A 57671-nucleotide genomic window follows, 5' to 3' on the forward strand; every position below is an offset into this window, starting at 1 on the left:
ACCCGGGGCTCGGGAATCCCTGACGCTTAGATGCGGCGGTGGCCGATATTGCTAGGTAGCTCCCGACCGCAATCTATCCATGCCGGACGCGGGGCCATTGGCAGCTCATCCCGCGGAGCTTTGAGCAAGCTCACGCCGGCTCCCCTATTCCATGGAGCTGTTATGAAATTCTTGATTGCCCCCGCATTCGCTCTTGCTCTGCTTGCTGCTTCCTCGGTGGAAGCTGCCACATACCAAACCGTCGTCGAAGGATATGCTCGCTCAGCGGGTGGTCAGACCGTCGATGCGACGCCGCAGTGCCCTGCAGGATTTACGCCGATTTCCGGCGGTTGGGACACAGGCTCCCCGAACGCCGTTACCTTTGTCGGTGGCCAGCCCGAGAATAACGGCAGAACTCTATCCATGAACGCCGGTCGCTTCTCCGTTGTGGGGAGCTATCCGAATGGCAATGGTTGGCGCACCTACGGCTACGTAAACGGGCCGACGATCGTCAACATCTACACGATCTGCGCTTCTCCGTAATTTGCGCACTTAAATGCGCAGGGTGGAGCTGTAAGCACCACCCTGCGTAGCGTAGCGCCTGAGCACCGCCAGTTCGGCACACGGGCATACCGGCTGAGGCCGCCAGTCTCGGTCGGTCACTGCGCAATTCCAGTGTTTCGGGGATGCAATCCCATTCAGTGACTCGCCCGTTCATAATTTAGCCCGGCACGACTTGTGGTCTGTCTGGCCAAAATCGACGCTATACCCCTACATGTTGTGGTTCTTTGACTGAGTCTCGCCGCCCACTGAGAACCCATGAACGAGTGGCTTTAGGCCCAGGAACTTGTGGACACCCTTGGCAGTCGGACTTACGCTTCGGGCCAGATCTATACAGGGATGAGGGTGTGGCTCAAGGGAAAAAGGACGTTGCCGTTAAGGTAACGATTGCACAAGCAGTGAGGGACGTCTTAATAACGTCCATGAACAAGGGGCAGTTGCCCCTGCTAGCAGTTTGCTCGATTGTTTTCCTAGTGATCTATCGACTGACACCCGAGGCAAGTGAGCAATTGGCGAGAGAGGTAGTTGCTAGGATGGTTGATTGGTCACTTGTTGGCTGGGTGTTGACACTGGCTCTGTCGTTTGGATGGTGGTTTCACTCGAAGGCAACGCGTGAGAGGTACAAGGTAGAACTAGCAAGGATTGGACAAGAGAAGTCAGCAGCTCAAAACGTCGCTAGCGGAGGAAAATTTGCGGGAAGCCGCACGAGGAGATGAACGTGGCCACACTAATAATTTTACTGGGAGTTTTGGCTTTAGGGCATTTTTTGTATGAAGGCGTGATTGCGCCGAGCTTGAGAGATAGGCTCAATGACGAGATGTTTGAGCTCCGCGATAGATTGAGAAGAATAAAGCTTGAGCAAGGAGAGGCGTGTCCGCAACAAGCATTCGAGATTGCTCATAATGGAATAAATCAATATGTGCATCGTCTCCATTGGGTTACGATTTCCTTCGTGGTCGAATTCAACCGATCTCACAGAAAGTTTCGCAATGAGGTTAAAGATAGGCGAGATGTAATCGCGAGATGCGGCGTCTCTGAACTTAAAGATGTTGTAGATCGCGGGAATCAAATAGTAGAGCGCGCGCTTATCGTTAATAGCGGCGCAGTGCTTCTGGTCTCATTTCCATTTGTTGTGTTGGGTGTGACGGTTTTTCAGTTACCGATTAAGCTTTATGCCAAGGCGGCAGAGCTCTTTGCCACGCCGGAGAGACGAACTGAACAAGTTCTTAGTAAGTTGCACTTGGCGACTTAACATCAAGGCCCCAATAGGGGCCTTTTTTATTGATGAATTTACAGTCTCGCCTCTTGCGACGAGGCGTTGTCAATATCAATTTAATCAATCGATCGAAGTGAATTTGCGTTTTGAACCCGGAGATAGCACATGTGCTACTCAGCCGAGATCCAAGGCTGACCACCATATTCGGCCAATCTCCAGACGCTCCAGGCGATCTTCGACGACAAGTGTCATCCCTTCTCGAGCACCGGCTAGCGGCTTGACCATGCTCCCAGACGGCTTCCATTGGACACAGGCCCACCAACACCAGGAAGGACCGCCGCGCCTGCTTGCCTTGCGCAGCACGGGCGTGGCGCGAATGGGACAGCGGGTGGACAACCGAGCCTGGTACATCCTGCTCGACTACCACCTGCAGAGCATGGAAAGGCCGTCCAGGCACCGGGCCTGCACGAGTTTCGAATCTGGTCTGGCCGGCGCAGAGATGTGGGTGTGCCGGCACGAAGCCAGGCTGCGCGCCGAAGTTGCTGCGATCGAGGCTACTCGGCCTAAGCACTGCGGTGCGGGCTAGCCGATCTACGGCACCTGTCGTCGCAACTCGTCCAAGTAATCGGCCCATCGCTGCATCATCCGAACGCGCTCTGCGAGGTGGCTCGTGCGGTTGTAGGCCCGGCCGTTGGGATCCTTCACCGCGTGCGCCAGCTGGTGCTCGATGATGTCCGGCCGAAAGCCCAGGATCTCGTCGAGGATCGTGCGGGCCGTGGCGCGGAAGCCGTGGCCGGTCACCGTGCCCACCTCGTAGCCCATGCGGCGCAGAGCTGCGTTCACCGCGTTGTCTGACATCGGCCGCAGCTTCGTCCTGGTGCTGGGGAAGAGGTAGCGGCCGGCGCCGGTGAGCCGCTGCAGGTCATCCAGGACAGTTAGCGCCTGGCGCGAGAGCGGCACAACGTGCGGCTGCCGCATCTTCATCTTGTCGGCGGGGATGTTCCACCGTGCCGCCTCGATGTCGAATTCTGACCACTCGGCCTGCCGGAGCTCGCCGGGCCGCACGAACAGCAGGGGCACCAGTACGAGGGCGCAGCGCGTGACGTAACTGCCCTTGTAGCCATCCATGGCGCGCAGGAGCGGCCCCAGCTCATCCGGGTCCGTCACTGCCGGCAGATGGCGCTCGGGCGTTGGCTTCAGCGCGCCGCGCAAGTCAGCTACCGGGTTGCGGCTGGCACGCCCGGTGGCGATGGCGTAACGCATGACCTGACCGCAGTTCTGCATGATCCGATGCGCTGACTCGAAGGCGCCACGCTTCTCGATGCGCCTGGCCACCGCCAGGAACTCGGGAGCATCCAGTTCCGCCGCCGGCCGCGCGCCGATGTACGGGAACACGTCGTTCGTGAACCATCCGACGACCTTCACGCGGTACCCATCCACCCAGTTGCGCTTCTCCAGCCACTCGTTGGCGATCACTTCGAAGGTGTTGGCGCCGAGCACTGCGCGCGCAGCGGCGGCAGCTTTCTTGTGCTCACCCGGGTCGATACCCTGGGCCAGCAGCTGGCGCGCCTCATCGCGGCGCTGCCGAGCGAGAGCCAGTGGAACTTCGGGATAGACACCGACAGCCAACAGCTTCTCTTTGCCTGCGAACCGGTACTTCCAGCGCCAGTAGCGCCCACCGTTCACGGCGACCATCAGATACAGGCCGCCGCCATCTGAGAGCTTCTGCGGTCGGTCGGAGGGCTTGGCGCGGCGTATTGCGAGGTCGGTCAGGGGCATTGGGGGTATCAAGGTCGGCCGAGTGGCGAGATACCCCAATATGTACCCCCAACGTCGCAGGGCCTGATACGTTCACGTACGCACTGCATCGCACATGAAAAAGGCCGAGAACCCTTGTTTTGAGGGGATTCTCGGCCTTTCATGGTCTTTCTCAGACCTTCAGATGGTGGAGGTGGGCGGAATCGAACCGCCGTCCGGAAGCACTCCATCCCCGGCACTACATGCTTATCCCTCCGTTAGATCTCGTCCCCAGGCAGCACGGCGGGCAAAGCGCACCTGAGAACCAGCCTGCTTGATCTAACCGGCAGCTGACAGGCAACCACTACCGGCGGTTCCGTGATAATGACCCTACATCTACGAGCACGGGCACAAGTAGTTTCGGGGGTTCGCCTTAGGCGGCTGTAGAACTACAACTAAAGCCAATTAAGCGGCGATAGCGAAGTCCGAACCGTAGTTGTCGTCGTTGGCAACTAAAAGTTTGCTGCTGGATTAACGAGGAAAGCTGCCCCCTCGGCATGCGCCAAGCGACTTCGCGACCCCCGTCGAAACCAGTGCACCCCCGGGGAAAGCATCAAACGCTGACCTGGTCAGTGTAGGGATCGGCGCGCCCTGTCACAAGTGGTGCGACCTTCAGCGCTTACAGTGGCTTCAGTCCGTACCAAACGGAAAAGTCTGTTAGCGAAGGAGCGAAGCGATGGCGACAGGCAAGCCCCCACGTTCACGGCCCGCGCGTGCGACACCGGGCAAGACCAGCAAGCCCGTCTCCCGGCAGCGTGCCAATGCACCGCAAGCGGATGCGGTGGAGGCCACCACCACTCGCGTGCAAGGCAAGGCGCGCACGGTGATCTATATCCACGGCATCGGCAACAAGCCGCCGGCCGACGTGCTGCGTTGCCAGTGGGACACGGCCTTGTTCGGGCGGCCAATGGGCGAGCGCACACGGATGGCCTACTGGGTCAATCGCGAACGCTATCCGGTGCCCGAGCCAGGCAGTTGCGACAGCCGCGATGTCGGGCCGGCGCTGAACCAGAGCGTGCAACGAGCGTTGAGCACCCTGGGTCTGGTGCCAGGCGCGCAGGACCTGCATCTGTTGGCCGACGCGTTGGCCAACAACGCACAGGAACGCGCGGATCTGCACCGCCTGCTGGACGAACTGGAGGGCGCCAGCGCGCCGGGCAGCGTGCAGGCCAAGGGGCCGGTCGATGCCATCAACCGGGTGCTGCTGCGGCTGATCTCCGCCGCGCTGCTGCAGGATGTGCATGACCTGTTCTTCGTGCCCGAACGCGCGGCGCTGATGCGCGAGAGCCTGGCCCAGCGGTTGCGTGCCGGTGGCGGGCCGTTCGTGGTGGTTGCCCACAGCCAGGGGTCGATGATCGCCTACGACGTGCTGCGGCAACTGCAGGCAGCGGAGTGCGAGGTGACGCTGTTCGTGAGCGTGGGGTCGCCACTGGGGTTGCCGCAGGTGCGCAGCATGTTCAAGCGCTGGACCGGCGCCCGCAAGCTGCCGTTTCCCGACTGCGTGCAGCGCTGGGTCAATGTGGCCGACACCCGTGACCCGATCGCGTTGGACCCCGACCTTACCGACGACATCAGCAATGCCAAGGGGCGCTTCGAAAATCTGGCCGCTGCGCGCCTGAATCCGGATTGGCAGGACAACCCGCATTCGGGCTCGGGGTATCTGTCGATTCCGCAGGTGCGCGCGGCGGTGCGTCAGGCGGTCGGCGTCGGTTTCGATCAGCCGGTGTCCAACGCGGTGCTGATCAAGGATCTCAGCGAGCAGCTCGAAGCGCATGGTGCGGACTATCGGCATGAAGTCTTGATTGAGCTGGATCGGCGAGTGCTGGGCATGGACCCGGGCGGCGTGCGCGCCCAGTTGCTGAGCCAGTTGCGGCAGGTCGCCGCGCACAGCACCGGATTGAAGGGCGAGGCGCTGGACGAGGCGATCGAGCTGGAGGATGGTTTGCAGCGCTTCGTCTCCGCACGGCTGACGCGCTACGAGATCGAGTCGCTGCAGAGCCGTTACCGCGCACTGGGCTTTCGCCGGGTCTGGCGCGATGCCGGCAAGCGTGCGCTGATCCATGTCTCCGGCAATGTGCTGCACGCCGATGCGGCGCGCACCGCGTACCGCGCACGCGGGCAACAGATCGGTTGGGCGGTGCTGGACACCGGCATCGCGGCCAGCCATCCGCATTTCTACGTCAAGGGCCAACGCGACAACGTGGTGGCGCAGTGGGATTGCACGCGGCGCGGCGCGCCTGGACAGCTCACGCGTGCCGATGGACAGGCATTTGCCAGGCTCGATCGGCATGGGCACGGCACCCACATCGCCGGCATTATCGCCGGCCACTGCCACGCCTCGATTCCCGACGCGCAAGGCAATCCCGGCAGCCCGCTGGAATTGATCGGCATGGCGCCGGACACCCGTCTGTATGGCTTCAAGGTGCTCGACGATGCCGGAAACGGCCGCGATTCGTGGATGATCAAGGCAGTGCAGCAGGTGGCCGCGATCAACGAACGCGCCGGCGAACTGGTGATTCACGGGGTCAACCTGAGCCTGGGCGGCTGCTTCGACCCGGAGAGCTACGGCTGCGGCTTCACGCCGCTGTGCAACGAATTACGCCGGCTCTGGCGGCAAGGCGTGCTGGTGGTGGTGGCGGCCGGCAACGAGGGGCTGACCTGGCTGATGCAGAACGACGGCGGTGCGTATCCGGCCAATATGGATCTGTCGATCGGCGACCCGGGCAATCTCGAAGAAGCGATCGTGGTGGGGTCGGTGCACAAGAGCAGCCCGCACAATTACGGGGTGTCGTATTTCTCATCGCGCGGCCCCACCGCCGATGGTCGCAGCAAGCCCGACGTAGTGGCGCCGGGCGAAAAGATCGTCTCGGCGTACTACGACTTCGACCCGAAGGATCCCGCCAGCCTGATGGTGGAAATGAGCGGCACCAGCATGGCCGCACCGCACGTCTCCGGCGTACTGGCCGGTTTTCTGTCGGCACGCCGCGAGTTCATCGGCTTTCCGGACCGGGTCAAGCAACTGATGCTCGACACCTGCACCGATCTACAACGCGACCGCTATGTGCAGGGCAGGGGAGTGCCGAATTTGATGCGGATGCTTGGAGCGACGTGAGGGATCAGGAATGGGGAATGGGGAATGGGGAATGGGGAATCGTAGAAGCACGGCGCTTCTCGATGATCCAGCAATGTCCGCATCGTGAACTAACGTGGGGTCAACGCAGCGAGCCTACCCAGCTCTTGCTATTCCCGATTCCCGATTCCCGATTCCCGATTCACGCATCCCGGTTATGCCGCCGCATCACGCGCTGCTTGTCGCGCTGCCAGTCGCGGTCCTTGGCGGCGTCGCGCTTGTCGTGGTTCTGCTTGCCCTTGGCCAGGGCGATTTCCAGCTTGACCTTGTTGCTGCTCCAGTACAGCGCGGTGGGCACCAGGGTGTAGCCCTCGCGCTCCACGCGGGTGAGTACCTTGTCGATCTCGGCCCGGTGCAGCAGCAGCTTGCGGTCGCGACGCTCCACCGGCACGGTGTGGGTGGAGGCCTGGATCAGCGGGGTGATCTGCGCGCCGATCAGGTAGATCTCGCCGGAGCGCACATACGCGTAGCCGTCGACGATATTGGCGCGGCCGGCGCGGATCGCCTTGATCTCCCAGCCCTGCAGCGCCAGACCGGCTTCGTAGCGCTCTTCTAGGTGGTATTCGTGGCGCGCACGCTTGTTCAACGCGATGGTTTTCGTGGCCTTCGCGCCGTTTGCTTTATCCTTGGATGGTTTCTTGCTCATGACGCCATTGTCGCCGATTCGGTGTCGTCAAACGATCTTCCGTCTTTCACAAGTTAGCGAATGCCTACCATCCGTCGTAGCGCCCTGGTCGAACACAGCGCCTCCCGCATGTTCGATCTGGTCAATGATGTCGCCGCCTATCCGCGCCGCTTCGGCTGGTGCGATGCCGCCCATGTGCTCGAGCAGGATCAGGCGCATATCGTGGCGCGGCTGGATCTGGGGCTGGGCACGTTCCGCACCTGGTTCACTACCGAGAACATCCTCGAACGCCCCGAGCGCATTGCAATGCACCTGCGCGACGGGCCATTCAAGCGCCTTGAGGGACTGTGGGAATTCCAGGCGCTGGGCGAGAACGCCTGCAAGGTGAGCCTTACCCTGGAGGTGGAGACCAGTTCGCGCCTGCTGGGGCCGGCCCTGGCGCTTGGTTTCCAGGGCCTGGCCGATCGCATGGTCAACGATTTCGTGCGGGTTGCCGATCGCGGCGAGGCGTGAAGTGACGGTGCGGGTCGAGGTGGTGCTGGCCTGGCCGGATCGCTACAGCGCGGTGCAGCTTGCGTTGCCGGAGGGTGCCACGGTGGCCGAGGCGGTCGCAGCGTCGGGCCTGGCACGGCAGCATCCGCCTGCAGCACTCGCCATCCATGGCCTGGTCACCCAGCCGACCCAACTGGTGCGTGACGGCGACCGGGTGGAATTGCTCAGGCCGCTGCTGCTGGACCCGAAGGAGGCGCGCCGCCGGCGGGCCGGGCCGGGCAAGCGGGCAGGCGGTTAGCCCTCAAGGGTGGTGTTGGGCTGCGATGTTTTGCCAAATCGTGCTGGCAAGGCGGTAGTGGGCGAAGCGTTCGGCAGGGATTTCTGTCGTTGCGTTCACACTGGTAGGGCAGCACGCGCACCAGATCGCTGCGGCGACAAGAGGGCGGCCTTGAACGTCGACGGCTCGGGAGACGCGTCGCCGGCCGCGCTGCGGCGGCATTTCAGCACTCGGCCACGGGCGGCGGTTTAACGGCCACCCGACTGCCGCACCGAGTGGGCAACAGACCCGCCGCGGCTGCTAACGGGCGCAACAACGCCATTGACCACGGAAAATAGACAACCCCGGCGACTGAATCGCCAAGGTCTGCAGGTCGTGCCCGGACACCCGGATCTCGGATATCTGCAGTCAGGCGGCAAAGGGCGCCTGACCGAGCTCATCAACGGCCGCGCTGTTTCTTCTTGTCGCGTGCCAGGTTGCGGCCAAATTGCTTGGGTGCCGACTTTGCCAGCTGCTCGTCCTGCGAGGGGAAATAATCGCCTTCCCAGCGTGCCACCTGGTCGTTCTCGAAGAACACGGTGAAATTCTTGATCTCGGTCCGCGCCAGACGGTCCACGCGTTGGGTGGAGGTGTAGTCCCAGCGCTGTGCATGGAACGGGTCGGGGATCGACGGGGTGCCCAGCAATGCACTGACCTGCTGCTTGCTCTGGCCTACCTGCAGTTGCTCCACGGCGTTCTGCTTGATCAGATTGCCCTGGTAGATCGGCTGCTTGTAGATGATGCCGCAGCCAGCGGTGGACAAAGCAATGGCGGCGACCAGCAGGAGATTGCGCATCGGGGAGTAAGTGCTGAGGAAATCACGCCGATGATACACTCCCACCGGTCGCCGCGACCCGTTTGAAGGCAGCTGGCGCTAAATCGCCAATGAACGGAGAACGTATGGAAACCCACGACCTGCGCAAAGTCGGGCTAAAGGTGACCCATCCGCGGATGCGGATCCTGGAACTGCTGGAACAGAAGAGCAACCAGCATCACCTCAGCGCAGAAGACATCTATCGCCAGCTGCTCGATCACGGCGACGAGATCGGGCTGGCCACGGTGTACCGCGTGCTGACCCAGTTCGAAGCGGCCGGCCTGGTGCTCAAGCACAATTTCGAAGGCGGCCAAGCCGTGTACGAACTGGACCGAGGTGGTCATCACGACCATATGGTCGATGTGGACACCGGCCACGTCATCGAGTTTGAAAGCGAAGAGATCGAAGCACTGCAGCGCCAGATCGCCGCCAAGCACGGCTACGAGCTGGAAGAGCATTCGCTGGTGCTGTACGTGCGTAAGAAGCGTACGCGCTGAGTTTGGTGTCTGCAGATCTGGAATGACAGGGCGGCTTCGGCCGCCTTGTGCGTTCTGGGGCGTGTTGGTGGGTATGCATGCAGGCTCATGCCCCCATCCGCCCTTCGGGCACCTTCCCCCCGCAGGCGGGGGAAGGGGGCGGTGTGTGGTCGGTTGCAGCGCAATCGAGAGATCACGCGCAGCCAGGCATCGCGTCTCCCGCTGGCGGGAGAAGGTGGCGCGCAGCGCCGGATGAGGGGCAACACCGTTTGCGCTTGTCGCGCCTGTGCTGGTCGCCTCGCAGCAATGTTGCCCCCATCTGCCCTTCAGGCACCTTCTCCCGCAGGCGGGGGTAGGGGCGGTGGGTGGTCAGTTGCAGCGCAATCGAGAGATCACACGCAGCCAGGCATCGCGTCTCCCGCTGGTGGGAGAAGGTGGCGCGCAGCGCCGGATGAGGGGCAACACCGTTTGCGCTTGTCGCGCCTGTGCTGGTCGCCTCGCAGCGATGTTGCCCCCATCTGCCCTTCAGGCACCTTCTCCCGCAGGCGGGGGTAGGGGCGGTGGGTGGTCAGTTGCAGCGCAATCGAGAGATCACGTGCAGCTAGGCATCGCTTCTCCCGCTTGCGGGAGAAGGTGGCGCGCAGCGCCGGATGAGGGGCAACACCGTTTGCGCTTGTCGCGCCTGTGCTGGTCGCGTCGCAGCGATGTTGCCCCCATCCGCACTCCAGGCACCTTCTCCCGCAGGCGGGGGAAGGGCGCGGTGGGTGGTCAGTTGCAGTGCAATCGAGAGACCACGCGCAGCCAGGCATCGCGTCTCCCGAGCGGGGGAGGGAATGGGACCTCTGAATTTGCGCGCTACTCGCTGCGCTCAGGCGCTCTGCAGCAGTTTGCGCGCCGCCGCGCGGGCTTCCTTGCTGACTTCCACGCCGCCCAGCATGCGTGCCAGCTCTTCCTGGCGGGCTTGCGGGCCGAGCAGTTCGACCGCGCTCTGGGTCATGCCGTCCACCGGCGCCTTGCTGACCCGGTAGTGCGCATGGCCCTTGGCCGCGACCTGCGGCAGGTGGGTCACGCACAGCACCTGGCGTTCCTCGCCCAACGCGCGCAGCTTCTGCCCGACGATATCGGCCACCGCGCCGCCGATGCCTGAATCCACTTCGTCGAACACCATGGTCGGCACGCTGTCCAGGCCAAGCGCGGCCACTTCGATCGCCAGCGAAATGCGCGACAACTCGCCACCCGAGGCGACCTTGCGCAGCGCGCGCGGTGGTTGCCCGGCATTGGCGGCGACCAGGAATTCCACCCGCTCGGCACCGTTCGGGTCCGGACGCAGGGTGTCCTGGGGTTGCAGCTGAATCAGGAACTGGCCGCCGCCCATGCCCAGCTCGCCGATCAGCGTGGTGGTGGCGTCCGACAAGGCCTGCGCCGCGCTCTGGCGGCTGGCACTGAGCACGCCGGCCGCGGCCTGCCAGACACCGGTGGCGGTGTCGATATGCTTGTCCAGCTGCTGCAGGCGCTCGTCGGCGCCACGCAGGCTCTCGACCTCGGCGCCCAGATGGTCGCGGTGGGCGGCCAGCTCGTCCGGAGCCACGCGGTGCTTGCGGGCCAGGTCGTGCAGGCGGCCGAGACGGCGCTCCATCGCCTCGAACTGGGTGGGATCGGCATCCAGGTCGTCGCGCACGCGGTCGAGCAGAGCCAGCGCTTCTTCGATCTGGATGACGGCGCTGTCCAGCAGCGCGTCCACCTCGCTCAGGCGCGGTTCGTGCTCGGCCACGCGGGACAGGTCGTGGCGGCTGTCCTGCAACAACCCCAGTGCCGACGCACCGTCATCGCCGTTGAGCTGCTGGGCCACGCTGTCGCAGGCGCCGATCAGCGCGGTGGCATGGGCCTGGCGGCGGTGGTTGATGTCCAGCGCGGCAATCGCGGCCGGGTCCAGGTCTTCGCGTTCCAGCTCGGCCAGCTGGTGTTCCAGAAAGCCGATACGGTCGGACACATCGCCCTGCGCCGACAGCGCATCGCGCTCGTCCAGCAGCGCCTGCCAGCGCTGGCTGGCCTGGCGCACCTGCTCGCGCTGGGCGCTGTTGCGGGCATAGGCGTCGAGCAGGGCGAGCTGGCTATTGCGGGCCATCAGCGCCTGGTGCTCATGCTGGCCGTGGATTTCCACCAGCCGTGACGCCAGTTCGGCCAGTTGCGAGGAGGTGACCGGGCGGCCGTTGATCCAGGCGCGCGAGCCGCCATCGGCGCGGATGATCCGGCGCAGCTGGCATTGGGCGTCGTCATCGAGCTCGTTGTCGGCCAGCCAGGCCAGGCCGGGGTGCTCGGCCGGCAGCTGGAATTCGGCCGACAGTTCGGCGCGGTCGGCGCCATGACGCACCACGCCGCTGTCGGCGCGCAGGCCGGACAGGAAGCCCAGCGCGTCCACCATCAGCGACTTGCCGGCGCCGGTTTCGCCCGACACCACGGTCATGCCCGGCCCGAATTCCAGTTCGGTGGCGCGGACGACGGCGAAATCCTTGATCGAGAGGTGTCTGAGCATGAGGGTTGAGAGTGAATGCGTTGGGGAAGCTTAGGGCCTGACGGTGCGGGCAGGGAGTCGGACGCTTGCCATCCCCGGGGCCAGACATTATCTATGCCCAGTCTCACCGGATGATCCCATGCGCGCGTCCCAGTCCCCAATGCTCGACCCCCGCGCCCGCCAGTTGCTGCGCACGTTGATTGCGCGCTACATCCGCGACGGCGAGCCGGTGGGGTCCAAGACCCTGGCCCAGCATGCCGGGCTGGACGTGAGCCCGGCCACCATCCGCAATATCCTGGCCGATCTGGAAGACGTGGGGCTGCTCAGCTCCCCACACACCTCGGCCGGGCGGGTGCCTACCGCGCATGGCTACCGGGTATTCGTCGACAGCCTGGTGCAGATGCAGCCGCCGGGCGAAGAAGAAGTGCGCCGGCTGCGCGCGGAGTTGGCGAGCGGTAACGGGACCCAGTCGCTGCTGGGCAGCGCCTCGCAGATGCTGTCGGCGATGAGCCATTTTGTCGGGGTCGTCAGCGCCCCGAAGCGCGAGCAGTTCGCGTTCCGGCATATCGATTTCGTGTCCCTGGACGCGCGCCGGGTGCTGGCGATCCTGGTGTTTGCCGACAACGAGGTGCAGAACCGGGTGATCGAGCCGCGCCGCGCCTACGAGCCGACCGAGCTGGAGCGGGTGGCCAATTACCTCAATGCGCAGTTCGCCGGGCGCGCGCTGGCGGACATCCGCGCCAGCCTGCTGCGCGAGCTGCGCATGGCCAAGAACGAGATGGAGCAGTTGCTGGCGCACAGCGTGGACCTGGCCAGCGAGGCATTGGTGCCGGCCGAGTCCGACGACATGGTGATGGCCGGGCAGACCCGGCTGATGGGGGTGCAGGACCTGTCGGACCTGGACCGGCTGCGCGAGCTGTTCGAGGCATTCGCCAGCAAGCGCGAGATCCTGCAGCTGCTCGAACGCACCATCCAGGCGCCGGGCGTGCGCATCTTCATCGGCGAGGAGACCGGCATGGTGTCGCTGGACGATGTCTCCCTGGTCACCGCGCCGTATGCCGCCAACGGGCAGGTACTGGGCGTGCTGGGGGTGATCGGCCCCAAACGCATGGCCTACGACCGGGTGATTCCGCTGGTGCAGACCGCCGCCCAGGTGCTGGGTGCGGCCATGGAGCCGCCCGGGGCGCGATAACCGCGCTCGATCACGGCAATGGGTTTTCGCTTGAAACGCGCGCGGGCGCCCACATACGGGGTGACGTTGGGGCGGGCGTTCCGCTTGCCCGGGAACTGCATATGAACCAAGACCACCCCGAATTCGACTCCGAAGACCTGTCCCAGAACCCACCCGAGACCGATCCGCTCAAGGCCGAGATCGAGTCGCTGCGCAGCGAGATCGCCCTGGTCAAGGCCGACGCCCTGCGTGAGCGCGCCGACCTGGAGAACCAGCGCAAGCGGATCGCGCGCGACGTGGAAAACGCCCGCAAGTTCGCCAACGAGAAGCTGCTGGGCGAGTTGCTGCCGGTGTTCGACAGCCTGGATGCCGGACTGACCGCGGCCGGCAGCCAACCCAGCCCGCTGCGCGATGGCCTGGACATGACCTACAAGCAATTGCTGAAGGTCGCCGCCGACAACGGCCTGACCCTGCTCGACCCGGTTGGCCAACCGTTCAATCCGGACCAGCACCAGGCGATCAGCCAGGGCGAGGCCGAAGGCATCGCGCCCGGCCACGTGGTGCAGGTGTTCCAGAAGGGCTACCTGCTCAACGAGCGTCTGCTGCGCCCGGCCCTGGTGGTCGTGGCCAAGCACGACTGACCGGTAGCGCCGGCTGAACTGCCAAGCGCACGGATGAAACACAGATGCGCACGGGTGGCTTGAACACCTGCGCGCCACCCCCACATCTCAGCCAGACCCGGCGTCGCCGGACACAGCTAAAGACTCATCAGGAGCGTATCCATGGGCAAGATCATTGGTATTGACCTCGGCACCACGAATTCGTGCGTGGCGATCATGGACGGCGGCAAGGCCCGCGTCATCGAAAATTCCGAGGGCGACCGCACCACGCCCTCCATCGTCGCCTACACCAAGGATGGCGAAGTGCTGGTCGGTGCCTCGGCCAAGCGCCAGGCGGTGACCAACCCGAAGAACACCTTCTACGCAGTGAAGCGCCTGATCGGCCGCAAGTTCACCGACGGCGAAGTGCAGAAGGACATCTCGCACGTGCCGTACGGCATCCTGGCGCACGACAACGGCGACGCCTGGGTGCAGACCAGCGATGCCAAGCGCATGGCGCCGCAGGAAATCTCCGCGCGCGTGCTGGAAAAGATGAAGAAGACCGCTGAAGACTTCCTCGGCGAGAAGGTCACCGAAGCGGTGATCACCGTGCCGGCGTACTTCAACGACAGCCAGCGCCAGGCCACCAAGGATGCCGGCCGCATCGCCGGTCTGGACGTCAAGCGCATCATCAACGAGCCGACCGCCGCAGCCCTGGCCTATGGCCTGGACAAGAACGGTGGCGACCGCAAGATCGCCGTGTACGACCTGGGCGGCGGTACCTTCGACGTGTCGATCATCGAGATCGCCGAGGTCGATGGCGAAAAGCAGTTCGAAGTGCTGGCCACCAACGGCGACACCTTCCTGGGCGGCGAAGACTTCGACAACCGCGTCATCGAGTACCTGGTCGATGAGTTCAACAAGGACCAGGGCATCGACCTGCGCAAGGATCCGCTCGCGCTGCAGCGCCTGAAGGACGCTGCCGAACGCGCCAAGATCGAGCTGTCTTCCACCCAGCAGACCGAAGTGAACCTGCCGTACGTCACCGCTGATGCCTCGGGCCCGAAGCACCTCAACATCAAGTTGACCCGTGCCAAGCTCGAAGCGCTGGTGGAAGACCTGGTCAAGAAGTCGATCGATCCATGCCGTACCGCGTTGAACGACGCCGGCCTTCGTGCCAGCGACATCAACGAGGTGATCCTGGTCGGCGGTCAGACCCGTATGCCGAAGGTGCAGCAGGCGGTCGCCGATTTCTTCGGTAAGGAACCGCGCAAGGACGTCAACCCGGACGAAGCCGTGGCCGTGGGCGCCGCGATCCAGGGCGGCGTGCTGGCCGGCGACGTCAAGGACGTGCTGCTGCTGGACGTGACCCCGCTGTCGCTGGGTATCGAAACCATGGGTGGTGTGTTCACCAAGATCATCGAAAAGAACACCACCATCCCGACCAAGGCCTCGCAGACCTTCTCCACCGCCGAGGACAACCAGTCGGCTGTGACCGTGCATGTGTTGCAGGGTGAGCGCGAGCAGGCCCGCTTCAACAAGTCGCTGGCCAAGTTCGACCTGTCCGGCATCGAGCCGGCGCCGCGCGGCATGCCGCAGGTGGAAGTGTCCTTCGACATCGACGCCAACGGCATCCTGCATGTGTCGGCCAAGGACAAGAAGACCAACAAGGAACAGAAGGTCGAGATCAAGGCCGGGTCGGGCCTGTCGGATGAAGAGATCCAGCGCATGGTCGCCGACGCGGAAGCCAACCGCGAGGAAGACAAGAAGTTCCAGGAACTGGTGCAGACCCGCAATCAGGCCGATGGCCTGATCCACGCCACCCGCACCGCGATCACCGAGCATGGCAGCAAGGTCGGTGGCGATGTGATCGGCAAGGTGGAAGCGGCGCTGGCCGACCTGGAGACCGCCATGAAGGGCGACGACAAGGCGCAGATCGAAGCGCGCAGCAAGACCCTGGAAGAAGCCGGCCAGTCGCTGTACGCAGCGGCCGCTGCAGCAGAGCAGGGCGGCAACGCCGATGCGGCCAGCGGCAATGCGCAGGCCTCCAAGGCTGCCGACGACGTGGTGGACGCCGAGTTCACCGAGGTCAAGGACGACAAGAAAGCGTGAGTCGGGAATAGGGAATAGAGAATCGGAGGAGCGGTGCTGCGGCATCGCTCCTTCGCTGTTCTGGACCCCACCGAACGCTGATTGATTTGAGGATGTACGCTTTGAACGATTCCCTTCTCCCGATTCCCGATTCCCTGTCATGAGCAAACGCGATTACTACGAAGTGCTGGGCGTTGCCCGTGGCGCCAGCGACGAGGAGCTGAAGAAGGCTTATCGGCGTTGTGCCATGAAGCACCACCCCGACCGCAATCCTGGCGATGCTGCGTCCGAAGCGGCATTCAAGGAGTGCAAGGAAGCCTACGAAGTGCTGTCCGACGGCAATAAGCGGCGTGCCTACGACGCGCACGGCCATGCGGCGTTTGAACACGGCATGGGCGGTGGCGGCGGGCCGGGCGGCCCGGACATGGGCGATATCTTTGGCGATATCTTCGGCAATATTTTTGGCGGTGGCGCCGCCGGTCCGCGCGCTGCGCGACGTGGTGCCGACGTCGGTTACGTCCTGGAACTGGATCTGGAAGAAGCCGTCGCCGGCATCGAGCGACGCATCGAGATCCCGACCCTGATCGAATGCGCGCCCTGCCATGGCAGCGGCTCGGAAGACGGCAAGGTCGAGACCTGCGGGACCTGTCATGGGCGCGGCCAGGTGCGCATCCAGCGCGGGATCTTCGCCATGCAGCAGAGCTGCCCGCATTGCGACGGCCGCGGCACGCTGATCCAGAATCCGTGCAAGACCTGCCATGGCGCCGGTCGCGTGGAAGAAGACAAGGTGCTGTCGATCAAGGTGCCGGCCGGTGTGGATACCGGCGACCGGATTCGTCTTGCAGGCGAGGGCGAGGCCGGCCCGGCCGGCACGCCGCCGGGCGATCTGTATGTGGAAGTGCGGGTGCGCGAGCATGCGATCTTCCAGCGCGATGGCGACGACCTGCATTGCGAAGTGCCGATCCGCATTTCGCAGGCCGCTCTCGGCGACACCGTGCGCGTTGCGACCCTCGGCGGCGAAGCGGAAATCCGCATCCCTGCCGAGACCCAGACTGGCAAGTTGTTCCGCCTGCGCGGCAAGGGCGTGAGGTCGGTGCGCAGCCGCAGCGAAGGCGATCTATATTGCCGCGTCGTGGTCGAAACCCCGGTCAACCTCACTGCCGATCAGCGCGAGTTGCTGCAGCAGTTCGAGGCCACGTTCACCGGTGAGGATGCCCGCAAGCATTCGCCCAAGTCGGCCACCTTCATCGATGGCGTCAAGGGTTTCTGGGATCGCATGACGTCCTGATGCTGCGCATGCGCCGCGGCCGATGGCTGCGGCGCTACGTTTAGGTGCGAAGCGAATATGTGCCGCGTGCGGTGCACGCGGTCGGCATGCGAAACTGGGTGGTGCGTGCGCTCGCCGCACCTTCCCCGCTTGCCAGGACCTGCCATGGATATCGGCCGTTTTGTTCCTGTTCGTCTTGTCGTGCTGTTGCTCGGCGCCTGTCTGGCGGCACCGGTGTTTGCCAGTTCTGACAGCGGCTGCGACGCCAGCCTGTCGCTGGCGCTGGGCGATTACGCGGGTTGCCAGAATACGGTGGCGCTGACGCCGGGCAGCGACACCCGGGTCAATCTGCTGCTGTTGCTGCGCGATGGTCAACCATCTGTAGTGGCGCCCACCACGGCGCTGGAACCGGTCTTCACCTGGGAGGAGATCGCGCAGGCGCTGACGCCGCCGGCTCCCGACGGCGCTGCGGCGATCAACACGCTGGGCGGCGAGGCCAATCGCTGCAATAGCCAGGAGCGCGGCCGTCTTGCCTTCGCCGACGCGTTGAACGCGAATGCGCGAGTATCTGCGGCCGACAAGGCGCGTCTGCTGGCGGCGTTGCCGGCGCAATGTCCGCAGTCCGACGGCGTGCTCGCGCCGGTCGAGGCCACGTCGGCCGCCGGCAAGGCCTTCGCGCACTATCTTCAAGCCGCCAGCGCGTTCTATGCCGCCGCCTTCGAGCCTGCCGCGCAAGGCTTCGCGGGTCTGGACAAGGCGGACGATCCCTGGCTCCGGGAGACCGCGCTCTACATGCGGGGACGCGTGGCGCTGAACGCGGCGCAGGTCGATGGCTTCGACGAGTACGGTGTGCAGCGTGATCCGCCGCAGTTCGACACTGCCCAACTGGCGCGTGCCGAACAGAGCTTCGCGCAGTACCTGCGCGACTATCCGCAAGGGCGCTATGCCGCGTCGGCGCGCGGCCTGATGCGGCGGGTGTACTGGCTGGGCGGCAACACCGGCAAGCTTGAGGCCGAGTACGCACGGTTGCTGCGCCTGCCGGCGGCGCAGCGCGGGCTCTCCGACGTGGAGCTGGCGCAGGAGATCGACAACAAGCTGCTCGCCACCACGGGGCCGGCGGCATTGGCCACGCCGCTGCTGCTTGCCGTCGCCGACCTCAGGGCGATGCGTTACGGCGCCGACAGCACGCAGGGCCTGACGCTGGACGCCTTGCAGGCGCAGCGCGCGCGTTTTGCCGACGAACCGGCGCTGTTTGCGCTGTTGCTGGCCAGCTACCAGTACTACGTTGTTCACCGCCCGGCGCAGGTCGTGCAGATGGTGGATGCCGGCAAGGCGCCTGCCGGTCGTGCCAGCGTGGCGTTCACCACCGCCATGCTCAAGGGCCTGGCACTGGAGGACACCGGCGCGCCCGATCTGGCCGCCTACTGGCGGCGCGTGCTCGACGCGGCTGAGCCGGCGGTGCAGCAGCCACTCGCGCAGCTGGCACTGGCACGGCGGCTGGAGCGGGACCGGGCGCTGGACCAGGTGTTCGCGGCGGGTTCGCCGATCACCCATGCCGGCATTCGAGGTCAACTCCTGGTCCATGCTGCCGGCGCCGAGCTGTTGCGCCGCCAGGCAAGCTCGCCTTCGGTGACGGCGAGCGAGCGTCAACTGGCGGCGTTTGTGCTGTTGTACAAGGACCTGACCCGCGGCCAGGCGGGGGCATTCCTGCAGGATCGCAATCTGCTGGCCAAGCTGCCGCCTGCTGCCGCCGCCGTCCCGGATGTCGCGCGCACCACCTACATCTGGTGGTTGCCGACACAATCGCCGCTGGCGGCGTTCTCCGGCAGCGCTGACGAAGGCGGCCAGGGCTGTCCAGCCATCGAGGCAGTGGCCAAGGTGCTTGCCACCACGCCTGCCGATGCACACGCGCAGCTGTGCGTGGCCGACTTCATTCGAGCCAGGGACTGGGACAACCTGCCGATCAATCAGCCGCCATCGGCGTCGGAACTGGGCGGCGCGCCGTCGCAGTTTCCGGGCGGGGCGTATTTCCGCCTGCCCGTCTACCGGCGCATCATCGATGCGCCGCACGTGGCCGATGACGACCGGGCACACGCGTTGAATCGCGCCATTTCCTGTTATGCCTCCAGCGGCTACAACCATTGCGGTGGCGAGAGCGTGCCGGTGGCCGAGCGCAAGCGGTGGTTCCTGCGATTGAAGCGCGAGTTTCCGTCCTCGCGCTGGGCGCAGGACCTGAAGTACTACTGGTGAGCGCCCACCTGCTGCGGCAGTGTGCGCTGCTGCTGGCGCTGTGCGCGACGACTGTCGCAAGCGCCGCGGCCGCGCCGGTGGATGCGCGGCACTACGACGCATTCTGGCTGTGGGCCGGAGTCCGCCCGCAACCGGTGCTGGCCGGCGCGCGTCGCGTGTACCTGCTGCAGGCCGAGGTGCCGGCCGCCAGCGATGCGCCGGCACGACTGGTGGCGCAGCGCGCTGCGCTGCCGCGGCTACGCCATTGCCAGGTCTGGATGGTGCTGCGGGTAGAGCGCCTGGACTGGACGCCGGCCCTGTTCGATGCGGTGCTGCTGCAGTTGCGGCGCTGGCGCGCGGCGGGCAACGCGGTGGTTGGCCTGCAGATCGACTTCGATGCGGGCACCCGCCAGCTCGAGCGCTACGTGGCTTTCCTGCGCACGCTGCGCGCGCGCCTGCCGGCCGACTACCAGCTCGGCATCACCGGGCTGCTGGACTGGAGCGTCAATGGCCGCGCGCAGACCCTGGATGCGCTGGGCAGCGTGGTCGATGAAGTGGTGCTGCAGATCTACCAGGGCCGCGCGGTGATTGCCGACTATCCGGTGTATGTCGCCCGGCTCGGTGCCTTGCGGGTGCCGTTTCGTATCGGCTTGCTGCAGGACGGAGAATGGCAGGCGCCGCCTGGCTTGCTCGCCAATCCTGCGTTTCGCGGTTACGTGGTGTTCCTGCGCAACCGCTGAGCGGCATGGCGTTCGCGGTACGTGCGTGGCGATGGCTGCGGGCTGCGCGGGATCGCAGCGCACGCCCTAGAATGTGCGCATGAACGATCCAGTTGCCAGCCATCTCGTCCACGGTCGCCGCCAGCGTCCGGAGGGTCCTTCGCCGATCGATGTGATCTCGGTGCAATCGCAGCTGGTCTATGGCCATGCCGGCAACAGCGCCGCGGTGCCGCCGCTGCGTGCACTTGGCCTGCGCGTGGCCGAAGTGCCTACCACGCTGCTGAGCAATGCGCCGTTCTATGCCACCTTGCGTGGCCGCATCCTGCCAGCCGACTGGCTGGCCGATCTGTTGCTCGGTGCCAGTGAGCGCGGGCTGCCGCAGCGCGCCCGCATGCTGGTCTCCGGCTATTTTGGCAGCCTGGCCAATGGCGAGGCGTTTGCGGACTGGCTGGAACAGACTCTGCCGCAGGCGCCGCACCTGCGCTACTGCCTGGATCCGGTGATCGGCGATACCCATACCGGCCCCTACGTCGAGCCGGGACTGGAGCGCGTGTTCGCCGAGCGGCTGCTGCCGCATGCCTGGCTGGTCACGCCGAACGCGTTCGAGCTGGGGCGATTGACCGGCCTGCCGAGCCTGGAACAGGGCGATGCCATCGTCGCCGCGCGCGGCTTGCTCGCGCGCGGGCCGCAGTGGGTGCTTGCCCATAGCGTGGCCGGCGGCGCCGGCGAGCTGGTGACGCTGGCGGTCAGCCATACGGCGGTGTATCGCTGGGCCAGCCCGCACCTGCCGGTCGATGTGGCCGGCACCGGCGATGTCCTGATGGCCTTGCTGATCGGAGGCCTGCTGCGCGGGTTGCCGTTCGAGCAGGCGGTGGGGCATGCGCTCAGCGGGGTGCATAGCGCACTGGAGGTCACGCTGGCGGCGGGCTTCGAGGAATTCGATGTACTGGCTGCCGCTCCGGCCGCCCTGGCCGCGTCGCCACGCTTCGCCTTCGAGCGCCTGGCATGATCGCCCAGCCGGTCGTCGGCATCGTCGGCATTGCCGGCGCTTATGGACGATGGCTGGCGCAGTTCCTGCGCACGCGCATGCAGCTGCAGGTGATCGGCTTCGATCCAGCCGAGGCCGGCGACATGGACGAGGCGACGCTGGCACAGCAGGCCGATGTGCTGATTTTCTCGGCGCCGATCCGCCACACCGCGGCGCTGATTCAACGCTACGTTGCATTGGCCGGCCCACGCGCGGCCTCGCAGCTGTGGATGGACGTCACCTCGATCAAGCAGGCGCCGGTGGCAGCGATGCTGGCGTCATCGGCCGAGGTGGTCGGCCTGCATCCGATGACCGCGCCGCCCAAGTCGCCGACCTTGAAGGGCAGGGTGATGGTGGTCTGCGAGGCGCGCCTGCAGCGCTGGTCGGCGTGGGTGCAGACGCTGTGCACGGCCTTGCAGGCGCAGCGCGTTGACGCGACCCCCGAGCACCACGACCGGGTGATGGCGCTGGTGCAGGCGATGGTGCATGCCACCCATCTGGCACAGGCCGGCACCTTGCGCGACTACGCGCCGCTGCTGGGCGAGCTGCAGACGCTGATGCCCTACCGGTCGGCCGCGTTCGAATTGGATACCGCGGTCATCGCGCGCATCCTTTCGCTCAATCCGGCGATCTACGAAGACATCCAGTTCGGCAATCCCTATGTCGGCGAAATGCTCGACCGGCTGTTGACGCACCTGCAGCAGCTGCGCGCGCTGGTGGCGCAGGGCGATGACGCGGCGCGTACCCAGTTCCGCCGTCGCTTTCTGGACGACAACGCGCAGGCCCTGCAACACGACGCGCTGGCTGCCGGCAACTACACCTACGAGCGGGTGGGCTACCTGCTGGCCGACCTCACCGAGCCGCTGACGCTGAGCGTATACCTGCCCGAAGACCAGCCCGGCTCGCTGCGGGCATTGCTGCATGTCTTCGAACGGCATGGGGTGAATCTGGCATCGATCCATTCGTCGCGGACGCCGGCAGGCGAGTTGCATTTCCGGATCGGGTTCGAGCAGCAGAGCGACCGTGCTGCCTTGGCGCAGGCGGCGGACGCGATCGACCAAAGCGGGATCGGACGCGTGCTGGAGCGCTCGAACCAGGTTGGATGAGTGTGGCGTTGCGGTGGGTGTGGGTTCGGTGTTCGGCGAACAGCGTCTCTGAGCCTGATGTGCGCACGACTGGGCTGTGGCGTTCGTCCACAACACGACGTGGAGGCTCAGGACCTGGTTCGCATCGACGCACGATCAAGCGAATGCCTGCCGTGACATTGCTGCGCATTTCTTGCACCTGGGCACACCGAATTGATCCACATGGGGTGTGGATGAAATCTGCACAAGCATGTGGATAACACCGCCCAGCCCTTGTACGACAAGGGCTGGCTGCAGTGTGGTCAAAAAATGACCAGGTGGATCAAGCGGCAGAGAGGCGCAACTCGCCACCGTCGGTGACGAAGCGCTGGCCCTGTCGCTGCAGGTGGCGACCATCGGGCAACTCATAGCGTGGAGCGGGGTTGGTGTTGGGGCGGGAAGCCTGCTCGTCGCGAAACTCGACGATCACATAGGATTCGCCATCTGCATCGACCGCGGGAAATTGCCGGAAAGACATAGTGACCTCCGAAGACTCCAGGGTTGCAGCGCATCGAGCATTAAACGCTTGGCTGCATGGCCGAGCATGCGCACGCTGATGTTATCGAGGCGTCATTGCGTTGTGTGGGCAGGGGAATTTCGCCCTGGTTGTCGATATGCGAAAGACGCTCTCGACAGTGCTGACACTTTCATAGCCGGAAGTCTGGCGTCGTCTGCATCGAAGGCCGCAGACCCATCGGGGAGTCAGGACCAGATCCACGATCAACCGGCCTCGATTGGAGTCGGGTCGCAAGCGCGCCTGCCATGCGCGGTGCGCGGACACGTCAGCTGTGCCCAACGGCACTCATTGCTTTCCCAACCGCACTGATTGCCTCTGGCCTACCGCGTTGGCACAGGCACGGCCGGCGAACAGGGCCGCTTGCTGCGGATGCGTTCAAGAGCCTGCATGACTGCCCATGCGTTGGCCGCCTGACTGCGCGCTCGTATCGCTCAGAACGGTCGTGCGGCGATGCGACTGCCGTTGGTGTGCTGACTGCACCGGCTGGTTGCGCAGATCCTGCCGGTACAGTGCAACTCCTCAAAGTGCGCGGCGTCGCAGGCAGGCGACCCAACCGAATGGAACCGCCGTGCCGTCACCGCATCGCCCCGGACTGATTGATTGCTTCTGCTTGCTTACGTGCGTGCATGCACGCGCAACGCCACTCAGCGACGCAACTGCAGTGCATCCCGATCGGCGGTGGCGGCCGCCAGTTCGGCGCGTGCCGAGGCGATGCGTGCCTCCGCGTCGATCAGGCGCACGCGTGCATCGTTGGCGGTTTCTTCGCGCTGGTTGACCAGGAAGAAGTCACCGGACCCCAGTTCGAAGCGGCGCCGTTCGGCAGCGGCCAGGCGGTCGGCCAGGCTGCGTTCCTCGTCGGCGATCCTGGCCAGGCGCTCGGCGGCGTTGAGTGAGATCACGATGGATTCCACCTCCACCGAGATCTGGTCACGCAGGAAGCGGCTGCGCTGATCCAGCGCTTCGATCTCGGCACGTGCTTCGGCCACGCGACCCTTGGCGGCGCGGTTTTCCAGCGGCACGCTGAAGCGGAAACCAATGATGGCATCGGTGGGCGAGCGGTTGGGGCCGCCCACGCCGGGCGGGCCCAGGTCCTTGCTGACTTCCACGCTCACATCCAGGCGCGGCTTCAGATCGTTCTGCGCCAGCATCAGCCGCGCGGTGGCCTGGTCGATGCGGGTCAGCACGGCGCGGTAATCCGGGCGCTCGACCGGCGCGGTGATCTTGCTGGCGCCGGCCAGCCCTTCCAGCGCGGAGGTATCGGGCGGCAGGCGCTCGTCGGCGACGATCATCGGCATGCCCGCGTCATCGCGCAGGTACAGCGACAAGGCATTGGCCGCGTTGGCGAAATCCTGCTCCGAGCGCACCACCAGGGCGCGACGACGCACCAGGTTCTGGTCGTTCTCGGTCAACAGGATCGTAGGACGCGCGCCCAGCGTCACCTGCCGCGAGATCGCGTTGCGGCGGCGCTCGGCCAGTTCCAGCAGATCCCTGTAGGCACGCAGTTTCAATCCGGCAGCGACCCAGCTCTGGTAGGCATCCACCGCACGCCGTTGCACCCCGATCGCCACCATCTCCGCCTCGTACTGGGCAACGTCGATGTCGGCGCTGGCCACGCTGCGGCGGGTGCGGCGTTCGTCCACCACGCGGTCGCGCAGCAAGGCATACAGCGCGCCGACCTTCACTTCGCCGCCGCGGTCGGTGTAGGACTTGTCTTCGTAGACCGGAAACGCGCCACGCGAGGAGCGGTAACCGCCGTAGTAGTAGCCGCCGTTTTCCTCGAACGGACGCTTGACGCCGGTTTCGATGGTGCTGCCGTCGTAGTAACCGGCCTCGCGCGAGCGCCCTTCGATATCGAACACGGTATCGAATGCGCCGTCGGCGGAGATGCCCTTGCCTTCGGCCTGGCGGACCTTGGCCAGCGATTCGATGATCTGCGGCGCGGAGCGGGCCGACGATTGCAGGACCTCGTCCAGACTCAGTGGCGTGGCCTGGGCGAATGCCGCACCGGGGCAGAGTGCGATCAGCAGGGCAACAAGACAGCGCATCACTTCTTGCCCGTCGCGTCGTCTTCGGACTTGTCGCCGGCTGCCGGCTTGGCCTTGCCCTCGTCCTGCGTGGTCGCTGCCGGACGCCGGCCGAATTCCAGCGGGAAGTTGTTGAGCTGGCGCCACAACTCGTAGCCCACCCGCACCGTTTCGCCTTGCACCCAGCCGCGCACCTTGCCGCCCTGGCGGGCGAATTCCTGCGCCGGCCAGGCTGGCTTGCCCGGCATCGGCTCGACCAGGATGCGGAACAGCCCGTCCGGCGCGGCATTGGGGTCGATCGCACGCACGCGGCCGTCGAACATGCCGTGCGCCACCGACGGCCAGCCGCTGAACTGGATGGCCGGCCAGCCTTCGAACTCCAGCCGCACCGGTCGGCCGGGGCGGATCAGGGGCACATCGCGGCCGTCGATATACAGCTCCACCGCGCGCTCTACGCGCTCGGGTGCGATCACGGCCAGCACGGTGCCCGGCGACACCATCGCGCTGCCGCTGGCGGCGTTGAGCTGCTGCACGCGACCATCGCGCGGGGCGCGCACCAACTGCGCGGACTGGCGGTTCAACTGGATATCGATGCGGGTCAGCTTGGCGCGCGATTCGGCCAGCTTGGCGTCGGCTTCGGCCACCTTGATCTGGGTCAGTTCGAAGTCGCGGCGGCCGGCCAGGCCTTCGGCAAGCAGTTGCCGGCTGCGCTCCACATCGATGCTGGCCACCGCGCGCGATTGCTGGATGGCGCTGATCTCCGCCGCCACCTGCGCACGTTCGCTGGCAAGCCGGGTGAGCAGGTCCGGGTCGAGGTCGCCGACCCGGGCGATCGGGTCGCCCTTGGACACGTGCTGGCCATCGTGCACATACCAGCGCTCGACCCGGCCAGGCACGAAGGCGGTGACCTGCTGCTGGCGGTCGCCCGGATCCAGCGAGACCACCTGGCCCTTGCCGCTGGCGGTCTGTACCCAGGGCGCAAACGCCAGGATGGCGCCAGCAATGGCAACGCCGATCAGCAGCATCCAGGCCAACGCCTTGGCGATGCTGGGCGGGCGCATTGCCGCCAGGGTGGGGAAGTGTGCGATCCGGTCAGAGGCGTGCTGCATGGGTCGCCTCCTGCGTGGACGCGATCAGCTCGGCGCGCGTGGCGTAGCGTTGCTGGCGCTCTGGTTCCAGGCGGAACCAGCTGTCCAGGGTGATGTCCTCCGGCCGGCCGGTGCACAGCAGCACCGTGGTGCCGGCATCCTTCAAGCGCCGCAGCACCTGAGTGAGACGCTCTGCCGGCAGCAGGTCGTACAGCTGCGACAACATCAGCACGCGGGGGCGCACCAGCAGCGCATTGGCCAGTTTCAGCGCCATCACGTCGCCGATCCACAGCGGGAAGCCTGAGGCGGCAAGCCGGGTATCCAGGCCTTGCGGCAACGCGGCGATGCGCGCGCGCAAGCCCACTGCATCGATGGCCTGCAGCATCGCTTCGGAGGTCACGTCGGCCGAGGCCATCGCCAGGTACTCGCGAATGGTGACCTCCACGATGGTCGGCCGATCGAGCACGGTGACTTCCGAGCGAAGCAGGTACATGTCGAACGTGGCCATGTCGGCGCCGCCCACCATTACCAGCCCGCGGTCGGGCACGACGTGGCGCTTCAACACCATGGCCAGCAGACGCTCGGCACCACCGTCGGCCAGCGTCACCAACTGCTCGCCGGCTTCCAGCGTGAAGTTGAAGCGCGCGCCCTCGATCACCACGCCGTCCAGGCGCACGGCACTGTTGCCCGGGGTCTCGCCGGCGGCAGCCACCGGGCGCTCCTGCGGGATGGCATACAGCAGCGACAATTCCTCGGCGCTGGCGACCAGGTCGTAGAACACATCCAGATAGCTGCCCAGCTGCGCAATGCCGTAGAACACCGCGCTCAGGATCAGCTCGGCGGCCACCAGCTGGCCGATCGACAGCTCGCCGCGCAGGATCAGGCTGCCACCCAGTGCCAGCAGCGCCGCGCTGGAGACCGCATAGGTGAGCAGGAACGCCAGCGTCTGGGTGAAGGTGTAGCGGAAATGGCGCCGATGCCGTGCCACATAGGCCGCCGTCACCGCTTCGGAGCGGTCCATCGCAAAGTTGAGGTGGCGGCTGGATTTATAGAACCCGTTGGAGCCGCCAACGCTCTCCAGCCAGTGCGCGGCGTTGTGCTTGGCATGGCTCAGTTCGACCGCCGAACGGATCGAGCCGCGCGACCAGATCATCCAGATCGAGAAGATGGTCAGCAGCAACAGCGCGTTGAACCCCAGGAAGAACGGGTGATAGAAGCTGGTGACGATCAGGCCCACCGCCGACTGCAGCACGATGGTGAAGGCACCGACCGCCAGGCTGGGTACCGCTTTTTGCACCACCACCAGATCGAAGTAGCGGTTGAAGACATCGCCGCGGTTCTGATCGGCGAAGAACGGGTTCTGCGCATGCACCGCGCGCACGGTGATTTCCGCCACCACTCGCGCAAACAGGCGGCGCTCGAACAGCGCCATCACCCACACCCGCATTGCGCTCAAGGCCGCCACCAGCAACAACAGGCCCAGCAACAGGCCGGACAGGGTCCACAACGGCGTGGGCAGCGCGGTGTTGGCGACGCTGTTGATCAGCAATTGCACCGAGATGGGGGTGGCCAGCGACAGCAGGCTGATCGCAACGCCATACACCAGGGCAAGACGCACATACGGCATGTCCGGCCCGACGATTTCCGCCAGCCAGGCCACCGCTTCCCGCCATCCGATCCGCTGCGCCGCCATTGACGATCCATTGATGAGTTCAGTGAAGCATTGACGAGTTACGGCGACAGGACAAGGCCGGTGCGCTTATTCGTTGTATAGGATTTTCCTATGCGGCTGCGGCGCGCAGCAACTCGGCGATCAAACCGAACGCTGGTGCACGTCCGGCGCCCTGGCGCCAGAGCAGGCCGATGTCGCGGTAATAGCGGCCGCCCTTGATCGGGCGCACCACCACATCGTCGCCTTCGCGGATTTCCTGGCGCACGTACAGGTCCGGCAGCAGCGCCAGGCCCATGCCCATGCCGGCCATCTGCCGGATCGCATCCAGACTCGTGCCTTCGTAATCGCGCAGCACATGCGCGCCGACATCCATCGCAATCGCGGCCACTTGTTCGGCCAGGCGATATTCCGGCATCAGCGTGAGCAGGTTGGCGCCGCGCAGATCGGCGGGGGTGATGTGGCGCTTGCTGCGCAGCGGGTGATCGGCGGCCATGGTCACGTGCAATGGCTCGCGAAACAGGCGCTCGCTGTGCAGGCTGCGGCCGGCCACCGGCAACTGCGCCAGGATCAGATCGTGTACGCCATTGGCCAGGTCGCTGGCGAGCATGGTCGGCAGGCCTTCGCGCACGTGCACGCGCAGCGCCGGATGTTCGCGGTGCAGGCGCGCCACCAGGCTGGGCATCAGATAGGCGCCCAGCGTTGGCGAGACGCCGAGCCGGATGGTGCCGATCAGGGTATCGGCCGAGGTGGCGCGCACGTCTTCCAGGTCGGCCACGTCCAGCAGGATGCTGCGCGCGCGGTCGCGCAGGTCGCGTCCCAGCGGGGTCAGGATCGCCGGCACGCCACGTTCGAACAGCGGCGCGCCGATGATGGTCTCCAGCGCGCGGATCTGTTGCGACAGCGACGGCTGTGAGACGCCCATCTGCTCGGCTGCGCGGGTGAAGCTGCCGGTGTCGGCCAGTGCAACGAAATAGCTGAGCTGGCGGATGGTGGTTCTGGGGCGGGCCATGGCGAGCTCAGTGCGTTGGGTGGAGCGGGGCACGCCGCCCGCGTCGGGCCGCCATACGAAACAGGGCAGCGGGTGTGGGCCTCATCCAGCGGTCATTGATCGATGAACTGCAGCCGTGCCAGTTCCGCATACAGGCCGCCTTCGGCGATCAGCTGTGCGTGTGTGCCCTGCGCGACGATGCGGCCGGCATCCATGACCACGATGCGGTCGGCCTTGAGCACGGTAGCCAGGCGATGCGCGATGACCAGGGTGGTGCGGCCCTGCATGAGCCGGTCCAGCGCTTGCTGCACGGCGCGCTCGCTCTGCGCATCCAGTGCGCTGGTGGCCTCGTCCAGCAGCAGGATGGGCGCGTCCTTGAGCAAGGCGCGCGCAATCGCCACACGTTGTTGTTGGCCGCCGGACAGGCGCGTGCCGCGCTCGCCCAGTTCGCTGGCGTAGCCCTGCGGCAGCGCCCGGATGAAGACATCGGCTTCGGCAGCCGCTGCGGCGGCTTCCACCTCCGCGTCGCTGGCCTGCAGCCGGCCGTAGCGGATGTTGTCGGCGGCACTTGCGGCGAACAGCGTGGGTTGCTGCGGCACCAGCGCAATGTGTTCGCGCAAGCGCACCGGGTCGGTGTCGCGCAGGTCCACCTCGTCGATGCGCACGCGGCCACTCACCGGGTCATGGAAGCGCAGCAGCATCGACAGCACCGTGCTCTTGCCGGCGCCGGAGGGGCCGACCAGAGCCACGGTCTCGCCGGGGCGGACATGCAGGTCGAAGCGATCCAGTGCCGGCGCATCGGGACGCTGCGGGTAATGGAACACCACCTGGTCGAAATGGATCGCGCCATGCAGCGGCTGCGGCAACGGCGTGGGTGTGGCCGGTGCCACGATCGCCGGCTGTTCGTCGAGCAGTTCGCCAACGCGGCCCATGCCGCCGGCTGCGCGCTGCAGCTCGTTCCAGACCTCGGCCAATGCGCCGACCGAGCCGCCGCCGATCAGGGCATACAGCACGAACTGGCCCAGCGTGCCTGGAGTCATGCGGCCGGACACCACGTCGTGCGCGCCCAGCCACAGCACGCTGACGATGGCGCCGAAGATCAGCATGATCGCCACCGCGGTGACGCCTGCCTGGGTGCGTACCCGCAGCCGTGCCGTGTCGATGGCGGACAACAGCGCCTGGCTGAAACGCTGGCTTTCGTACTGCTCGCGCGCATGCGCCTGCACCGTGCGCACCGCGCCCAGGGTTTCGGCGGCCAGTGTATTGGCATCGGCCACGCGGTCCTGGCTGGCGCGCGAGATCTTCTGCAGCCGGCGCGCGCCCAACACGATCGGCAGCACCGCCAGCGGGATGCCGATCAGGGTGAAGCCGGCCAGGCGGGGGCTGGTAACGAACAGCATCACCATGCTGCCGATGACCGTCACCGAGCTGCGCAATGCCACCGACATGGTGGTGCCGATCAAGCCACGCAGCAGTTCGCTGTCGGCCGACAGCCGCGACACCAGTTCGCCGCTGCGGCTACGGTCGTGAAAGCCGGCGTCGAGCCCGATCAGATGCGCATACAGGCGGCCACGCAGGTCGGCGACGACCTTTTCGCCCAGCAGCGAGACGAAGTAGAACCGCGCCGCCGTGGCCAGTGCCAGTACCACCGCAACCGCGAACAGCAGGGCGAATGCCTGGTTGATCTGCGCCCCGCCGGAGAAGCCATGGTCGATCATGCGCTTGACCGCGGCCGGCAGGCTCAGCGTGGCCGCCGAGGAAATCGCCAGCGCGATCAGCCATGCGGCGAACAACCCGCGCTGGCGCTGCACGAACGGCCACAGGGTGCGCAGGCTGCCAAGCTTCCGCAATGGATTGGGCCTGGCGGCGGCTGGCTGATTCATGCGGCTTCCGGTGTTGAGAGGTGGACACGGTTGCGAGTGGCGTCGCACAAACGGGTTTTCAAGCCTGCAAGCTGATCTGCAGGCACTTGCACGCGCAATGCCGCGCCATCAGCATCGAAACGCTCGTCCAACTTGTCGGCGTGGAAGGCGACCAAGGCGGCATGCACCAGCCCCAGGTCGTCGAACCGACAGTGCAGATCCAGCAGCGTCAGCGCGATCAATGGCCGCCGCGTCGCCAGCCGCAGGCACTCGGCCGCAGTGCCGCCATAGGCGCGCACCAACCCGCCGGCACCGAGCTTGATGCCGCCGTACCAACGGGTGACCACCACCACGACGCGATCAAAGCCCTGGCCATCGATCGCCGCCAGGATCGGCCTGCCCGCCGTCCCGCTGGGCTCGCCATCATCGCTGGAGCGGTACTCCTGACCGAAACGGTAGGCCCAGCAGTTGTGGGTCGCATCGGGCGCCGACACGCGCTGCACGATCTCCAGCGCCTGCGCGGAAGAGTCCAGTACACCGGCGTGGGCCAGAAAGCGACTGTGCTTGATGTCCAGGCTGTGGTGCGCGTCAGCGGCAAGGGTATCGAGCATCGCCGTCATTCTATGCGAGGCAACGATGCCGGTTGCGGCAGTCAGCGTGACTGCCGTTGCAAGCTGGCAGGCCGGGGCAATCGGGACGAGGTGTGTCTTGGGCGACGCACCGTTGCGGTGCGTCGGATAGTGGTTACCGACATCGCGCCTGGCGTGTGTTCGGGCGGATGCATCATGCGTCTGCTGGCGGCGTATGCGCGCGCTCGTAGGAAGCGGCGCACGCGAGGCCGCGCGAGGCCGGGAGATCTTGATTACACCAGCGTGGAGCGGCGCTTCTCGTCGATCCACTTCGAGGCCTGGGCCGGCGTGTAATGCTGCATCCATTCCAGCATCTGCGCGATGTCGCTGCCGTACCACAGGTCTGTGCGCTGATCCGGATGCAGGAAGCGCTCTTCCACCATGCGATCGATCATGCCGATCAGCGGCGCGTAGAAATTTTCGATATCCAGGAAGGCGCAGGGCTTGTTGCCGATGCCGAGCTGGCGCCAGGTCAGCATTTCGAAGATCTCTTCCATGGTGCCGAAGCCGCCGGGCAGGGCAACGAAGGCATCGGAGAGTTCGAACATGCGCATCTTGCGCTCGTGCATGGAGCCGACGATTTCCAGCGTGGTCAGCCCGCGGTGCGCCACTTCCCAATCGGCCAGCTGCTGTGGAATGACGCCAGTCACTTCGCCGCCGGCAGCCAGTACCGCATTGGCCACCGTGCCCATCAAGCCGACATTGCCGCCACCGTAGACCAGACGCAGGCCCTGTGCAGCAATACGCTGGCCCAGCGCAGTGGCGCGTTCGACATAGGCGGGTTTGTTGCCGGCATTGGAGCCGCAATAGACGCAGATGCTTTTCATGGGATGGGAATCGGGAGTAGGAAATTGGGAATGGGTAAAAGCAGAAACGAAAGCCGGAACGCATGACGCCGGACCTAGGTCCGGCGTCAGCATGAAGAGCGAGGCGATGGGAACGCTCTTAACCATTCCCGATTCCCCACTCCCGATTCCCGGCTTAATTCGCCTTATGAATCGCGCGCTTGCTCACGGCCATGGCGGCGTCGTGGATCGCTTCGGACAGGGTCGGATGCGCGTGGCAGATGCGTGCCAGGTCATCGGCCGAGCCGTTGAATTCCATCGTCAGCACGCCTTCGTGCACCAGCTCGGAGACGCCCACGCCCACCAAATGCATGCCCAGCACGCGGTCGGTTTCGGCATCGGCGATGACCTTGACGAAGCCGGCCGGCTCGCCCATGGCCACGGCACGGCCGATCGCCGCGAACGGGAAGCTGCCGGCCTTGTAGGCGACGCCTTCGGCCTTCAACTGCTGCTCGGTCTTGCCGACCCAGGCAATCTCCGGCTCGGTATAGATGACCCACGGAATGGTGTCGAAGTTGACGTGGCCGGGCAGGCCGGCGATCAGCTCGGCGACCGCGATGCCTTCCTCGAAGCCCTTGTGCGCCAGCATCGGCCCGCGCACGCAGTCGCCGATGGCCCACACGCCGTCGACGCCGGTATGGCAATGGCCATCGACCTCGATCTGGCCGCGGTCGGTCACCTTGACGCCGGTGCCGTCGGCCAGCAGGTTCTTGGTGGCGGCCTTGCGGCCCACGGCCACCAGCAGCTTGTCCACGGTCAGGGTCTGCTCGCCGGCGCTGTCGGTGTAGCTGAGCACCACCTGCTTGGCATCGCCGCTGCCGGTGATCTCGGTCTTGCTGACCTTGGCGCCCAGCTTGATGTCCAGGCCCTGCTTCTTGAATTCCTTCAGCGCGGTCTTGGCCACTTCGGCATCGGCCAGCGCCAGGAAGTCCGGCAACGCTTCGAGGATGGTGACCTCGGCGCCCAGGCGCTTCCACACGCTGCCCAGCTCCAGGCCGATCACGCCGGCGCCGATCACGGCCAGGCGCTTGGGCACGGCGGTGAAGTCCAGGCCGCCGACGTTGTCGACGATGGTGTCGCCGTCGAACTTGGCGAACGGCAGCTCGATCGATTCCGAGCCGGCCGCAAGGATCACGTTGGTGCCCTTGAGTTCGATTTCGCCGCCTTCGTGCTGGGCGACCTTGACGATGTTGCCCGGCAGCAGCTGGCCGAAGCCGTAGTACGGGGTGATCTTGTTCGCCTTGAACAGCATCGCGATGCCGCCGGTGAACTGCTTCACGATCTTGTCCTTGCGGCCGATCATGGTGGGCACGTCCATCTTGGCGTCGTTGAAGCTGATGCCGTGGTCGCCGAACAGGTGACCCATGTTCCAGAACTGGCGCGAGGAATCCAGCAGCGCCTTGGATGGAATGCAGCCCACGCGCAGACAGGTACCGCCCAGCGCCGGCTTGCCGTCCTTGCCGAGTGCGGCGTCGATGCAGGCGACCTTCATGCCCAGCTGGGCCGCGCGAATCGCCGCGTGATAGCCGGCCGGGCCAGCACCGATGACGACGACGTCGAATTGTTCGCTCATTTCATTTGCTCACGGGAATGGGGAATAGGGAATGGGGAATCGCAACAGCGCATGCGTGCGCCTGTCGTGTCCCATCCAGGTCCAGGCGGGAATGGAGCAATCGAGGGGGCGCTTGTCCCATTCCCGACTCTCCATTCCCGATTCCCGGCGCTTACAGGCCGAACAACATCCGGCCCGGGTTTTCCAGCTGATTCTTGATGTCGACCAGGAACTGCACCGAGTCCTTGCCGTCGATGATGCGGTGGTCGTAGGACAGTGCCAGATACATCATCGGGGCGATCACGACCTGGCCGTTCTCGGCGATCGGGCGCTCCTTGATCGCGTGCATGCCCAGGATGGCGCTCTGCGGCGGGTTGATGATCGGGGTGGACAGCAGCGAGCCGAAGGTGCCGCCGTTGGTGATGGTGAACGTGCCGCCCTGCAGGTCGTCCAGGCCCAGCTTGCCGGCGCGCGCCTTGGCGGCGTAGTCGGCAATGTCCTGTTCGACGTCGGCGAACGACTGGCGCTCGACATTACGCAGCACCGGCGTGACAAGGCCCTTGTCGGTCGACACCGCGATCGAGATGTCGCTGTAGCCGTGATAGATGATGTCGTCGCCGTCGATCGAGGCGTTGACCAGCGGGAAGCGCTGCAGCGCGTTGGCGGCGGCCTTGACGAAGAAGCTCATGAAGCCGAGCTTGATGCCGTGCGCCTTCTGGAACTCGTCCTGCAGTTCCTTGCGCGCGGCCGACACCTTGGCCAGGTTCACTTCGTTGAAGGTGGTCAGCATCGCGGTGGAGTTCTTGGACTCCATCAGGCGCTTGGCGATGGTCTTGCGCACGCGGGTCATCGCCACGCGCTCTTCCGGACGGGCGCCCGAGGCCTTGCCCACGCCACCGGCCTTGGCGAAGTTGACGATGTCTTCCTTGGTCACCGCGCCGCGGCGGCCGGTGCCTTCGACCTGCGCCGGATCCACGCCCTGGGTGATCGCGGAGAAACGCGCGCCCGGAGGCAGTGCATCGGCAGCGGACTTGGACGCAGGTGCCGGTGCAGCGGCGGGAGCCGGTGCCGGAGCGGCGGCCGGTGCAGCAGCGGCCGGCGCCGGTGCGTCGGCCTTCTTCTCTTCAGCCGGCGCGGCAGCGGCAACCGCGCCTTCTTCAATGATCGCCAGGATCTGGTTGCTGGTGACCGTGCTGCCGGCTTCGAACTTGATTTCCTTCAGCACGCCGTCGACCGGCGAAGGAACTTCCAACACGACCTTGTCGGTTTCCAGGTCGACCAGATTCTCGTCGCGCTTGACCGCTTCACCGGCCTTCTTGTGCCAGCTGGCGATGGTGGCGTCGGAAACGGATTCGGGCAGTACCGGAACTTTGACTTCGGTGGCCATTCGGGGAGCGTCCTAGGGTTTTCGTTCTTTGGGGAAGAGGAGTTATTCAGCGACTTGGTCGTTGAACGGGTTGAGTAGCGCATCGGCAACCAGCTTCTGCTGTTCGGCGATGTGGTCGGCCATGTGGCCGGCGGCAGGCGAGGGCGAACGGGCACGGCCGGCGTAATGCAGGCTCTGACCGCTTGCCAGGCAGAAGTTCAGATGGTGGCGGATCTGGTACCACGCACCCTGGTTCTGCGGTTCTTCCTGGCACCACACCACGTCAGTGGCGTTGGCATAGGCCTTGAGTTCGGCGGCCAGCTGCGCACGCGGGAACGGATACAGCTGCTCCACGCGCAGGATCGCAACGTCGTCCTGGCCACGCTTGGTCTGGTCTTCGAGCAGGTCGTAATAGACCTTGCCCGAGCACAGCACCACGCGCTTGACCTTGCCGGCGTCGGCCTTGGCGTCGGGAATCAGGTGCTGGAACTCGCCCTCGGCCAGTTCTTCCAGACTCGACACCGCCAGCTTGTGGCGCAACAGCGACTTGGGCGTCATCACCACCAGCGGCTTGCGGGTGGTCATGCGCATCTGGCGGCGGATCATGTGGAAGCACTGCGCCGGGGTGGTCGGCACGCACACCAGCATGTTCTCCAGCGCGCACAGCTGCAGGAAGCGCTCCAGGCGTGCGGAGCTGTGCTCCGGGCCTTGCCCTTCGTACCCGTGCGGCAGGAACAGCGACAGGCCCGCGATGCGGCCCCACTTGGCTTCGCCGGCGGCGATGAACTGGTCGATCACCACCTGCGCGCCGTTGGCGAAGTCGCCGAACTGCGCTTCCCAGATGCACAGCGCATTCGGGTCGGTTGTCGAGTAACCGTATTCGAAGCCCATCACCGCTTCTTCGCTCAGCAGCGAGTCGATGACGGTGGCGTCTTCGGGGTTCTGCACCAGCTGGCGCAGCGGCAGGTAATAGTTGTCGGTCTTCTGATCATGCAGGATCGCATGACGATGGAAGAACGTGCCGCGGCCGGCGTCCTGGCCGACCAGGCGCAGCTTGTGGCCTTCGGCCAGCAGCGTGGCGTAGGCCAGGTTCTCGGCGAAGCCCCAGTCGCCGAGCTGGTCGCCAGCGGCCATCTTGACGCGATCTTCGTAGATCTTCGCCACGCGGGCATGCAGCTCCACGCCCTCGGGAATGGTGGTGATCAGCTTGGCCAGACGGTCCAGCTGGTCGCGCTTGACGCGCGTGTCGACCGGGTCAGCGGCGGTGCCGACCAGATACTTGGACCAGTCGATGGCGAATTCGTCCGGCTTGCGCTTGGCCAGTTCCGTGGTGTATTCGCCTGAATCCAGCTTGTTGCGGTAGCCGTCCACCAGCGCCTTGGCCTCGTCGGCGCTCAGCACGCCGTCGCTTTCCAGCTTGGCGGCATACAGCTCGCGGGTGGTCTTGTGCTTGCGGATGGTCTGGTACATCACCGGCTGGGTCGCTGCCGGTTCGTCGGCTTCGTTATGGCCCCAACGGCGGTAGCAGACCAGGTCGATGACCACGTCCTTCTTGAACTGCTGGCGGAATTCGTAGGCCAGCTTGGACACGAACATCACCGCGTCCGGGTCGTCGCCGTTCACGTGGAAGACCGGCGCGCCGATCATCTTGGCCACGTCGGTGCAGTACAGCGTGGAGCGGGCATCGTCGCGGGTGCTGGTGGTGAAACCGATCTGGTTGTTGACCACGATGTGCACGGTGCCGCCGACCGCGAAACCGCGCGCCTGCGACATCTGGAACAGCTCCATCACCACGCCCTGGCCGGCGAAGGCGGCATCGCCGTGGATCAGGATCGGTAGCACGGTCTTGCGTTCGGCATCGCCGAAGCGTTCCTGACGCGAGCGCACGCTGCCGACCACGACCGGGTCGACGATTTCCAGGTGCGAGGGGTTGAACGCCAGCGCCAGATGCACCTGCTTGTCGGTGCCAACGGCGATGTCGGCCGAGAAACCCATGTGGTACTTGACGTCGCCGGTGTGCGCGCGGTCGTCATGGGCATGCTCGAACTTGCCTTCGAATTCGTCGAACAGCTTGCGCGGGTTCTTGCCCAGCGTATTGACCAGCACGTTGAGGCGGCCGCGGTGGGCCATGCCGATCACGATGTCCTTGACCTGATCGTTGCCGGACTGGCGAATGATCTCGTCCATCATCGGGATCAGCGAATCGCCGCCTTCCAGCGAGAAGCGCTTCTGGCCGACATACTTGGTGTGCAGGTAGCGCTCCAGGCCTTCGGCGGCGGTGAGCCGCTCCAGGGTGCGCTTGCGGCTGGCCGCATCGCCGGCGATCTTGCCGCCGGCATCTTCCAGGCGCTTGTAGATCCACTGGCGCTGGTCGAATTCCTGGATATGCATGAATTCGGCGCCGATGGTGCTGGCATAGGTCGCCTTCAGGCGCACCAGCAGGTCCTTCAGCTTCATCCGCGGCTGGCCGCCGACGCCGCCGGTGCTGAACTCGCTGTCCAGATCCGCCTGCGAGAGGCTGTGGAACGGCAGGTCCAGATCGGGCGGATTGACCGGCGGGGTCAGGCCGAGCGGGTCCAGCTGCGCGCCCAGATGGCCACGCGCGCGGTAGGCAGTGATCAAGCGGCCGACGTTGCGCTCGCGTTCGTCACTGGCGCCCGCACCGGTCCCGGCGTTGGCTGCTTGTTTGGAGGCAGTGAGGATATGGGCGATGGCCGCCGAGTGCGGGACATCACCGGCATTGCGACCTTCGAAGCCATCGAAGTAGCTCTTCCACTTCGGATCGACACTGTCCGGGGCGACGAGGTACTGCTCGTACAGATCCTCGATGTAGGCGGCGTTGCCGCCGGCGAGCTGCGATGACTGCGCGAACTGCTTTAGGAGATTATCCACGATGGTAAGTCGGGTCTGCTGTGGGGATGATTGTGCGGAAGCGGCAGGGCAAGATGCCTTGTCGGTCGGTCTCAAATCTTGAAAAATTATACCCCCTTGCGCTTGTGAGGGGGCGTCTGCGAGCTGACCGGCGGGGTAGACCACTTGCGTGCGCGCCTACGTGCGAGGGGCCCTGCGGCATCAGATGCCAAGTGCACGCGGTTCGTTCCAAAGTGCGCTGCGCTCCCATATCTGCGCGAATTCGCGCTCCAGCTGGCGGCTGCGGGCCGCGCCGGACAGCCAGGTTTCGCCGTCGTCGTAGCGATGACCTGTTGGACGAAAGTAGTAGGCGTCGTCGCCCACCACGTAGGCCGACGCATAGCTGGTATCGACCGGATCGCTGACCGCGCGGAACCGGAACACGCTGGGCAGGCGTTGCGCCAGGCGCAGCATGGCGCTGCTGCTGGCAGTGGCGCTGGCGGTGTCCTGCACCAGCACCTGCACCCGCTTGTCGTGGCGGGCGGTGGCGAAGCGGCGCAATGCGTCCAGCACCGCCGCGTTGTCGAACAGCGGTGGATCCAGGGCGCGGGTATAGATCAGCACCTGCCGACGTGCGCTGCACAGCAAGCCGGTGGTGGCGGCCAGGGCGGCGCCGAGGGTATCCACCGCCATCGGGCCGTCGAGCCGGCGATGGACCGGGGTGCCGGGTGCATCGCCGATGTCGACACTGCGGTCGGGTGGCAGGTCTGCAGGGCCGTCGGGAAGAAAGCCCTGGCGTGCGAAAACCGCCTGGGCGCCTGCCGTGACGCGGGCCTGCAGGCGGGGCCAGCCACGCTGGGCGGCGCTGCCCACGGCGGCGGCGAGCAGTTGGTCGGACAGGCCGCGGCGGCGCCAGTCCGGCACTAGGCCGAGCCGGTCGATGCGCCGGTCCGGGGTCAGCCGGACCGAGGCGACCAGTTGGCCCTCCTCGGTCCGCGCGGCCAGGTGCAGGCTGAGCGGGTCCAGCGCGTCCCACTCGGTTTCGACCGGACCGCACGGAGCCGCGCTGCCCCAGGCCCGGCGCAGCGCACGCAGGGCGGCGGCGTCGGTGGCAGGGTCCAGCGAAACGATCCGTGGCCTGCCGTGCGGGCTCATGTGCGCGGAGAGCTGCCTTCGTCTTCGTCGCTGTCGGAGACATCTTCGCCGTCCTCGTCCTGGCCCTCGCCGAGGGCCGCTTCGGCCGCATCGACGCGCTCCTCCGGGGTGTCCGCATCGTCGGCGACCTCTTCCACATCCGCGTCGTGGTCGATGGCGTCGTCGGCTTCCACGCTATCGGCATCGTCATCTGCGTCGTCGTGATCGGCCGACACGCCCAGCGCAGCTGCCTGTGCGTCGTCGATGTCCTCAATGTCCTCGTGCGTGTCGTCATGGGCGCGCTGGTAATGGCCCTGGGCCAGCAGCTCCAGCACCACCTCGCGACCGCGCGCCGACAGCTGCCCGTAGAGCGTGCCATCGATGGCTTCGGCTGCCGCCAGGCGAGCGGCGTCCTTGGCCGACAGCGCGAATTCCAGTCCGCTGCAGAACAGGGTGGCGCCGCGCTTGGCCCGCCGCCAGGCCAGCCGCGACCACGGGTGGCGATACAGCACCACGCCTTCGTCCAGTGCCTGTTCCACTGCCTCGCGCGGAATCGGCTCGGGTGCCGGCACCACGTCGCCGGAGGCGCGGTAGGTGGTCATGAAGCGGCCGAACCAGTCGCCCAGGCGATCGGGGTCGTTCATGCGCAGGGCATTGAGCGCGGCGACCACGCGGTTCATCGCAGTGACGTCGATCTCGTACGGGTCGGCCGGTACCTTCAGGTCTTCGTCGTGATAGCGCACCGCTTCGTCGGCATCTGCGATCAGGGTGTCCAGATAATCGCCGATCAGCTCGGCCGAAGAGGGCGCGCGGGTGCCGATGGAGAAGGTCAGGCAAGGATCTTCGGCCACGCCGTGGTGCGGGATCAGCGGCGGCAGGTACAGCATGTCGCCCGGGCCCAGCACCCAATCGTGGGTGGGCTTGAAGTCGCGCAACAGCTTGAGGTCGACATCGTCGCGGAATGCCTGCGGCGTGGGCTTGCGGCCCTGCGAGGCACGTGCGTCGATCTGCCAGCGGCGGTGGCCCTGGCCCTGCAGCAGGAACACGTCGTAGTGGTCGACATGCGCGCCGACCGAACCGCCGGTGGCGGCGAAGCTGATCATGATGTCGTCGATGCGCCAGCGCGGCAGGAAACGGAACTGCTCCAGCAGGCCGCGCACATCGGCGTCCCATTTATCCACGTCCTGCACCAGCAAGGTCCAGTCATGGTCGGGCAGGCCGGGGAAGTCGGTTTCCTGGAACGGGCCGGTGCGCACGTCCCAGCCATCGGTGGCGCGGTCGTGGCTGATCAGCCGCGCCAGCACGCCATCCTCGCAGGCCAGCCCGGCCAGGTCTTCCGGCTGCAGCGGCGAGACGAAGTCCGCGAACGCATTGCGGATCAGCAGTGGGTGCTTGTGCCAGTAGGTGCGCAGGAAGCGCTCCACCGGCATGCCCAGCGGCTGACCCGGACGGGCCTGGACTTCGATGACGGGAGGGTTTGCCTTGCGTGCAGCCATGGGGGTTCCTTGCAGGGGATCGATGAAGTGCCGGCGGCGCAGGCCGGGCCTGCGCGTAACGGGACTATTGTCCGATGCCTGCGCCGGATCTGCACCTGTACGCGGCGGCGCGGACAGGCAGGGCTTCAGGGATGTGGTGAAGGTGGGCCTGTGCGGCCGATCCGCGGCGCCTGCGTAGCGCGGTATGGGTGAGCCCGCCATCAAGAGCAGCCAGCAAGACTCCTATGCAGTGACCAGGCGGGCGCGGCCGCTGCTCGGAGCGATCTCTGCCACTCGGACACTGCGGTTCCTTGGCGCCGTCCACACCCATCGACGACTGCTCGCTGCGTTTTTTTGCTGACCGCTCTGAGGTGCGTCACGGCGGCAAGGCCTGGCGCTGCGCGTGGAGATGCCCTGCGTGGCCGGGTCGATGGCACCGGCACTGAGGCGGGGTGGGCGATGTGGGCCCGCTGCAATATCGTCTGGCAGGGTGCCCGATGGCACATGAGGCCGCCGCGGCCTGCGCGACACACTGCGCCACCGCAGTGGTCGTACTGCTTGTCAACAAGGATGGATGTGATGCGCCGTTGGAGACTGGGTGTGCTGGTGCTGGTTGCCATGCTGGGCATGAGCGGTGTCGTGCAGGCGGACGACGCGAAAGGCTGGTTCGGCTTGAGTTTTGCGGTGGAAAGCGAAGGGCTTTCGTTCAATCCCACACTGACCTCGGTGACCATCGACTCGGTCAAGCCGGCATCGCCTGCCGCGGCGGCCGGCCTGCAGGTGGGCGATGCGATCGTGTCGGCGCAGGGCATCCCGGTGGCGGGCAGCAAGGCCGATGTGCTCAAGGCCGCGGTCAATCGCAAGGTCGGGGAATCACTGCGCTTCATGATCGTGCGGGGGACCGCCAAGCCGCGCGAGGTGACGCTGGTGGCAGCGCGTCGTCCCTGACGGCTGGCGATACATCGGTTGCGGTGAATCGGTGAGTGCGACGCCTTGCAACATGGCGCTGACCGAGGCCGGGATATCGGCGCAAGCCATAGCCGTGGCAACAGCCCTTGGTCCCAAGGGAACCGTCAGTGCGCAGCGTCGGTAGCGGCGCTGCGCACCTGGAGCAGCCAGCAACTGCTGCATAGACGCCAGGCGGGCGTGGCCGGCGCACGGAATCGGCATGGACCCACGCGTATCTCCGATGCTGAGCGCGCCGTCCATCCGCCTGACGACTGCTCGCTAGGTTCTGGTAGCCGATTCCAGCTGGCTTACATCACCTTGTTGCCACTGCCGCTGTCGTCCAGTGTCGGCTTGCTGGAGGGGTTGACGGTGTTGTCGTTGCCGGAAAATCGGACTTGCTTTACTTCGCGTGCCAACACCAGGTTCTTGTTGCCCTGGATGTCCACGCTGTCCACATTGGTCAGATTCAGCGTGTTGTCGTGACCGGTCACGCTGAGCTGGCCGAGCTGTCTGTTGAGCACAGTGAAGTTGCTGCCTTCCACGCGGATGCTGCGTGCGTTGTCCAGATTCATCGCGCCGCGTGAGGCGGTGATGGTCACTGCGCCGCAGTTGCCATGCAGGATCCATTCGCTGTCGTCGCGGGTCAGGCGGACATCCTTGCCACCGCAGTCTGCGCCGCTGGCCGGGTCGGTGAGGGTGGAGGACATGGCCGATACCGTCTGCGCGGCGGGGCCGTCGGCACCGCAGCCGCTGAGTGCGGCGATGCTGGACAGCGCAAACAGCGACGTGAAACTCCGAACTGCACGCATGGGTGGCCCCTCGCTTGGATGAGGCCGGCACCATAGCAGTCAGGCCGGGAAGCGCCGTTGACGCCGGCTCGACGCCTGGGGAGTGCCGATCAATCCGGCCATGCTTCCCGTTCGGGATGGCGGCGGACACGCGACCATCCATCGTGCGTCCGCAGTGGCCGCGCCCGCACGGCACGGCCATTACCTGCGTTCCATCCGCCTGGAGCGACCCACAACACGTCGCATGCAGTAATCAGGTGGAATGAATGGTGCGCTCGGAACCGGAGCGCACCCGTGGTGCATGTCGATTCCGGGCGCCGCTCGCGCCCGTCCGGTGGTTGCGCCCCCGTCTTGCTGGCGGCGTTTAGATCGCGCGCGCCAACTGCTCGGCCAGGCCGGTGTAGCCGCCCGGAGTGAGTGCACGCAGGCGCTGCTTGTCGTCTTCCGGCAGCTGCAGGCTTTCCACGAAGGCCTGCATCGAGGCGGCGGTGATGCCCTGGCCGCGTGTCAGCGCCTTCAATTGCTCGTACGGGTTGGGGAGGCCGTGGCGGCGCATCACCGTCTGCACGGCTTCGGCCAGCACTTCCCAGGCCGCGTCCAGGTCCGCGTCCAGGCGCTCCGGGTTGACGGTCAGCTTGCCCAGGCCCTTGGCCAGCGAATCCAGCGCCACCTGGGTGTGGCCGAACGCCGTACCGAGCGCGCGCAGCACCGTGGAGTCGGTGAGGTCGCGCTGCCAGCGGCTGATCGGCAGCTTGGCGGAAAAGTGTTCGAACAAGGCGTTGGCGATGCCGAAATTGCCTTCGGCATTTTCGAAATCGATCGGGTTGACCTTGTGCGGCATGGTCGAGGATCCGACTTCGCCTTCCTTCAACTTCTGCTTGAAGTAGCCCAGCGAGATATAGCCCCAGATATCGCGCGCCAGATCGATCAGGATGGTGTTGGCGCGGCGGGCGGCATCGCCGATCTCGGCGACGTTGTCGTGTGGCTCGATCTGGGTGGTGTAGGGGTTGAACACTAGGCCCAGGCTTTCGACGAACCGCTGCGCGAACGCAGCCCAGTCCAGCTGCGGGTACGACACCAGGTGCGCGTTGTAGTTGCCGACCGCGCCGTTGATCTTGCCGGTCAGTTCCACCGCCGCGATCTGCTTGCGCTGGCGTTCCAGGCGCGCCACCACGTTGGCGATTTCCTTGCCCAGCGTGGTGGGCGAGGCGGTCTGGCCATGCGTGCGCGAGAGCATGGGCTGGGCCGCCTGCGCATGCGCCAGGCTGCGCAACGAAGCAACGATGCCGTCCAGCGTGGGCAGCAGCACCTCGCGGCGTGCCTGCTCCAGCATCAGGCCGTAGCTGAGATTGTTGATGTCCTCGCTGGTGCAGGCAAAGTGCACGAATTCCAGTGCCGGGCCCAATTCGGCGTCGTCGGTGAGCTGCTCCTTGATGAAGTACTCCACCGCCTTGACGTCATGGTTGGTGGTGCGCTCGATCTCCTTGACGCGGGCGGCATGGGTGACGCTGAAGCCATCGGCCAGCGCACGCAGGCGCTGCGCGGCGCTCTCCGAAAACGGCGCCAGCTCGGCGATCCCCGGTTCGGCGGCCAGGGCCAGCAGCCACTCGATCTCGACCTTCACCCGCGCCTTGATCAGGCCGTATTCGGAGAAGATCGGGCGCAATGCATCCACCTTGGAGGCGTAGCGGCCGTCGAGCGGGGACAGGGCGAGCAGGGCGGAATCCGACATGGGCAGGGCACTGGGAAGCTGGCGGGGCCAATATTCTACGCCGCCCCGGCCCCGGCTTCGCCCACCGGCCGCACGGTCACCGCCTGGATGCGGTGGCCGGCCATGCGCCGTACCGTCAGTGCATGGCCGTCCAGCTCCAGGGTTTCGCCTTCCTCGGGTAGCCGCTGCAGTTGATGCACGATCAGCCCGCCGACCGAATTGACATGGTCCGGCGCGCTCAGGTCCTGGCCGAGCAGGCGCTCCAGGCGGAAGATCGAGGTGCTGCCGGCCACCAGCAGGGAGCCGTCCTGGCTGCGGATCGGGGCATCGCGCACCACGTGACGGTGTTCGTCCTCGATTTCGCCAACCACCACTTCCAGCAGGTCTTCCAGGGTGAAGAAGCCCAGGATGCGGCCTTCGTCTTCCACGCACAGCGCCAGATGGGTGGTGCCGGTGCGGAATTGCTCCAGCGCATGGGGGATCGGGGTTTCCAGGGTCAGCAGGGTGGCCGGGCGCAGCAGCGGGCGCAGGTCGTCCAGATCCTGGCCGCGTGCCATCGCCACCAGCAGGTCCTTGGTATGCAGGATGCCCAGCACCTGCTCGCCGTCGGTGTCGAACCAGGGGTAGCGGCTGTAACGCGACTCGCTGAATTCGGCGAGCACCGTATCCAGGCTCATGCCCTCGCGCAGGCTGCGCATGTGCTCGCGCGGGCGCATCAGGTCGCCGGCCACCAGGTCCGGTAGCTCCAGTGCGTGGCTCATCAGTGTCAGCCCATGGTCGGGCGCGGGGGCATTGGGGTCCTGGCGCCCCACGATCAGCTTGAGTTCCTCGCGCGAGTAGCGGTGCGACTGATGTTCGACATCGCCCCACCCCAGCAGCCGCAACAGGCCGTTGGCACTGGTGTTGAGCAGCCAGATCGCCGGGAACATGATCCAGTAGAAGACATACAGCGGCGCCGCGGTCCACAGCGACATCCGCTCCGGGCGGCGGATCGCCATGGTCTTGGGCGCCAGTTCGCCCAGCACGATGTGCAGGAACGAGATCAGGCTGAAGGCGATCGCCAGCGCGGTGAACTGTGCCGCTTCCGGCGACAGGCCAAGCCTGTCGAACAGTGGCTGCAGCAGATGCGCGAATGCCGGTTCGCCCACCCAGCCCAGGCCGAGCGAGGCCAGGGTGATACCCAGCTGACAGGCCGACAGATACGCATCCAGGTGCGCATGCACGCCGAGCAACAACCGCCCGCGCCACCCATTGTTCTGTGCCAGGCCCACCGCCTGGGTATGCCGCAGTTTGACCAATGCAAACTCGGCGGCAACGAAGAATCCGTTCAACAGCACCAGCAGCAGCGCGACGAACAGCAGCAAGACGTTACCGAGCATGTCCACCTCCGCAACGATCGACTGCAACGCCCGAATGCATCAGCGCGGGCAGGGGCGAAACGGTGGCGGATACAGCGAAGAACGACACGCTCGGTGCGTTTCTACAGTCAGGGTCGTCGCCCATGGCGGCGTGGTACCTCGAATGGATGAACCGGCAGTCTAGCCCACGCATTGCGACGACACCGTCGCAACGTACCTGGCGAGTATCGTAGACGGCCTCGCCAGCGTGGGTGCGCCCGCGGCCAGCCATTGCGTCACCACAGATCACCGATTGCGGAGAGTGCAGATGAGCGAACGTTTCAGGACCGAACACGACAGCATGGGCGAATTGCAGGTGCCCGCCGATGCGCTATGGGGCGCGCAGACCCAGCGCGCCGTACAGAACTTTCCGGTCTCCGGTCAGCCGATGCCGCGCGGTTTCATTCGCGCGCTGGGGCTGATCAAGGCCGCTGCGGCGAGCGTCAATGCCGACCTGGGGCTATTGCCGAAGGCGATCGCCAGGAGCGTGCAGGACGCGGCCTTGCAGGTGGCCGAAGGCGCGCACGATGCGCACTTTCCGATCGATGTGTACCAGACCGGCTCGGGGACCTCGTCCAACATGAATGCCAACGAGGTCATCGCCACGCTGGCCACGCGGGCCGGCAAGTCCGCAGTGCATCCCAACGATCACGTCAATCTGGGACAGAGCTCCAATGACGTGGTGCCTACCGCGATCCGTGTCTGCGCCCTGCTTGCGGCGCAGGAACACCTGCAGCCGGCGCTGAAGCATCTGCGCAAGACCATCGACAAGCGCGCCAGGTCGCTGGACAAGATCGTCAAGACCGGCCGCACCCACCTGATGGATGCGATGCCGCTGACCTTCGGGCAGGAATTTGGCGCCTGGTCTGCGCAACTGAGCTCGGCGCAGGAGCGGATCGACGACGCGCTCAAGCGCCTGCGTCGTCTGCCGCTGGGCGGAACCGCCATCGGCACCGGCATCAATGCCGATCCGCGCTTTGGCGCGAAGGCGGTCAAGGCCTTGTCGACGCTGAGCGGAGCCAGGTTCGACAGCGCGGAAAACAAGTTCGAAGGGCTGGCCGCGCAGGACGATGCGGTGGAGTTGTCCGGCCAGCTCAATGTGCTGGCCGTGGCGCTGATCAAGATCGCAAATGATTTGCGCTGGATGAATGCCGGGCCGTTGGCCGGGCTGGGCGAGATCGAGCTGCCTGCGCTGCAGCCGGGCAGCTCGATCATGCCGGGCAAGGTCAACCCGGTCATTCCCGAGGCTACCGTGATGGCCTGCGCCCAGGTGATTGGCCACCACACCGCGATTACCGTGGCGGGGCAGACCGGTAATTTCCAGTTGAACGTGACCCTGCCGCTGATTGCCTACAACCTGCTGGATTCGATCACGTTGCTGGGCAATGTGTCGCGGCTGCTTGCCGATAGCGCCATTGCCGGCTTGAAGGTGCGCCAGGAGCGCGTGCGCGAGGCGCTGGATCGCAATCCGATCCTGGTCACCGCGTTGAATCCCATCATCGGCTACGAAAAAGCGGCCGCTATTGCCAAGCGCGCCTACAAGGAGCAGCGCCCGGTGCTGGAGGTGGCCAAGCAGGACAGCGGACTGAGCGAAGCCGAATTGCGCCGGTTGCTGGACCCGGCCGCGCTGACGCGCGGTGGCATCCACGCCGGTGGCGGTGGCGGCGGCTGATCGCCGCCAGCCATGGAAGGTGTGCATGCGGTCTTGCCGTCGACGCGGCAAGACCGGTGGCGTAACGGGGCGGGGCATCGTGCCCGCCGCCTGCGATCGAAGCGTTATCGCAACTGCGCGGCTGCGTGGCTCAGTGCCGTTCGGCCTGGACGTTCCCGAAGCTTTCGCGGTACGGCTGCAGCGGCGGGATTTCTTCCAGCAGCTCGGTACTGAGCCGCTGGATTTCCGGCGTCGCGGTCAGCTTGATCGACTTGTAATCCGGGTCCGGGCCGGCGTCGTTGACCGCCTGCTGGCGCAGCATCTGCAGATGCCCGAACAGCAGTTGCAGCTTGGCGCGGGTCGGCTCCTTCTGCGGTAGCGCGATATCGTCGATCTTGAGCGTGCCGTCCGGAGTGATCTCCGCATTGGCGGCAGGCGGGCGACGGATCATCACCGACTGCGTGGTGATGGCGACACGCGGCTTGCCACGTTCGGCACGCCGGGACGACTGATCGCCGCAGGCGGCGAGTGTGCACAGCAGCAGCGCCATGCAGAGCATCACGAACTTGTTCATGGGATCGGTGGGTCGAGGGGAGCGCACTAGTGTAATCCCGCCGCGGTCTGCGGGTGCCGGCGCGTGGGCGCGGCAGGGCTGACAAAATGTCGCAGGGGTGCGCCCACGAGCGGTTGAACCGCAGCCTTGGCGTATGCCGCTGACGCGTTGCATGTTCACCCGTGCGCAGAGTGCCGGCCGGTGGCCGCGGCGATGTCCGACCAGTTCAAATGCAGTGGCCGCGAGCACGGCGGCGGTCGCCGCGTAGCGACGCCGCTGCCTCACTCTGATCGAATCAGCAGTGTCAGAAAATGTCGGATTGCGTGGTCACCGATTGAATGACCAGGCTGCCGCAACAGTGCCATCGTGCTGCAACTGAGCCGCCCCTGGTGTCCGCAAACGGCCGTACCAGCCCGGCCGATGCCGATCTGGAAGCGCCGCTGGCGACGGACCAACAAGGGCTGACAACACGGCTGCGTCACTGCCGGGCGGGCGTGGCAGGTGCCCGGAGTGGCATCTGCCACTCGTGCCTTCCGGTTATGAGCGCGCTTTCCATGCGCACCTGACCACTGCACGCTCCGTCCTGTCAGCGCTCAGAGCCGGCGCCAGACGCCAGACGAACAATCCGCACGCCGCCCTCAATCGCGGCAGTCTGCAACATCCTTCTGGGTGAGATTGGCATAGGGGCCGAACTCGGGCACCGCACTGGCTGCCGCATCCTGCGCCCCGCGCAGCTTGTCCAGCTGATCGCAGATCAGCTTGGCCTTCTGTTTGAAGGTCTCCGCTTCGGCTTCGATCTTGTCGCCGATCTGGTCCGGGTTGCCGCTCAGCACGCCTTTGAGCGCCTCACCGGCGGCATGTGCGCCGAATGCCGCGCCCTGCGTGCCGATATCGATGCCCTTGGCCGCAACGCCCTGGATCTGCGCGTAGTAATTGCGCATCGCCTGATGCTGCACGTCGTTCAAGTTCACCGGTTTGCCGTCGATGCTGAGCGCACCGTCGGCACTGATGGTCGCCGCCGGCAAGCCGCTGCGCTTGAGCGTCACGCTCTTGCCGTTGAAGGTCACGCCGCCGCTGTCGTTCTCGCCCGACACCACCACCTTCGGCTCGGACTTGCCGCAGCCCACCAGCAACACGCTGGCCATTACCGCAGAAATAAGCAGTTTCATAAGTTATCCCCCGAATGAAGATTTACTTGTCCGCCGGCACGCGCACGGCGCCGCCCACACCGCTGGCGCTGATGTCGCCGCTGCCCTTGCGCACAAGGCTCACATCGCCACTGACCTTGCGCACATGAATCGACCCGGAGCTGATCGCCTCGACCCGGACGCTTCCCTGCACGTCCTCGATCTCCAACTCGCCCGACCCCACGGTGCCAACGGTGACGTTGCCTGCCACGTCGCGCAGTTTGACGTCGCCGGAGCCGACCGTGCCGACGTCGGTTGCGCCATGGATCTGCTTTGCCTTCAGGTCGCCCGAGCCCACCGCCAGCACACGCAGCGCACCGATATCCTCCAGCTCGATGTCGCCGGAGCCCACCTTGGCGGTGACACGTCCCTTGCTGCGGCGGACGATCATATCGCCCGAACCGACATCGGCGCTGACGGATGCGGCACCGGTGATCTCGGCATCACCGGAACCCACATCGAACTGCACCAGCAGGGTGTTCGGCACGCTGCCGCGCAGGTCCAGATACGAATAGTTTTCGCCGATGGACATGCGGATCAGGCGGTCTTCGGCCAGGGTCACCACCAGCTTGTCGCCGACCCGCTTCTGGGTCACGGTCAGCTGCTTGAGCAGCTCGGCCTTGGCCGCGCAGGCACGGCCGTGCAGGCGTCCGCCGGTACCGGGCGCGGCGTCCATACGCAGGTCGTTGGAGGCGACTTCGAACAACACCGACTTCACTCCCGCCAGTTGCAAGTCCAGGCTGCGCGGCTCGGAGAACCTGCATTGCTCTTCGGCAGCCGCGGCGCCGGGCAATGCGAACAGAAGGGCCAGGGTCAGGGGCAGGCGCATGGGATGTCCTTCAGGCTTCGGAGCGCCGGCGGCGCAGGTAGATGGAGGCGACGATCAGGGCCACACCGATGGCGGCACCGATCCAGATGTCGGCATTGCCGTAGACGCGTACGCTGTCGGTGTGCTGCAGGGCCCACTGCACCAGGTCGCTGGGATTCTGCATGGCGCTGCTGTCCAGGTTGCCGCTGACTGCACGCGGCGACCAGGTGCCTGGCAGCGCGCTGAGCAGGCCGCGGTAGCCGACGATGTACCAGATCCAGCCGATCGGCAGCGACACGCCCGGCATCGCCGACAGGATGCTCAGCATCACGCAGGCCAGCAACGGGAACAGCACCGCCCACAGGAACGGCTTGCTGTTGGCCCAGGCCGAGCAGAACATCAGCCAGCCAACGGTGGGCAACGACCACAGCAGGCTCATCGGCACGGTCTTGAGCAGCAACCAGAGCATCGCGAACGGATGCGAGTGGGTGGCCATCGCCCAGGGGCTGGGTGCACCGGCGATCAGGGCACCGCCGATGGCGATCAGCCACAGCGCCAGGCCTACCACCAGGCCGATCGCGATGGCGATCAGCGGCGCCAGCAACAGCGCCCAGGCCGCCTTCGACAGTACCGTCTGGACATCCGACACCGGCAGCGATTTCCAGAACAGTACGCTGCGGTCGCGGCGATCGTCGTACAGGCTGCCCAGTGCGTAGAAGAACACCACGAAGGCCAGCACCACCGAGGCGATGCCGATCCCGCCCAGCAGCAGGCCGTCGCCAACCTGGCCCAGGGTGCGGGTGTACTCGGCCATGTCGTCCAGGTTGACGCTGTCGCCAACCATGTTGCGGCGCGCGGTGATCGCACCGATCACGGCCCCCAGCAGCGCGAAGAACACGGCGATACCGCCGGTGATCACCTGCGCCCAGACGAAGCCGCCACGGTGTTCCCAGTATTCGCGTTTGAGTAGCCAGCCAAAGGTGCGGGCGGGCGATGCGTGCGTGGTCACTGCGTTCATGCGTAGGTCCCCTTCATGACGGCAACAAACAGGTCGGCCAGGCCGGGATTGCGGGTTTCTCCAAAGCCGGCGAGCTGTGCCTTGGGCACCCCATCGAACAGCATCACGGTCTTGCCGAACGGCAGGCTGCGCTCATCGATCGGCTTGAGCGCACGCACGGCATCCAGATGCTCGGCACCGACCAGTACCTCGGTATAGCGTTCGGCAACGTCTTCCATGTCGGCGGTCAACACGATGCGGCCATCGCGGATGAACATCACATCGGTCAGGATGTGTTCGATCTCTTCCACCTGGTGGGTGGTGACGATGATGGTCTTCTGCTCGTCGAAGTAATCCTCCAGCAGGCGCTGGTAGAACTGCTTGCGGTACAGGATGTCCAGCCCCAGGGTGGGTTCGTCCAGCACCAGGATGCGCGCGTCGATGGCCATCACCAGCGCCAGATGCAGCTGCACGATCATGCCCTTGGACAGCTCGCGCACCCGCGACTTGCGGTTGAGCTGGGTGTTGGCCAGGAAGCGCTCGCACTTGGCACGGTCAAAGCGCGGGTGCACGCCGGCGACGAAGTCGATCGCTTCGCCTACCCGCAACCAGCGTGGCAGCACCGCCACGTCGGCAATGAAGCAGACCTCGTTCATCAGCGCGTTGCGCTCGGTGCGCGGGTCCATGCCCAGCACCTTCAAGTCGCCGTCGAAATCGGTCAACCCCAGCACGGCCTTGAGCGCGGTGGTCTTGCCGGCGCCGTTGGGGCCGATCAACCCGACGATGCGACCGGCGGCGATGGTGAAGCTGGTGTTGTCCAGCGCCAGCCGGTGTTTGTAGGCCTTGCGCAGGCCGCGTGCGTCGACGACATGGTCGGTGGAGACGGCGGTCATGGTGTTTTCCCCTGTGGCAACAGATCGTCGATGGACAGGCCCAGCCGCTGGATCCGCTCCAGCACCGCCGGCCATTCTTCATTCAAGAAGCGCTCGCGTTCGCTTCCGCGCAGCTTCTGTGCCGCTTCCGGGGTCATGAACATGCCCAGGCCGCGGCGCTTTTCCACCAGGTTCTCGTCGGCCAGTTCCTGGTAGGCGCGCGAGACGGTGATGGGATTGAGCTGGTAGTCCGCCGCCACCTGGCGCACCGAGGGCAGGGCGTCTCCGGGCTTGAGGATTCCATCGAGCATCATGGCAATGACCCGTTCCTTGAGTTGGCGATAGATGGGAGCGCCGTCGCTCCATTGGATGTCGTTCATGATCAGCTCCGTGGGCGCAGAACCTGCGCGAAGGAGAAATAGGGCATCGACAGCGAAGCGCGCAGATGCCGGCCTGGCCGGGTGCGCTCTTCGGGGGGAGTTGTCGCGTTTTCCGTAACCGCCTCCGACACGCCATAATCGGCGCCGGACTCCGTCACCTGACTGGAAGCGGCTCCCAGCCAACCAAGAACACACAGGGTGCTGCCGAACAGCAACAGCGGAACTGGTCGCGTGACACGTGTGCTGTTCATGCTTTCCCCCTGCGTTGGATGACTGGTGTTGTATTCAACTATAACACCGACACGCAGGCAGTCAACTCCCTGTCATACCCAACGGATGGCACCCCGCACGCAACGGGTCGCCCACCCACTTTCGAGGACCTGCCCATGTTGTTCAAACGTCTGTTGGTCGTTGTATTTGCTGGCGTTTTGGCGAGTTCGGCGATGGCGGCCGGTGCGCCGTTGCTGGACCTGGACTACCGCCCGCTGGCCGGCAAGGCGCCGATCAATCTGAACCGTAGTTACGGCGGCAAGGTACTGATGGTGGTCAACACCGCCAGTAAATGCGGCTATACCCCGCAGTACGAGGGCCTGGAAGCGCTCAACCAGCGCTTCAGCAGCCGCGGCTTCGCAGTGCTGGGCTTCCCGTCCAACGATTTCCAGGGACAGGAACCGGGATCTGAGAAGCAGATCCAGGAATTTTGCACGCTCACCTATGGCGTCAAGTTCCCGATGTTTGAGAAGGTGCACGTGCTGGGCAAGGAGGCGACGCCGTTGTACCAGCGGCTGACCCAGGCCACGGGTGTGGCGCCGGGCTGGAACTTTCATAAGTATCTGATCGGTCGCAATGGGCACGTGGTGGCGCAGTTCCCCAGCAAGATCAAACCGGACGATCCGAGCGTGCTGGCAGCAATCGAACGCGAGCTCAATGCACCGTCGCGCTGAGCGCGGCTCTCGCAACGCCGCGTGCACATGCGACAATGCGTGTTCAGCGCCGTCGGTGGCGCGTCTTTTCACTTTCTGGAACTGCATCGAATGAAGATGGGAAAGCGCGGCGCGGCGACGTCGCTACTGATGGTGGCAATGGCGGCTTCGATGCCGGCGATGTCGCAGCAACCGGCCGCAGCGGCCACCAAGGAGAAGCCAGTTTTGAATGCATCGTCTGAGAAAAGCACGCGCGACAACGTCAGCTACGCCATCGGTATGGACGTGGCGCGCTCGTTCGAGCCGATTGCCCAGGACATCGATCTGAGCGCGATGCAACGCGCCATCGAAAATGCGTTCAAGGGTGGCAAGCCGCTGCTGTCCGACGAGCAGACCCAGGCCACCGACACCGCCTTGCGCACCGCGCTGGCGGCCCGTAACGGCCAGCAGGTGCCGGGCATGGCGCCGGGCTCCGCGCCGGCCGCGCCGTCCAAGGAAAACGTCGGCCTGATGCTGGGCGATCGCGCGGTCGGTCCGTCGCTGGCCGGCATCAAGGACGAGATCGACCTGTCGATCCTGATGGAAGCGGTGCGCACCGTGTTCGCCAAGGGCACCACGCGTCTGACCCAGCAGGAGGCGGCCGCCACCATGCAGGCCTTCGCCGCTGCCAAGCAGGGCGCTGCCGGTGCCAAGAACCGCGAAGAAGGCAATGCCTTCCTGGCCAAGAACAAGACCGAGAAGGGCGTGATCACCACCGCGTCCGGCCTGCAGTACATGGTGTTGCGCCAGGGCAGCGGCGAGCGCCCGATGCGCACCAACAAGGTCCGTGTGAACTACGAAGGCAAGCTGCTCAACGGGCAGGTGTTCGACAGTTCCTACCAGCGCGGCCAGCCGGCCGAGTTCGGGCTGGACCAGGTCATTCCCGGCTGGACCGAGGGCGTTGCCCTGATGCCGGTCGGCTCGAAGTATCGTTTCTGGATTCCATCCAACCTGGCCTATGGCCCGAACGGCACGCAAGGCGGGCCGATCGGACCAGACGCAACGCTGACGTTCGATGTCGAACTGATGGGCATCCTTCCCTGATCTTCCGCAGGAGTCATTCCATCCATGCGCGTTGCGATCTTCGGCACCGGCTACGTGGGTCTTGTCACCGGTACCTGCCTGGCGGAAGTCGGGCATCAGGTCGTCTGCGTGGACATCGACCAGGCCAAGGTTGATGGGCTCAATGGTGGGGTGATTCCGATCTACGAGCCCGGCCTGGAGCCGATGGTGAAGGCCAACCATGCCTCCGGGCGGTTGCGCTTCACCAGCGACGCGGCCGCGGCCATCGCGCATGGCGAAATCACCTTCATCGCCGTGGGGACGCCGCCGGACGAGGACGGTAGCGCCGACCTGCAATACGTGCTGGCAGTTGCACGTACGGTAGGCCGGCATATCGAAGGCCCCGCGATCGTGGTCAACAAGTCCACGGTGCCGGTCGGCACTGCGGACATCGTGCGCGCGGCGATCCAGGAAGAACTGTCCGCGCGCGGCGTCGCGTACGACTTCGACGTCGTCTCCAACCCCGAATTCCTCAAGGAGGGCGACGCGGTGGCCGATTGCATGCGGCCCGATCGCATCGTGATCGGTGCCACCAAGCCGACCGCCGTCGCGCGCATGCGTCGCCTGTACGCACCATTCAACCGCAGTCGCGATCGCATCGTGGAAATGGACGTGCGCTCGGCCGAGCTGACCAAGTACGCGGCCAACGCGATGCTGGCGACCAAGATCAGTTTCATGAACGAGATCGCCAACATCGCCGAGCGCGTCGGTGCCGATGTCGAGCACGTGCGTAACGGCATCGGCTCGGATCCGCGGATCGGCTGGCATTTCATCTACCCCGGCGCCGGTTACGGTGGTTCGTGCTTCCCGAAGGACGTGCAGGCACTGGCCAAGACCGCCGAGCAACATGGCATGCAACCGCTCCTGCTCAACGCGGTGGAGAGCGTCAACGATGCGCAGAAGGGGCATTTGTTCGAGCTGGTGCAGCGGCACTATGGCGGCGCCGGCAGCATCGCCGGCAAGACCTTCGCGGTCTGGGGGCTGGCGTTCAAGCCCAACACCGACGACATGCGCGCTGCCTCCAGCCGCCGGTTGATGGCCCAGCTTTGGGACGCAGGCGCCAGCGTACGTGCCTACGATCCGGAGGCTACCAGCGAGGCTCGGCGCATCTTCGGTGAGCGCGATGATCTGCATCTGTGCGAGGACGCCTTCGCGGCGCTGGAAGGCGCTGATGCATTGGTCGTGGTGACCGAGTGGAAACAGTTCCGCAGCCCGGATTTTGCCGGGATCAAGCAGGCCTTGAAGGACGATGTCGTGTTCGATGGGCGCAACCTGTATGACCCGCAGGAAATCGAAGCTGCCGGTCTGGCTTATTACGCCATTGGACGAGGCCGTTCGCTGTATGCATGAGCAACTCCCGCTGCACGACCGCGCGCTGGAAGCGCGGTTGATCGAATTGGAAACGCGACTGTCCTTCCAGGAACAGGCGCTCAACGAACTAAGCGAGGCGCTTGCCGATGCCCGGTTGACCGGTGCGCGCAATGCCGAACTGATCCGCCACCTGCTCGAGGATCTGGGCAAGGTGCGCTCCACGTTGTTTGCCGATGCAGCGGATGAACCGCCGCCTCCGCACTATTGATTGCAGATTGCCATCACCATGAGCGATACCTTACGTGACCAATTGCTTGGCCTGGGCTTCAAGTCCGCGCCCAAGCCCGAACGCAAACCCGACGCACGGCCTGCCGCGCGTCCGCATGGCAAGGGTGGCAAGCCCGCTCCCGGCGGCAACAAGCCGAGTGGCCAGGGGAGGGGGCCGCAGCGGCCACAGGCCGCAGCTGCCTCCGATGGCGGCAACCCACGCAAGCACGACGGACGGCCCGGTGGCGCGCGTCCGCCGCAGGCCGGCGCCGACAGGCGTGGCCCCAGGCCCGCACGCACGCGCGAAGACATTGACCTGGCAAAGGCCTATGCGATCCGTGCGCAGCGCGAAAAGGACGAGCGCATCGAGGCCGAGCGTCTCAAGCAGGAAGAAGCGCGCCTGCGCCGCGAAGCCAAGGCCAGGCTGGAAGAATTGCTCAAGGACAAGGGCCTGAATCACGCCGATGCGGAGATTGCCCGGCATTTCCCGTATGGCGGCAAGATCAAGCGGATTTATGTCACCGCCGATCAGCTCAAGGGGCTCAACGCCGGCGAGCTCGGTGTGCTGCAGCTCAATGGGCGCTACCTGCTGGTCACCGCCGAAGTCCTCGCCGAAGCCGAAGCGGTGTTCGCTCCCTCGGTCGCATTGAAGGTGGACCCCAATGCGCCTGCAGGCGACGACCCGTATGCCGACCCCAAGTACCAGGTGCCCGACGATCTGGTCTGGTAACGCCTGGATGCAGGTTGGGTTGTTCATGGGCACCTGCGGGTGCCCATGGTTTAAGCAGGCGGTGACGTGGCTGGTCTTTCCGCATCGCCGTATCGGAATGCGACTGGCAGACGCGGCGCGACAGGCCCGGCGCCGCTGCGCCGACTGACGGTCTCTGGGCGGGCGGCCACGAGTGTCGGCCATTGCCTGGATCACACCAATCAAGGATCCGGATGACGCGCTCAGTCACAGGGAATGGTTACTTCGCCCATATCGATGGCTTGCGCGCGCTGGCCGTGCTGTCGGTCATCGTCTATCACCTGGACTCGGGGTGGTTGCCCGGCGGGTTCACCGGCGTCGACATCTTCTTCGTCATCTCCGGATTCGTGGTCAGCGCATCGGTCGACCGGCTGCCGCGCGTGTCGGTCGCTGCGGAACTGGCGCGCTTCTACGCGCGCCGATTACGGCGTATTGCGCCGGCGCTGCTGGTCTGCCTGGTTGCGACCGCGGTGGTGTCGATGCTGTTCATCCCCGAATCGTGGCTGAGCGAGTCCAGTGCCAAGACCGGGCGGATGGCGTTGTTCGGATTGAGCAACTGGGTACTGGCCAGCGTGGGGCAGGATTACTTCTCGCCGCGCGCGGAATTCAATCCCTATACGCAGACCTGGTCGCTCGGTGTCGAGGAGCAATTCTATCTGCTGTTCCCCTGGATGTTTCTGGCCTGGATGCGTGGCGGTGCGGGGCGTGCATGGTCGCTGGGCGTGTTTGCGCTCGCCAGTGCTGCCTCGCTGGGCTATGCCTGGCAGCGCACGCAGCTGCCAGGACATGAGATCACTTCGTTCTACCTGACCACCGCGCGGTTCTGGCAGCTGGGGGCCGGGGTGCTGTTGTATCAGGCGATGACGCTGCTGAAACGCCGTGGCGGGCAGCCCCTGTTTGCCGCCGGCATTGCGTTGCCGGCTCCGCTCCGCACGCTGCTGGTGCTGCTGGCATTGGCCGCGATCGGTTACGGATTGTGGAATGCGCGCCCCGGCCACTCGCCGTGGAGCGATGGCCTGTGGCCGGTGATGGGAACGCTGGCCTTGCTGGCCTTGTTGCATTGCCATGCCGATGGCTGGGCAGGGCGTGTTCTCTCGGCCAGGCCGGTGGTGGCGATCGGTCGCATCTCGTACTCGCTGTATCTGTGGCATTGGCCCGTGCTGGTGGTGCTGCGGTGGACCATCGGGCTGGAATCGATGGGCGCCAGGCTGGTGGCGGTGGCGCTGACCTTCGGGTGTGCGGCTGCCTCGTATCGCTGGGTGGAAGTGCCCTGGCGCAGCCGGCGTGTCGGCAGTTGGTCGAACGCGCGCGTGGTGTGCGCCGGTATCGCTGCACTGGTGCTGGCCGCAGGCGTGCAGTCGCTGGTGATCAAGTCGGCACCTTACGCATCGCTGAGCGTGGTCAGCCGGCATCCGCTGGATTGGTATGCGTATGCGCGCGGCCTGCGCAAGGAGCTGCCGGAGTGTCGTCTGCAGGCAAGCAACGCCTCGGTCAATGGGCAGCCAGTGCGGATTTTTGCGCGCGGGCAGTGCACACGGCCAGCCACGACACAGCGGCAGGTGTTCGTGATCGGCGATTCGCATGCACTGGCCTACAACGAAATGTTGCGGCGTTTCCCGTTGCTCGAAGGTGGCAGCGTCCGCCTGTACGGCGTGGCCGGCTGTTCGGTCGCGTCGATGCAGCCGGGCGGGCAGTTGCCCGGTTGCGAGGCATTCGTCCACCCGGCGCTGGAGGATGTGATGGCCCACGCGCGTCCGGGCGATGTGCTGTTCTTGCCAGGGTTGCGTGTGCCGCGACTGGCAGAGCAGGACGTCTTGTTCGATCTGGACAGCAACCTTGCCGCCCTGCACGGCGCGCAGGCGCAGGCCGAGCGCGATGCCAT

General features: G+C 65.6%; 49 protein-coding genes and 2 other RNA genes (1 of these 51 cut by a window edge). 23 read left to right on the plus strand and 28 right to left on the minus strand.

Features of this window, described 5'->3' with window-relative positions; translation table 11 throughout:
- Window positions 1-162 precede the first annotated feature (162 nt).
- Window positions 163-522 carry a hypothetical protein gene (locus tag A7D17_RS24035; protein ID WP_153041927.1) on the plus strand — a complete coding sequence of 120 codons (360 nt, stop codon included), beginning with the start codon at window positions 163-165 and terminating at the stop codon, window positions 520-522.
- A 736-nt stretch (window positions 523-1258) separates the two neighbouring features.
- Entirely contained in the window at window positions 1259-1792 is a 534-nt protein-coding gene (locus tag A7D17_RS24040) for a hypothetical protein (protein WP_153041928.1), read from the plus strand.
- Between the two features lie 555 nt (window positions 1793-2347).
- On the opposite strand, the gene A7D17_RS09620 is transcribed toward A7D17_RS24040, so the two are convergent.
- Both A7D17_RS09620 and ssrA read right to left on the minus strand, forming a co-directional pair.
- Complete coding sequence (locus A7D17_RS09620) at window positions 2348-3595, minus strand: tyrosine-type recombinase/integrase (protein WP_064508873.1); 1248 nt, start codon at window positions 3593-3595, stop codon at window positions 2348-2350.
- Window positions 3596-3699: 104 nt separating this feature from the next.
- Window positions 3700-4096, minus strand: a transfer-messenger RNA (tmRNA) gene (gene ssrA / locus A7D17_RS09625).
- A gap of 133 nt (window positions 4097-4229) precedes the next feature.
- Between ssrA and A7D17_RS09630 the strand changes: the two genes are divergently transcribed.
- Entirely contained in the window at window positions 4230-6665 is a 2436-nt protein-coding gene (locus A7D17_RS09630) for a S8 family serine peptidase (RefSeq protein ID WP_064508874.1), read from the plus strand.
- A 160-nt stretch (window positions 6666-6825) separates the two neighbouring features.
- On the opposite strand, the gene smpB is transcribed toward A7D17_RS09630, so the two are convergent.
- Window positions 6826-7329, minus strand: coding sequence for an SsrA-binding protein SmpB (gene smpB, locus A7D17_RS09635; RefSeq protein ID WP_005988385.1), 504 nt, complete (start codon window positions 7327-7329; stop codon window positions 6826-6828).
- 60 nt (window positions 7330-7389) lie between these two features.
- Here smpB and A7D17_RS09640 point away from each other — a divergent pair, with 60 nt between their 5' ends.
- Window positions 7390-7821, plus strand: a complete 432-nt coding sequence (locus A7D17_RS09640) for a type II toxin-antitoxin system RatA family toxin (RefSeq protein ID WP_064508875.1) — start codon at window positions 7390-7392, stop codon at window positions 7819-7821.
- A gap of 7 nt (window positions 7822-7828) precedes the next feature.
- Entirely contained in the window at window positions 7829-8098 is a 270-nt protein-coding gene (locus A7D17_RS09645; RefSeq protein ID WP_064508920.1) for an RnfH family protein, read from the plus strand.
- Between the two features lie 418 nt (window positions 8099-8516).
- Here the strand turns inward: A7D17_RS09645 and A7D17_RS09650 are convergent, their stop codons facing one another.
- The gene (locus A7D17_RS09650) at window positions 8517-8912 is read right to left on the minus strand and encodes an outer membrane protein assembly factor BamE (protein ID WP_064508876.1); all 396 of its coding nucleotides are present in this window, start codon (window positions 8910-8912) and stop codon (window positions 8517-8519) included.
- Between the two features lie 104 nt (window positions 8913-9016).
- On the opposite strand from A7D17_RS09650, the gene fur reads away from it, so the two are divergent.
- Window positions 9017-9427 (plus strand): ferric iron uptake transcriptional regulator, encoded by a 411-nt coding sequence (fur, locus tag A7D17_RS09655; RefSeq protein ID WP_064508877.1) that lies wholly within the window; start codon window positions 9017-9019, stop codon window positions 9425-9427.
- An 847-nt stretch (window positions 9428-10274) separates the two neighbouring features.
- On the opposite strand, the gene recN is transcribed toward fur, so the two are convergent.
- Complete coding sequence (recN, locus tag A7D17_RS09660) at window positions 10275-11939, minus strand: DNA repair protein RecN (protein WP_064508878.1); 1665 nt, start codon at window positions 11937-11939, stop codon at window positions 10275-10277.
- Window positions 11940-12078: 139 nt separating this feature from the next.
- Between recN and hrcA the strand changes: the two genes are divergently transcribed.
- From hrcA to A7D17_RS09700, 8 genes are all read left to right on the plus strand, one after another.
- Window positions 12079-13110: a heat-inducible transcriptional repressor HrcA gene (gene hrcA / locus A7D17_RS09665; RefSeq protein ID WP_064508879.1), complete on the plus strand. Its 1032-nt coding sequence runs from the start codon at window positions 12079-12081 to the stop codon at window positions 13108-13110.
- A gap of 101 nt (window positions 13111-13211) precedes the next feature.
- Window positions 13212-13730, plus strand: a complete 519-nt coding sequence (gene grpE, locus A7D17_RS09670; protein ID WP_046963475.1) for a nucleotide exchange factor GrpE — start codon at window positions 13212-13214, stop codon at window positions 13728-13730.
- Between the two features lie 141 nt (window positions 13731-13871).
- Window positions 13872-15800: a molecular chaperone DnaK gene (dnaK, locus tag A7D17_RS09675; protein ID WP_064508880.1), complete on the plus strand. Its 1929-nt coding sequence runs from the start codon at window positions 13872-13874 to the stop codon at window positions 15798-15800.
- A gap of 139 nt (window positions 15801-15939) precedes the next feature.
- Window positions 15940-17067 (plus strand): molecular chaperone DnaJ, encoded by a 1128-nt coding sequence (dnaJ, locus tag A7D17_RS09680; RefSeq protein ID WP_064508881.1) that lies wholly within the window; start codon window positions 15940-15942, stop codon window positions 17065-17067.
- A gap of 144 nt (window positions 17068-17211) precedes the next feature.
- A complete protein-coding gene (locus tag A7D17_RS09685; RefSeq protein WP_064508882.1) occupies window positions 17212-19296 on the plus strand; it encodes a PA5441 family protein in 2085 nt (694 codons plus the stop codon).
- Window positions 19293-20015, plus strand: coding sequence for a DUF3142 domain-containing protein (locus A7D17_RS09690; protein WP_204377353.1), 723 nt, complete (start codon window positions 19293-19295; stop codon window positions 20013-20015). The genes A7D17_RS09685 and A7D17_RS09690 overlap by 4 nt, the downstream gene beginning before the upstream one ends.
- A 79-nt stretch (window positions 20016-20094) precedes the next feature.
- Entirely contained in the window at window positions 20095-21003 is a 909-nt protein-coding gene (pdxY, locus tag A7D17_RS09695) for a pyridoxal kinase (protein ID WP_064508883.1), read from the plus strand.
- Window positions 21000-22127 carry a prephenate dehydrogenase gene (locus A7D17_RS09700; RefSeq protein WP_064508884.1) on the plus strand — a complete coding sequence of 376 codons (1128 nt, stop codon included), beginning with the start codon at window positions 21000-21002 and terminating at the stop codon, window positions 22125-22127. Before pdxY ends, A7D17_RS09700 begins: the two co-directional genes overlap by 4 nt.
- A 301-nt stretch (window positions 22128-22428) precedes the next feature.
- Here the strand turns inward: A7D17_RS09700 and A7D17_RS09705 are convergent, their stop codons facing one another.
- The 13 genes from A7D17_RS09705 to A7D17_RS09765 form a co-directional block, all read right to left on the minus strand.
- Complete coding sequence (locus A7D17_RS09705) at window positions 22429-22623, minus strand: hypothetical protein (RefSeq protein WP_064508885.1); 195 nt, start codon at window positions 22621-22623, stop codon at window positions 22429-22431.
- A 683-nt stretch (window positions 22624-23306) separates the two neighbouring features.
- Window positions 23307-24707 carry a TolC family protein gene (locus A7D17_RS09710; RefSeq protein ID WP_425479583.1) on the minus strand — a complete coding sequence of 467 codons (1401 nt, stop codon included), beginning with the start codon at window positions 24705-24707 and terminating at the stop codon, window positions 23307-23309.
- Complete coding sequence (locus tag A7D17_RS09715; RefSeq protein ID WP_064508887.1) at window positions 24707-25795, minus strand: HlyD family secretion protein; 1089 nt, start codon at window positions 25793-25795, stop codon at window positions 24707-24709. Before A7D17_RS09715 ends, A7D17_RS09710 begins: the two co-directional genes overlap by 1 nt.
- Complete coding sequence (locus A7D17_RS09720) at window positions 25779-27467, minus strand: ATP-binding cassette domain-containing protein (protein ID WP_064508888.1); 1689 nt, start codon at window positions 27465-27467, stop codon at window positions 25779-25781. The genes A7D17_RS09715 and A7D17_RS09720 overlap by 17 nt, the downstream gene beginning before the upstream one ends.
- Before the next feature lie 88 nt (window positions 27468-27555).
- Window positions 27556-28455, minus strand: coding sequence for a hydrogen peroxide-inducible genes activator (locus A7D17_RS09725; RefSeq protein ID WP_064508889.1), 900 nt, complete (start codon window positions 28453-28455; stop codon window positions 27556-27558).
- 92 nt (window positions 28456-28547) lie between these two features.
- Window positions 28548-30317, minus strand: a complete 1770-nt coding sequence (locus A7D17_RS09730; RefSeq protein ID WP_064508890.1) for an ABC transporter transmembrane domain-containing protein — start codon at window positions 30315-30317, stop codon at window positions 28548-28550.
- Complete coding sequence (locus tag A7D17_RS09735; protein ID WP_064508891.1) at window positions 30314-30916, minus strand: IMPACT family protein; 603 nt, start codon at window positions 30914-30916, stop codon at window positions 30314-30316. The genes A7D17_RS09730 and A7D17_RS09735 overlap by 4 nt, the downstream gene beginning before the upstream one ends.
- Before the next feature lie 242 nt (window positions 30917-31158).
- The gene (locus tag A7D17_RS09740; RefSeq protein WP_064508892.1) at window positions 31159-31752 is read right to left on the minus strand and encodes an LOG family protein; all 594 of its coding nucleotides are present in this window, start codon (window positions 31750-31752) and stop codon (window positions 31159-31161) included.
- Window positions 31753-31906: 154 nt separating this feature from the next.
- The gene (lpdA, locus tag A7D17_RS09745) at window positions 31907-33343 is read right to left on the minus strand and encodes a dihydrolipoyl dehydrogenase (RefSeq protein ID WP_064508893.1); all 1437 of its coding nucleotides are present in this window, start codon (window positions 33341-33343) and stop codon (window positions 31907-31909) included.
- Between the two features lie 151 nt (window positions 33344-33494).
- On the minus strand, window positions 33495-34709 hold the full coding sequence (sucB, locus tag A7D17_RS09750) for a dihydrolipoyllysine-residue succinyltransferase (protein ID WP_064508894.1): 1215 nt from the start codon (window positions 34707-34709) through the stop codon (window positions 33495-33497).
- A 42-nt stretch (window positions 34710-34751) separates the two neighbouring features.
- Window positions 34752-37580: a 2-oxoglutarate dehydrogenase E1 component gene (locus A7D17_RS09755; protein ID WP_064508895.1), complete on the minus strand. Its 2829-nt coding sequence runs from the start codon at window positions 37578-37580 to the stop codon at window positions 34752-34754.
- Window positions 37581-37760: 180 nt separating this feature from the next.
- Window positions 37761-38693, minus strand: a complete 933-nt coding sequence (locus A7D17_RS09760) for a GNAT family N-acetyltransferase (protein ID WP_064508896.1) — start codon at window positions 38691-38693, stop codon at window positions 37761-37763.
- On the minus strand, window positions 38690-40168 hold the full coding sequence (locus A7D17_RS09765; RefSeq protein ID WP_064508897.1) for a ribosomal protein uL16 3-hydroxylase: 1479 nt from the start codon (window positions 40166-40168) through the stop codon (window positions 38690-38692). The genes A7D17_RS09760 and A7D17_RS09765 overlap by 4 nt, the downstream gene beginning before the upstream one ends.
- A 264-nt stretch (window positions 40169-40432) precedes the next feature.
- On the opposite strand from A7D17_RS09765, the gene A7D17_RS09770 reads away from it, so the two are divergent.
- Together A7D17_RS09770 and A7D17_RS09775 are read left to right on the plus strand one after the other, a co-directional pair.
- Window positions 40433-40506, plus strand: a non-coding RNA gene (locus A7D17_RS09770) — sX9 sRNA.
- A gap of 325 nt (window positions 40507-40831) precedes the next feature.
- Complete coding sequence (locus tag A7D17_RS09775) at window positions 40832-41095, plus strand: PDZ domain-containing protein (RefSeq protein WP_064508922.1); 264 nt, start codon at window positions 40832-40834, stop codon at window positions 41093-41095.
- A gap of 308 nt (window positions 41096-41403) precedes the next feature.
- On the opposite strand, the gene A7D17_RS09780 is transcribed toward A7D17_RS09775, so the two are convergent.
- The 3 genes from A7D17_RS09780 to A7D17_RS09790 all read right to left on the minus strand — a co-directional run bounded on the left by A7D17_RS09780 (window position 41404) and on the right by A7D17_RS09790 (window position 44973).
- Complete coding sequence (locus A7D17_RS09780; RefSeq protein ID WP_064508898.1) at window positions 41404-41904, minus strand: DUF3060 domain-containing protein; 501 nt, start codon at window positions 41902-41904, stop codon at window positions 41404-41406.
- A 343-nt stretch (window positions 41905-42247) separates the two neighbouring features.
- Window positions 42248-43615 carry an adenylosuccinate lyase gene (purB, locus tag A7D17_RS09785; protein WP_064508899.1) on the minus strand — a complete coding sequence of 456 codons (1368 nt, stop codon included), beginning with the start codon at window positions 43613-43615 and terminating at the stop codon, window positions 42248-42250.
- Window positions 43616-43650: 35 nt separating this feature from the next.
- Complete coding sequence (locus A7D17_RS09790) at window positions 43651-44973, minus strand: hemolysin family protein (RefSeq protein WP_064508923.1); 1323 nt, start codon at window positions 44971-44973, stop codon at window positions 43651-43653.
- Between the two features lie 286 nt (window positions 44974-45259).
- Here A7D17_RS09790 and A7D17_RS09795 point away from each other — a divergent pair, with 286 nt between their 5' ends.
- Window positions 45260-46663 carry a class II fumarate hydratase gene (locus tag A7D17_RS09795; RefSeq protein WP_064508900.1) on the plus strand — a complete coding sequence of 468 codons (1404 nt, stop codon included), beginning with the start codon at window positions 45260-45262 and terminating at the stop codon, window positions 46661-46663.
- A 130-nt stretch (window positions 46664-46793) separates the two neighbouring features.
- On the opposite strand, the gene A7D17_RS09800 is transcribed toward A7D17_RS09795, so the two are convergent.
- From A7D17_RS09800 to A7D17_RS22765, 7 genes are all read right to left on the minus strand, one after another.
- Complete coding sequence (locus tag A7D17_RS09800) at window positions 46794-47216, minus strand: hypothetical protein (protein ID WP_029220976.1); 423 nt, start codon at window positions 47214-47216, stop codon at window positions 46794-46796.
- Window positions 47217-47833: 617 nt separating this feature from the next.
- The gene (locus A7D17_RS09805) at window positions 47834-48364 is read right to left on the minus strand and encodes a DUF2884 family protein (protein WP_064508901.1); all 531 of its coding nucleotides are present in this window, start codon (window positions 48362-48364) and stop codon (window positions 47834-47836) included.
- Between the two features lie 22 nt (window positions 48365-48386).
- Window positions 48387-49211, minus strand: a complete 825-nt coding sequence (locus A7D17_RS09810) for a DUF4097 family beta strand repeat-containing protein (protein WP_064508902.1) — start codon at window positions 49209-49211, stop codon at window positions 48387-48389.
- A 10-nt stretch (window positions 49212-49221) separates the two neighbouring features.
- Window positions 49222-50208 (minus strand): hypothetical protein, encoded by a 987-nt coding sequence (locus tag A7D17_RS09815; RefSeq protein WP_064508903.1) that lies wholly within the window; start codon window positions 50206-50208, stop codon window positions 49222-49224.
- Window positions 50205-51080 carry an ABC transporter ATP-binding protein gene (locus A7D17_RS09820; protein ID WP_064508904.1) on the minus strand — a complete coding sequence of 292 codons (876 nt, stop codon included), beginning with the start codon at window positions 51078-51080 and terminating at the stop codon, window positions 50205-50207. The genes A7D17_RS09815 and A7D17_RS09820 overlap by 4 nt, the downstream gene beginning before the upstream one ends.
- A complete protein-coding gene (locus tag A7D17_RS09825) occupies window positions 51077-51439 on the minus strand; it encodes a GntR family transcriptional regulator (protein WP_003483692.1) in 363 nt (120 codons plus the stop codon). Before A7D17_RS09825 ends, A7D17_RS09820 begins: the two co-directional genes overlap by 4 nt.
- Window positions 51440-51441: 2 nt before the next feature.
- Window positions 51442-51690 carry a hypothetical protein gene (locus tag A7D17_RS22765; protein WP_082861851.1) on the minus strand — a complete coding sequence of 83 codons (249 nt, stop codon included), beginning with the start codon at window positions 51688-51690 and terminating at the stop codon, window positions 51442-51444.
- A gap of 135 nt (window positions 51691-51825) precedes the next feature.
- Here A7D17_RS22765 and A7D17_RS09830 point away from each other — a divergent pair, with 135 nt between their 5' ends.
- From A7D17_RS09830 to A7D17_RS09855, 6 genes are all read left to right on the plus strand, one after another.
- Window positions 51826-52383: a glutathione peroxidase gene (locus tag A7D17_RS09830; RefSeq protein ID WP_064508905.1), complete on the plus strand. Its 558-nt coding sequence runs from the start codon at window positions 51826-51828 to the stop codon at window positions 52381-52383.
- A gap of 90 nt (window positions 52384-52473) precedes the next feature.
- Complete coding sequence (locus A7D17_RS09835; protein WP_064508906.1) at window positions 52474-53445, plus strand: FKBP-type peptidyl-prolyl cis-trans isomerase; 972 nt, start codon at window positions 52474-52476, stop codon at window positions 53443-53445.
- A gap of 24 nt (window positions 53446-53469) precedes the next feature.
- Entirely contained in the window at window positions 53470-54813 is a 1344-nt protein-coding gene (locus tag A7D17_RS09840) for a UDP-glucose dehydrogenase family protein (RefSeq protein WP_064508907.1), read from the plus strand.
- Complete coding sequence (locus A7D17_RS09845) at window positions 54806-55042, plus strand: SlyX family protein (protein ID WP_008576524.1); 237 nt, start codon at window positions 54806-54808, stop codon at window positions 55040-55042. The genes A7D17_RS09840 and A7D17_RS09845 overlap by 8 nt, the downstream gene beginning before the upstream one ends.
- Window positions 55043-55060: 18 nt before the next feature.
- Window positions 55061-55771: a DUF2058 domain-containing protein gene (locus A7D17_RS09850; RefSeq protein ID WP_323208804.1), complete on the plus strand. Its 711-nt coding sequence runs from the start codon at window positions 55061-55063 to the stop codon at window positions 55769-55771.
- 212 nt (window positions 55772-55983) lie between these two features.
- Window positions 55984-57671: the 5' portion of an acyltransferase family protein gene (locus A7D17_RS09855; protein ID WP_064508909.1), read on the plus strand. 406 nt of this gene lie beyond the right edge of the window; the window shows 1688 of its 2094 coding nt (coding positions 1-1688); the start codon lies at window positions 55984-55986; the stop codon falls past the right edge of the window.

Origin of the sequence: Xanthomonas floridensis (assembly GCF_001642575.1) — a bacterium.
In the GTDB taxonomy this organism is placed as follows: Bacteria; Pseudomonadota; Gammaproteobacteria; order Xanthomonadales; family Xanthomonadaceae; genus Xanthomonas; species Xanthomonas floridensis.

Excerpts from the sequence above, each read along its gene's own strand:
- A7D17_RS24035 (WP_153041927.1), top strand. The coding sequence starts at position 163 with ATGAAATTCTTGATTGCCCCCGCATTCGCTCTTGCTCTGCTTGCTGCT.
- A7D17_RS09630 (WP_064508874.1), top strand. The coding sequence starts at position 4,230 with ATGGCGACAGGCAAGCCCCCACGTTCACGGCCCGCGCGTGCGACACCG.
- smpB (WP_005988385.1), bottom strand. The coding sequence starts at position 7,329 with ATGAGCAAGAAACCATCCAAGGATAAAGCAAACGGCGCGAAGGCCACG.
- A7D17_RS09640 (WP_064508875.1), top strand. The coding sequence starts at position 7,390 with ATGCCTACCATCCGTCGTAGCGCCCTGGTCGAACACAGCGCCTCCCGC.
- A7D17_RS09650 (WP_064508876.1), bottom strand. The coding sequence starts at position 8,912 with ATGCGCAATCTCCTGCTGGTCGCCGCCATTGCTTTGTCCACCGCTGGC.
- fur (WP_064508877.1), top strand. The coding sequence starts at position 9,017 with ATGGAAACCCACGACCTGCGCAAAGTCGGGCTAAAGGTGACCCATCCG.
- recN (WP_064508878.1), bottom strand. The coding sequence starts at position 11,939 with ATGCTCAGACACCTCTCGATCAAGGATTTCGCCGTCGTCCGCGCCACC.
- hrcA (WP_064508879.1), top strand. The coding sequence starts at position 12,079 with ATGCTCGACCCCCGCGCCCGCCAGTTGCTGCGCACGTTGATTGCGCGC.
- grpE (WP_046963475.1), top strand. The coding sequence starts at position 13,212 with ATGAACCAAGACCACCCCGAATTCGACTCCGAAGACCTGTCCCAGAAC.
- dnaK (WP_064508880.1), top strand. The coding sequence starts at position 13,872 with ATGGGCAAGATCATTGGTATTGACCTCGGCACCACGAATTCGTGCGTG.
- dnaJ (WP_064508881.1), top strand. The coding sequence starts at position 15,940 with ATGAGCAAACGCGATTACTACGAAGTGCTGGGCGTTGCCCGTGGCGCC.
- A7D17_RS09685 (WP_064508882.1), top strand. The coding sequence starts at position 17,212 with ATGGATATCGGCCGTTTTGTTCCTGTTCGTCTTGTCGTGCTGTTGCTC.
- pdxY (WP_064508883.1), top strand. The coding sequence starts at position 20,095 with ATGAACGATCCAGTTGCCAGCCATCTCGTCCACGGTCGCCGCCAGCGT.
- A7D17_RS09700 (WP_064508884.1), top strand. The coding sequence starts at position 21,000 with ATGATCGCCCAGCCGGTCGTCGGCATCGTCGGCATTGCCGGCGCTTAT.
- A7D17_RS09705 (WP_064508885.1), bottom strand. The coding sequence starts at position 22,623 with ATGTCTTTCCGGCAATTTCCCGCGGTCGATGCAGATGGCGAATCCTAT.
- A7D17_RS09710 (WP_425479583.1), bottom strand. The coding sequence starts at position 24,707 with ATGCGCTGTCTTGTTGCCCTGCTGATCGCACTCTGCCCCGGTGCGGCA.
- A7D17_RS09715 (WP_064508887.1), bottom strand. The coding sequence starts at position 25,795 with ATGCAGCACGCCTCTGACCGGATCGCACACTTCCCCACCCTGGCGGCA.
- A7D17_RS09720 (WP_064508888.1), bottom strand. The coding sequence starts at position 27,467 with ATGGCGGCGCAGCGGATCGGATGGCGGGAAGCGGTGGCCTGGCTGGCG.
- A7D17_RS09725 (WP_064508889.1), bottom strand. The coding sequence starts at position 28,455 with ATGGCCCGCCCCAGAACCACCATCCGCCAGCTCAGCTATTTCGTTGCA.
- A7D17_RS09730 (WP_064508890.1), bottom strand. The coding sequence starts at position 30,317 with ATGAATCAGCCAGCCGCCGCCAGGCCCAATCCATTGCGGAAGCTTGGC.
- A7D17_RS09735 (WP_064508891.1), bottom strand. The coding sequence starts at position 30,916 with ATGACGGCGATGCTCGATACCCTTGCCGCTGACGCGCACCACAGCCTG.
- A7D17_RS09740 (WP_064508892.1), bottom strand. The coding sequence starts at position 31,752 with ATGAAAAGCATCTGCGTCTATTGCGGCTCCAATGCCGGCAACAAACCC.
- lpdA (WP_064508893.1), bottom strand. The coding sequence starts at position 33,343 with ATGAGCGAACAATTCGACGTCGTCGTCATCGGTGCTGGCCCGGCCGGC.
- sucB (WP_064508894.1), bottom strand. The coding sequence starts at position 34,709 with ATGGCCACCGAAGTCAAAGTTCCGGTACTGCCCGAATCCGTTTCCGAC.
- A7D17_RS09760 (WP_064508896.1), bottom strand. The coding sequence starts at position 38,693 with ATGAGCCCGCACGGCAGGCCACGGATCGTTTCGCTGGACCCTGCCACC.
- A7D17_RS09765 (WP_064508897.1), bottom strand. The coding sequence starts at position 40,168 with ATGGCTGCACGCAAGGCAAACCCTCCCGTCATCGAAGTCCAGGCCCGT.
- A7D17_RS09780 (WP_064508898.1), bottom strand. The coding sequence starts at position 41,904 with ATGCGTGCAGTTCGGAGTTTCACGTCGCTGTTTGCGCTGTCCAGCATC.
- purB (WP_064508899.1), bottom strand. The coding sequence starts at position 43,615 with ATGTCGGATTCCGCCCTGCTCGCCCTGTCCCCGCTCGACGGCCGCTAC.
- A7D17_RS09790 (WP_064508923.1), bottom strand. The coding sequence starts at position 44,973 with ATGCTCGGTAACGTCTTGCTGCTGTTCGTCGCGCTGCTGCTGGTGCTG.
- A7D17_RS09795 (WP_064508900.1), top strand. The coding sequence starts at position 45,260 with ATGAGCGAACGTTTCAGGACCGAACACGACAGCATGGGCGAATTGCAG.
- A7D17_RS09800 (WP_029220976.1), bottom strand. The coding sequence starts at position 47,216 with ATGAACAAGTTCGTGATGCTCTGCATGGCGCTGCTGCTGTGCACACTC.
- A7D17_RS09805 (WP_064508901.1), bottom strand. The coding sequence starts at position 48,364 with ATGAAACTGCTTATTTCTGCGGTAATGGCCAGCGTGTTGCTGGTGGGC.
- A7D17_RS09810 (WP_064508902.1), bottom strand. The coding sequence starts at position 49,211 with ATGCGCCTGCCCCTGACCCTGGCCCTTCTGTTCGCATTGCCCGGCGCC.
- A7D17_RS09815 (WP_064508903.1), bottom strand. The coding sequence starts at position 50,208 with ATGAACGCAGTGACCACGCACGCATCGCCCGCCCGCACCTTTGGCTGG.
- A7D17_RS09820 (WP_064508904.1), bottom strand. The coding sequence starts at position 51,080 with ATGACCGCCGTCTCCACCGACCATGTCGTCGACGCACGCGGCCTGCGC.
- A7D17_RS09825 (WP_003483692.1), bottom strand. The coding sequence starts at position 51,439 with ATGAACGACATCCAATGGAGCGACGGCGCTCCCATCTATCGCCAACTC.
- A7D17_RS22765 (WP_082861851.1), bottom strand. The coding sequence starts at position 51,690 with ATGAACAGCACACGTGTCACGCGACCAGTTCCGCTGTTGCTGTTCGGC.
- A7D17_RS09830 (WP_064508905.1), top strand. The coding sequence starts at position 51,826 with ATGTTGTTCAAACGTCTGTTGGTCGTTGTATTTGCTGGCGTTTTGGCG.
- A7D17_RS09835 (WP_064508906.1), top strand. The coding sequence starts at position 52,474 with ATGAAGATGGGAAAGCGCGGCGCGGCGACGTCGCTACTGATGGTGGCA.
- A7D17_RS09840 (WP_064508907.1), top strand. The coding sequence starts at position 53,470 with ATGCGCGTTGCGATCTTCGGCACCGGCTACGTGGGTCTTGTCACCGGT.
- A7D17_RS09845 (WP_008576524.1), top strand. The coding sequence starts at position 54,806 with ATGCATGAGCAACTCCCGCTGCACGACCGCGCGCTGGAAGCGCGGTTG.
- A7D17_RS09850 (WP_323208804.1), top strand. The coding sequence starts at position 55,061 with ATGAGCGATACCTTACGTGACCAATTGCTTGGCCTGGGCTTCAAGTCC.